The following is a 57,671-nucleotide window of genomic DNA, read 5'->3' on the forward strand; positions in this document are numbered from 1 at the left end:
GCCTGTTCCGCCGGCTGGGCCGCGGCCGGCGCACCGGGTTCGGCCGCAGGTTCTCCCGCTGCCGGCTGCTGGGCCGGCTCCGGGGCGACCGCTGCCGGAGCTGCGGCACCCGGTTCTGCGGCGGGCTGCGCCTCGGCTGGGGCCGCTGCGGGGGTCTCCGCCGCACCCGGCTCCACAACAGCGCCCGGCTCGGCTGCGGCCGGTGCCGCTGCATCCTTTTTCTTCTTCTTGCTGCCGAAGAGATCGCCGACACCCGGCGCCACTTGGTCGAGCAATCCACCGGCCGGTGCGGCCGCACCGGGTTCGCCGGTTCCGGTCGTCCCCGTCGTACCGGTCAAGCCGCCGAGGCCCGGGATATTGCCGACACCCGGCAGGTTGAGCCCCGGCACCAGGCTGTTCGCCGCCCCCGCCGCCCCGGCGGCACCATTGCCAGTGAAGGAGGGCGTCGGCCCATTGACCGGACCGGTGAGGTTGATGCTCATGAAGGCCTGCTCGGCCTGCTGCCCGAACAGATCGACCAGCATGTTGAGCGCCCAGGCGCCAAGATCCACCTGGCCCTTGGCCGTGCCGCGCGCTTTCGGATTGGTGAAGGCGAAATCCTGCGTGTCGAGCACGCCCTTCGAGATGTCGAAGGTGCCGGAAAGCTGGTTGTCGACGCCGGTATAGGAAGCCAGCACGCCGTTGATGCTGTCTGCGACGCCTTTCACCTGCTTCACCTTCTGCCCCAGCACTCCAAGGAGCGCCGAGCCCACCTGCTGCTCGACCTTGCCGATGATCATCATCGTGCCGCCAAGATCGCCCTTGCCGGTGAGCGAACGAACGATCGCCGCTTGGCTTTCGCCGGCACCGGTCAGATCGAGGTTGAGCGAGATCGGGCCCTTCAGCTGGTTGCCGGCGATGCCGCCACCCAGCACTTCGCCCAGTTGGATCTTGTCGACCGCGATCTTCGCCGCGACCTGCGGCGTCGTCCGCGCATCGACCGATGTGCCGGACAGGTTGAACGCGCCGCCATAGATGTTGCCGGTCAGCGTGTCGACGTTCATCACGCCGTCCTTGATCGTGACCTTGGCGACGATGTTGTCGATGCGCTGGTCGGGCATGATCAGCGAGTTGGCCTTGAAGTCGATATCGGCGTCCTGGCCTTTCAGGGCCGAGAGGTCGAGCGGTTCATTGGACCAGGGGGAGTTGCCGCTGGTGGTCGCCGGGGCGGACGCCTTCTTGCCACCGCCGCTATTGCCCATGAAGGGCACCAGATTGACCGTGCCGCCGACCAGATTGGCCTTCACCATCGGCTTGGCGCCCGTCGCGTCATAGTCGACATCGCCCGAGAGCGACGAGTCACCCCATTTGAAATCGAGGCCCGAGACGCTGGCCTTCTTCGTGGTGCCGCTTGCCTTGGCGTTGAGGGCCAACGGACCGGCCTTGGTGCCGGAGCTCGGCATGTCGGCCAAGGCCAGCAGCTGCGTGAACTCCGGATGGTTCGCCTGCAGCGCGATGTCGAAGGCCATCGGATCGGCCTTCGCCTTGATGTTGCCGGCGACCTTGGCCGTGGCCCCCGCTGCCTGCAGCCCCAGATCGAGGTTGAGATCGTCGGCGCCGCCCTTCAGCGAGCCCTTGGCGGCGAGCGCGCCCATGGCCTGCGCCTTCGGGCCGGCAAGGCCCGCCAGCTGCAGCAACGGCGCCGGTCGATCGGCGCGCAGATCGAGCGTGGTATCGACGGCGGGCGTGCCGGAGATGCCGGTGATCTTGCCGGAGAGCCTGCCCGCACCACCGATACCGGACAGGGTCAGGTCGACATCGTAGGCCAGATCGTCGGTGCCGCTCTGCGCGGTGCCCTTGAAGCTGACCGCGCCCAGATTGTCGGCAGCCTTCAATTGGGTTGCATTGTCGCCGCTGCCACCCCCCAGCGCCATCAGCGGCGCCAGCTTGTCGACCTTGATGTCGAAAGTTGAATTGATGCGCGGGATGCCCCCGGCGAGGAGACCCGCGGCACCGCCCTTGGCGGTGCCGTCGAGGCCGATGCCGGTCATCTTCATGGCGACGTCATAGGAAACCTCATCGCCGCCGCCCGACGCCTTGCCCTTGAGGTCGAGCGCGCCAAGCTTGCCGGCCGGTGCCGCGCCCGCCATCAAGGCAAGTTTGCCGGCATCCTTGGCGGTGACGTCGAAATCGAGATCGAAGCGCGGATTGCCTTTGAGTTCGACAATCTGCCCCTTGATGGCGCCCTTGCCGCCCATCAGATCCCCAACCGACAGATCTTCGATGGTGAGGACGCCAGAGGCGAGGCCCACCAGCGCATGCAGCTTCTTGATCTGCTGGTCGTTGAGCGTCAGCGCACCGGCCCTCAGCTCAATATTGGCATCGAGATCACCCAGCGGCGCCAGCGCCTTCAACGGATTGCTGCCGGCATCGGCCGATTTGGCCGTCGTTTCCGCCGCCGCACCATCCGCCTTCTTCGCCGGCATGTAGCCGTCGAGATTCATCTGGTCGACCGACAGGCCAACACCGAAGGCCATGCGCTGGCGCTGCTTGCCATCGGGCAGGGCGACGGTGACGCCGCCCGCGATCTTGGTCGCATCGAGCTTTGCCGCCAGATCCGAAAGCGCCACCTGGGCCGGCGTGAATGTGACGCGGCTGTTGAGCGCGAAGGCGCGCAGGCGGTCGCCCGGCACGGAATCCACCGCCCCCTTGGCAAAGGCGTCGATGAGCGCCCGGAGATTGCCCGAATTGACGTCGAGGCCACCGGCAAAGGCTGGCTGGCCATTCTGCGCCACCAGCGTGCCGCCGAGCTTCGCCTTGGTGGCACCCGGCAACTGCGCCGACAATTCGGTGATGTTGAGCTTGGCATCCGCCAGGGCGGCGGCCAGCTTCACCTGATCGATCGCATTCCCTTGATAGACCACCTGGTCGATCGTCACGTTGGCATTGGCGTTGATGCCGGCGGGCAGCGAGAAGGTGCCCGGCTGCGCCCCTTCAGTGGTTGCGGCAGGTGCCGCTTCGCTGGCCTCTGCCGTCTTGGCCGGCATCAGCTTGTCGAGATCGAGCCGGCCCATGGCAAGATTGGCTTCGACCGTCGTCACGTCGCCCATCTTGGCCGCAACCGACCCCTTGGCACTCATGTCGCCGAGGCTCGCCGAGAAATTCTTGAGGTCGGCGGCACTCTTGCCGGCGACGATCTCACCATCGAGGGCGAAAGCCTGCGCGAGCGGCCCCTCTTCCGCCTTGCCGCCGGAAAGGACGGCGATCAGCTTGGCGACGGAATCGCCCTTGCCGGTCAGCTTGCCGGTGACGATCGGCTGGTCGGCGGTTTCGGCGGCTTTCAGATCCGCATTGCCGGAGAAGCCGATGCTGGCACCGGCATCCTCGATCTTCAGCGTCACATTGATCGGCATCGGCTGTGCCGGGTCGAGACGGCCGACCGCGACATCGAAGCCCAACGGCATGTTCATCGCGCGGACGCCGCCGGTCGCCTTGAACGGGCCCTGCAGGCTGTCGAGCGACAGGTCGACATTGAGCGCTTCGATGCGCTGCTCAGCTGCCGTCGCCAGATCGCGATAGACCAGCGTGCCGTCGGTGATGCTGGCGCCCTCAATCGACAGATCGAAATTGCTGCCACCGGCTTCGGCCGGAGCGGCGGCGCTGCTCTCGCCGGCCGCTGCGCCCGTCGGCGTGATTTCCCAATTGCCGCGACCGTCCGTCAGCTTTTCCAGAATGATGGTGGGCTTCACCAGTTCGATGCTCTTGATCTCCGCCTTGCCGGAGAGCAGCGGCATCAAGGCGACCTTCACCTTGACCTTCTCGACTTCGGCCATGTTGGCAGCGGACCCTTCGGCGGCATTGCCGAACTTGATCCCCTCGACCGAAACGGCCGGGATCGGCAGCAGCGACAGCGAGATGTCGCCGTCGATCACCAGATCGCGGCCGGTCGCCTCTTTCGCCTTTTCGGAGATGAGGCCCTTATAGCTGTTGAGATTGATGAAGAAGGGTGCGACCAGCAGCAGGACAATGATAACGGCCAGAATGCCGCCGCCGATCTTCAGCGCTTTCTTCATGTGATATCTCCCGGTCATACGCGCCCGCTTGAACGCAGGCCCTGTTGCGCCCATTATCGCCTTTGCCAGCAAGGCGGGGCAAGTTCCCATCGGCCGGCGCGGATGACAGTTCCGTGAGTTCACCTAAATTGGCGCGATTTACCGCGCCGGGATGGGCCAATGGCTGAAATCGTCAATCTCAACCGGTTTCGCAAGGCCAAAGAACGCGACTCGGAGGCCAAGCAGGCGGCCGAAAATCGCGTGCGATTCGGCCGCTCGAAGGTCGAAAAGGCAAATGATCGGCGCGAAGCCGAGCGCCGCGCCAATCTTCACGCCGGCAAGGAATTGGACAAACCCGCGACGGGCGACAAATCCGACGCCGGCGTTCCCGACAGCGACCGCGACTAGAGCCGGATATCAGCTGTAATACTGAACAAAGGCCGCGATCCCGGCGACCGCGACCATGGCCGCCATCGTGCCAGCGCTCCATCGGGCAAAGCTCCCACCGGCACGCACCGCGATCACACCTTTGACGAAGGCATTCGATGCGACCGCCAGCAGGATGGCGACGGCGGCGCCCGTCAGCATCTCGCCGCCGGCGCGCGCATGTTTCGCGACCGACAGGGTGATCGCATCCACGTCGGCGAGACCGGCGATCAGCGACAGGATATAGAGCCCGGCTTCACCGAAACGTTCGCTGAGGAACCGCTCCAGCAGCAGTATGACCGTGAGCAATACGGCGAACTTGATGGCAGCGACCAGCTCAAAGGGGTTGGACAGCGTGACCGCATCCTTCAGCATCGGAGAATGACGCGTATTGTACCAGATGAAGACGACGACCAGACCCGCCAGCAGCCCGGCCAATCCCAAGGGCCACAACAGGACCAGCATCAGATTGGGCGTCAGGATCGCGGCCAGGATCAGCACGCGCAGAGCCATGATGGAATTGGCCAGGATCGTGCCGGCGGCAAAGATACGCCCGTGGGCCGGTGCTTCGCTCGCCATGCGGGCGAACGAGATCGTCGTCGCGGTCGAGGATACGAGGCCGCCGAAGAAGCCTGTTGCCAGCACCCCAAGCGCCGCACCGAGTGCGCGGATGGCGAAATAGCCCGTGAAGGACATGGCCGAAATCAGCACCACGAACAGCCACATGGTGCGCGGATTGAGGACGTCGTAGGGGCCATAGCCTTCGTCCGGCAGTACCGGCAGAACGACCAGCGAGATGACGAGAAAGCGGACCGTGGCCTTGAGTTCAGCGGGCGTCAGCTTCCCAATGAGGGCATGCAGCGACGCTTTGAGATAGAGCAGCGCCAGGACAATCACCGCGCAGGCCACGGCCAATTGCAGCGCGCCCGTCGCGGCGAGAACGCCGAGCAACATCGTGACCAGGGCCGCAACCAGGGTGGTCATGTCTTCCGCCAGCACCGCCGGCGCGTGATCGCCGGCGCGGCGCCGGTCGTTCACCATCAGCACCGCGATGGCCAGAAGCGTCGCCGGCACCAGCCATTGCCCCGCCAAATTCTGCAGGCTCCCGGCGAGACCGCCAAGAAGTCCCATCAGGCCAAAGGTTCGGATGCCGATGCGATCCGCCCCCTCGCCGTCCTGTTTGCGCCATTCGCGTTCCAGACCGATCAGCAGGCCGATGGCGAGTGCCACCAGCAGCTCGGTCGCGAGATGCAGGTCTAAGGTCGAGAAATTGAAGACGGTCGACGCTCCGCCGATGGGCACCGCGCCGGCGACTTGGCTGTTCGATGGATCCATAGGGGCAGCGCCCTTTAGGCGCGGCGGCGACGGCGCGGCCGCATGCCGAGCGGCAGCTTCTCGCCGCTCTTCTGTTGTAGCAGGTGCAGCGGATTGGGGAGGCGCGCGACGAGGCTCTGCAATTGTCCCTTCACCTGCGGGATCTTCATGACTTCATCAAGGCGCCGCTCCAGAAAGGCCCAACTCGCCGCATGCCCGTCGCTCTTGTCGTTGAGCCAATAGAGCAGCGTTGCCGAATAGACGCCGGCCAGGATCGCGCGCTTGGTGTAGAAGCTGAAATCGGTCGATTTGTCGCCGACCGCGTGCCAGATCGCATCGACCGTCCCATAAAGAAGCTTCGGCCCCAGGGCGGCGTTCTCCGGCAGCAGCAGGAAGGTCAGCCCCGCCCGCACCGCCTCGCGCTGCTCGCCGACCAGCTCCAGGCGCAATTGCACGGCGCGGGCGACGCGCTCACGCATGCGCAGGGCGCCGACATTCTCCCGCGCCAGCTGCTCCATCATGCGCGCGTCGTGGCCGCGATGGTTCGCCGCCAGCAATTCCGCCATGCCGCCGGGAAAAGCGTTGAGCGCCCGCGCCAGATCGATGCCCGTATCGGCGGCACCGGCCTTGAAGGCCGTCTCGCTCCAGCCGTCGAAGGGCACATGCGGCAGCACGGCAGCCACCAGCCGGTCGCGATCTCCCTGCCAGTCATAGTCGCTCTGCATGTCACTCACTCTCCGGGCTGCTCAAATCGCGTTTCCGTCAGTCTGCCATTTCGCGCACCCGATCGCCACCTTGCGACCGCTCGCGCGACATTCAGTCCTCGGCGTCCTTCTGCTCGAACCGGCGCAGTTCCTCGACAAAACTGAGACTCGCCATGTCGGTCATCCGCATCGGATAAAGGATTCCGTCGAGATGGTCGCATTCGTGCTGAACCACCCGCGCATGGAAGCCGCTCGCCTCCCGCTCAATCACCGACCCGTCTGGGGCCAGGGCCTTGTAGCGGATATGCTGGTATCTCGGCACCATGCCGGCAAGGCCCGGGACCGAGAGGCAGGCCTCGATTCCCGGTGCCTTTTCCTCGGAAAGGGGCGTGATTTCGGGGTTTATGAGGGCGGTTAGGGGGATTCCGGGTGGGATTCCGCCCTCCTCTGCGGCCAGTCTCGCGGCGGGGACGCGGAAGATCACCACGCGGAGCGGCACATGGACCTGGGGGGCTGCCAAACCAGCCCCGCCGATATCCTCCAGGGTATCGACCATATCATTGATAAGTCTATGAATTTCCGGGGAAGTCGGATCCTGGACCGGGTCGGCGATCCGCTTCAGGACGGGGTGCCCCATGCGGGCGATTTTAAGGATGGCCATGTTCCACTCGCGTCAATTCGGCCCTAATATGACCGCCGAAACGGCCCCGTAAAAGCCCCGGAACGCATCCGGAATCACCCCTTGCGGGGCTTCACAAGCCCGCGGGCCTGTGATAGAGCATGCCCCGAGCCGGGCTCCCAGAGGGGCAGCCCGATAGTCGTTTTCGTTTTTTCTGATACTCCAATCGGCGAAAGGAGCCGTGGTAAACCGTGCAAGTTCTCGTCCGTGACAACAATGTCGATCAGGCCCTGCGCGCGCTCAAAAAGAAGATGCAGCGCGAAGGGATTTTCCGGGAAATGAAGATGCGTCGCAACTATGAGAAGCCGTCCGAGCGCAAGGCGCGCGAGCAGGCCGAGGCGGTGCGTCGCTACCGGAAGCTGATGCGCAAGCGCATGGAGCGCGAAGGCTTCTAGGCCTTCTGCCTCCGGCCGCCCCAAAGCGGCCCGGTTCGACGAGAGAACGCATGATATCGCCCCGCTGGCTCCGCCGGCGGGGCGATGCCTTTTGGGCTCCCCATTTCGCTTCCGGCCAGTAATTTGTTCTTGATTTGTTTCACGTGAAACAAATACTGCGTCCTATATCTGTGCGTGCATATATCCCTCGGCTTTGCGAGGATAAGAAGAAATGCATCTGGGGATGGCGATGGTCGATGCGGATGAAAAGCAGCCAGTATGGCTGGAGCGGGCCGGCGAGAATGTGCGCGAGCTCTACGCCTACTGGCATGCCAAGCGACGGGGCAAGTCCATGCCCAGCCGGCGCGATATCGACCCGATCGAAATCCCGCGCCTCCTCCCCTATCTCACCATCGTCGAGGTGATGCCGGATTCCCGGCGCTATATCTATCGGCTGGTGGGTACGAAAGAGGTCGAGATCCGCGGCAGCGATCCCACGGGGAAGACCGTGAGCGAGGCCTATTACGGGCCTTCGATCGAGGAAGCGCATATGTTCTACGACCGCGCGGTGGCGACGGCGGCACCGGTCTATGACGACAGTCCCTGGGTCGGTCCGGACGGCCGCTACAATGACGACGAGATGCTGTTCCTGCCGCTGTCGGAAGACGGCACCAGCGTCTCGCGCATCCTCCTCATCTCGCAATGTTCGCCGACACCGGAATTCGCCTGAGCCCCGCTCAGGCAGAGGCGCTCTGGCAGAGTCGCTCAGCTAAGCCAATCCTCGATCAGCGACAATGACGGCCGGCTGCAATCGAGCCGCGCCAGGATGCCCTGCGGCAGGACGAATTGCGGGTCGGTATGGCCGAAATCCATATTGCTGACGATGGGCATGTCGGGCCGCCCAAACTCATCGGCCATGATGGTGCGCAGCAATCGGTCGAGTTCCGCCTTGGCCGCGGCATCATAGCGGGCGGCGCGACCGACCAGGAGCGCTGCCGCCCTGCCCCAGATCCCGTCGCGCCCCCAGCCCCGTAGCATTTCCGCCACCAGAGCGGGCCCCGGCGCTTCCTCCGATGTTTCGAGAAAGACGATGCGCCCGTCCCAGAAATTGCCCAGCGGCCAGAATTCGCCGCCGCGCAGCCCTTCAAGCACGTCGAGGCAACCGCCGAAGAGCCGCCCCTCGACGGCGCTGCTTCCCTGAAGAACGTGCCAGCCATCGTGCGGTATGGGCTCGTTGACCTGCCCCGCCTTCGCCGGATGCGCCCAGTCGGGATAGCCTTCGCTATAGGCCGGATAGGGCCGGTAGGTGAGGCCCGCGGCGGGGCGGAACAGCATCTCCTTCACATGGGCGGCATAGTCGGGCATCGCCGCCATCTGCGCGAAGCCCGCCATGACGGATGGACCATGCAGCGTGACGACACCCAAGCGCTGGCAATAGGCGTGCAGCGTCGAGACATCCGAATAGCCCATGAGGATCTTCGGATGGGCGGCGATCAGCTTGGCGTCGAGATAGGGCAGGATGCGGTGGCTGTCATCGCCGCCGATCGAGGCGATGATGGCCTTCACCTGCGGATCGGCAAAGGCGCGGTTGATATCGGCCGCCCGCGCCTCCGGATTCGCGGCAAGCTCGGCCGCCGCCATCCGCGCAGTCGGATATTCCACCACCTGCAGGCCCCAGCGCTGCAACAGGCCGAGGCCCAGCTCGTAAATATGCGGAAAGACACTCGGCCCGCCCCAGGAGGGCGAGACGATGGCGACCGTGTCGTCGATATGCAGGCGTTCGGGTTTGACTGGCGTCATTTTAACGGGCCCTCAGAGCACCATCCAAACGTTTCACAAATCACCAATATCCGGCTTGGCAATCATCAGCATAAAAATCGCAAGCAGAGCGAAGAAAGCTGGCCAGCCAAGACGATACCAGACACGCATGGCGGCATGATAGGAGTCGGGCAATTCAGAGCCAGCCGAAGCAGCGGCTTTTGCAAGACGGCTCGCCCGTATCTGGAGCACCACCACAGGCGCCCAACAACAAAATGCGAATATGTAGAGCAAATATGAGATCAAAAGCCACCCCTCCCATGGAGACCAGCCGCCGAGGACCACAAGGGCGAATCCACTGAGGGGTTGCACGAACCCGGAAGTCGTCGTGAAAATCCAGTCCGCCTTGATCACCATGCGGCCGACCTCCGATGCAAGCAGTGCATTTCCCGAGCGCCAGGATTGCAGCATGTAATAGGCTGTCCCCAAGCCCAACCCGAAGAGGATCGTCGAACTGACGATGTGGAGCCACTTCACAATCTCGAAGGCGCCGATCATCGGTCATCCTCCAACGCCGCAACGACCGCGGCGAGTGCCAGGAACACAGCATTCTTGACGAGCGCGCCATATGGATCGAGCCAGAGACTAGGTATCGCCATGGTGATCATCGCCGTGTAGCTGGCAACAATCGCCAGCTGCACTCCAAGCATGACCCAAGGCCGCTGCCTGGTTAGGATCAAGCTACCGACGCCAACATCGAGAAGGCACGTCAGCCATTTCAGCGTGTCGCCAGCATTTTCCAATCCCACTGGCCGCAGGACGAGATCTACCGACTCCTTTGACGCCAAAGTGCCGATCACACCCGCCGCAATCCATGAGAACCCCAGCGTCCAGCGTAAGAGCGGTCGCAGAAAATATAGGCGCGCATGCCATTTGTCCTGCACCGAAGATGGCCTTCGCGCTAACCAAGCACGCATTGGCAAGGGTGCGAAACCGATCGCGTTGGCAAAAGCCCCACCGTCACCGGCATTCCCGAATTCAAGCTGGCGCACGGCCGTGGTCGAAAGTGGCCCGCCGCCTAGCAGATCGGCAATACGTGCAATAGACCGCACCACCGGCATCGGGATGGCAACCACCCACGGCGAGTCGAAGCCGAGCCAACTGCGCCACGCCAGGACAAATGTCCTCAAAGTGATGCTATCCGGACCACAAGGTTCGAGTGCTATCCGACTTGGCGACGTCGGTGACAGCAGCCGAACGATGCAGCGCGCAAGATCTTCAACATGGATCGGACTGAACCACTGGCTGCCGTCGCCAGGCAGCGGAACGAAGCCTGGAAAACCGGCCAAGCCCCGCAAGACAGACGTGCCGCCATACGTGCCTTCGGCATAGACAAGCGATGGACGCAGTATGATCCAGTCCAGATCCCTGGCGCGGAGATCTTCTTCGGCTTGAAATTTTTGGCGTGCATAGTCCGTGTCGGCTCCGGGATTCGCACTGATCGCCGAAACGTGAATGACGCGGCGGACGCCTACCTGCGCGCAAGCCGTGGCCAACGCTGCCGGCGTGTCGACATGAACCGCATGGGAATGACGACCCGACAGAACGCCAGCGCAGTTAACGACGGCATCCACGCCTTGCAGTCGCTCGAGCCACACGTCGGGCGTCACGTCCTTTGACATGTCGCAGTCGATGCACGAATGATCCGGAAACATGCGGGTGAATTCGCGTGTGCGCCGCACAGCCCCAACCGGCTCATATCCAGCATCAATGAGCGCAGCAAAGACATGGCGCCCGATGAAACCGCCCGCTCCCAATACGAGAACGCGCCCCTGTGAACACATGGTCATCGCTCCCGTCGACTGCCAGCCAAAAAACAAGCGGCTGCTAGACCTGCTGGTCCGCAGCCGCTGATGGCTATCGCAAGCTGGCGCAAGGCGATCCTTAGTGCCCGAAGGCCTTCACCACGTCCTCGCACATCTTCTTGGCGTCACCGAACAGCATCATGGTGTTCGAGCGGAAGAAGAGCTCGTTGTCGACACCGGCATAGCCGGATGCCATCGAGCGCTTGATGAAGAGCACGGTCTTCGCTTGCTCGACATCGAGGATCGGCATGCCGAAGATCGGGCTTTTCGGGTCGGTCTTCGCTGCCGGGTTGGTGACGTCGTTGGCGCCGATGACGAAGGCGACATCGGCCTGGGCGAAGTCGCGGTTGATGTCCTCAAGCTCGAACACCTCGTCATAGGGCACGTTGGCCTCAGCCAAGAGCACGTTCATGTGCCCCGGCATGCGGCCTGCCACCGGATGGATGGCGTAGGAGACCTTGACGCCTTCCTTCTTGAGGAGGTCCGCCATTTCGCGCAGCGCATGTTGCGCCTGTGCCACCGCCATGCCGTAGCCCGGCACGATGATGACGCTGGCGGCGTTCTTCATGATGAAGGCCGCGTCGTCGGCACTGCCGGCCTTCACCGGCCGGTCCGCCGCCTTCGCCCCACCCGCCGCAGCCGCCCCACCGGAATCGGTGCCGAAGCCGCCGAGGATGACGTTGAAGATCGAGCGGTTCATGCCCTTGCACATGATGTAGCTGAGGATGGCGCCCGACGAGCCCACCAGCGCACCGGTCACAATGAGGAGCGGGTTGGAGAGCGTGAAGCCGATGCCGCAAGCCGCCCAACCGGAATAGGAGTTGAGCATCGAGACGACGACCGGCATGTCGGCGCCGCCGATGGGCAGGATCAGCAGGAACCCGAGCAGCAGCGAGACGATGACGATGCCCCAGAAGAGCGGTTCCGACTGGCCGAGGATCAACGCCACGATGAGGACGACGATGCCGATCCCCAAAGCAGCGTTGAGGAGATGCTGCCCCTTGAAGACCAAAGGTGCACCGGAGACGAGGCCCTGGAGCTTCGCGAACGCCACGATCGATCCGGTGAAGGTGATGGCGCCGATGGCGACACCGAGGCCCATTTCAACGAGACTGCCGGCATGGATGGCGCCGGGCTCACCGATCTGGAATTCAGCCGGCGCATAGAAAGCGGCGGCCGCCACAGCGACGGCGGCGAGACCGACGAGGCTGTGAAAGGCCGCGACCAGCTGCGGCAAGGCCGTCATCTGGATACGCTGGGCGATCACGGCACCCGCGGCACCGCCGATCACCAACGCAATGATGATGCCGACGTAAGATGAGGCGGCAACGCTGGGCAGCGCCAATGTCGTGCCGATGGCGATCACCATGCCGACCACGCCGTAGCGAAGCCCACCTTGCGATGTGGCGGGGCTGGAGAGCCCGCGCAAGGACATGATGAAGCAGACCGAGGCAATGAGATAGAGGAAGGAGGCGAGATTCTGGCTCACGTTACTTGCCCCCCTTGCTGTCTTTTTTCTTGAACATCGACAGCATGCGGTAGGTCACGAAGAACCCGCCGAAGATGTTGACCGAGGCCAAGGCCACGGCCACTAGCCCCATGCCCTGGCTGATTCCAAAGGCGGCGGCGCCCGAGGCGATGAGCGCGCCGACGATGATCACCGAGGAGATGGCGTTGGTGACGGCCATCAGCGGCGAGTGCAAAGCCGGTGTGACGCGCCAGACCACGTAATAGCCGACGAAGCAGGCCAGCACGAAGACGGTGAAGAGCTGCACGAACGGCAGATGATCTGCCGGTGCGATGGCAGCGGCCATGTCGGCCGCAACGTTTGTGGTTTCATCCATGGCGGTTCCCCTTACTGGCCCTGGAAGGCGGGATGGATCACCTGGCCGCCCTTGGTGAGGGCGACGCCTTTGACGATCTCATCCTCCCAATTGATCTTGAGCTGCTTCGTTTCCTTGTCGATCAGCAGCGTCACGAAATTGAGCAGGTTCTTGGCATAGAGCGCGGTCGAGTCAGCGGCGAGGCGGCTCGGGACATTGGCATGTCCGACCAGCTTGACGCCGTGCTTCTCCACCACCTGCCCCACTTCGGAGAGCGGGCAATTGCCGCCCTGCTCCACGGCGAGATCGACGATGACCGAACCCGGCTTCATGGTCTTCACCATCTCCTCGGTCACCAGCACCGGGGCCTTGCGGCCCGGAATGAGGGCCGTTGTGATGACGATGTCCTGCTTCTTGATCGTCTCGGCAATGAGGGCCGCCTGCTTCGCCTGATAGGCTTCCGACATGGGCTTCGCATAACCCGCCGCCGTCTCGGCCTGCTTGAACTCCTCATCCTCGACGGCGACGAAGGTCGCCCCCAGCGAGGCCACCTGTTCCTTCGAGGCGGGGCGCACGTCGGTCGCGGAAACGATGGCACCGAGGCGCCGCGCGGTGGCGATCGCCTGGAGACCGGCAACACCGGCACCCATTACCAGCACGCGGGCGGGGGCGACCGTGCCGGCCGCCGTCATCATCATCGGGAAGGCGCGGCCATATTCGGCCGCCGCATCCACCACCGCCTTGTAGCCCGCAAGATTGGCCTGGCTGGAGAGCACGTCCATCGACTGGGCACGGGTGATGCGCGGGACCAGTTCCATCGCCATCGCGTCGATACCCGCACTGGCGTAGGCCGGGATCTGATCCTTGGCGCCGTGCGGATTGAGGATGGCGATGAGAGTGGTGCCCTTCGCCAGCTTCCCGAGCTCGTCATTGCCGTCGGCGGCGGTCATCGGCCGCTGCACCTTGAGGACGATGTCGGCACCGGCCGTCGCGGCCGCTGCATCGGCGGCGATCTTCGCCCCCGCCGCCTCGAAAGCGGCATCAGGGATGGAGGCCGCGATACCCGCCCCGCTCTCCACCACCACCTCGGCACCCAGGCCGATATATTTCTTCACCGTCTCCGGCGTGGCCGCACAGCGCTTCTCGTGGGCGCGGCGCTCCTTCAGAATGCCGATCTTCATGCGCTCCCCAATCTGATCCTTACGGCCATTAAGCCGTTGAACCGGTTGTCCTTATCGACAGGAATCGAGCGCCCACGGATAAGCGGCACCCCGACCCCCAAGCGGGGGCAAGATTGCCGGGGGAAAGCCGAGGTGGCAAGCAGGTTTGAGCGTCTACCTTACAAAGAATGATATGTTGCTAGCCCGACCAGTCGATGTGGAGCATCTCAGCATGGCATCAGAGGATATCGAGGGCTTTCCAGAGTACTTGCTCGGCCGCTTCTCGAAAGAGGGCGTCGAATTGATAGACAACCTGATCTCCGAAGAAGCCTCCGAAAGTCTCTTCTTGGAGTTCAAACGCCTATCCACCAGCGACAGCGCCAAGCTTCACGAGAATGACCGGAAATATTTGCGAGAGGCCCTTTCCGGATTCGCCAATGCAGAAGGAGGTGTGATTGTTTGGGGTGTCGACTGCGCGCTTGATCCCGTCAGTGGTGCGGATGTTGCGACGAAGAAGATTCCCATTCCACGCGCTCAGCACTTTCGGTCGGCGTTAGAGGCGGCAACTCCTGGGATGGTGATTCCTCCCGTCCATGGTGTTCGCCATGTCGTAGCCACTGAGGGCGACGGACAAAGTGGCTATGTAGTGACTTACATTCCCAAAAGCGAAGGCGGTCCGCACCAAACAGTAAAGGAGAATAGATATCTCATCCGTTTGAATTCTACGTTTCAGAATGTTCCCCATCAGATTCTCGCGGGAATGTTTGGCAAGCGACCTAATCCAAACGTGATTCACAAATGGATGGCATCCGTTCCCGAGATCTTTGACAACGGCACGGCCATACGTTTTGCTTTGACACTTATGCTGCAGAATGTCGGGCGAGGAATTGCTGAAAGCGCCTTTGCAACCGCTACCTTAGAGTACGACGGCGGCAGAGGCGTGGCGGGTAGCATGCATCTCAATGACAACAGCAACTGGTCGATTGGCGGCAACATGGGCAACGTGCTGTCATCGGTAGCACTGCCACACCTAAAGATAGCTCCAATGGGTATGGTGGCATTCTGCACCATCGAAATTGAGGCAAAAAGTCCCGTGACAACATCTGTCGTCATTGGCGGCGTCTGTGGGTCGCAGGGCAGCATCTCGACGCCAATCGAAAATCAGTTCTTACCTCAAACACTCAACCACCTGATCAAAACACTTAGCACTCGCAACCCGATGCTCAATCGCGAAGAACTTAGGAGCATTGTCGAAGACATAATCTTGCTTCAGCCTAGCGATTCTGGAGCAGGAAAGTAGATCGACAGCAGCTACAACCCCACCTCTTTCAACGCCGCCTTCTGGCGCTTGGCGAGTGCTTTGACGTCGAAGTCGCGGATGAGGTCGTGGAAGAGCTGGTACCAGTTGATCTCGGCCTTCAAGTGCAGGAACACCGAGCCCAGGCCGATGGCGGCGCGGTCCATGAAGACGAATTCCTTAGGGGGAGTCACGGGACCCAAGCGCCGCAATTCGGCATGGACATTTTCCGCCACCTCGCGGCCGTAGATGCCGCTCTCCGCTTCCTGGATCTTGCGGGTGCGGTCTTCGAGCAGCGGGCCATAGACAAATTTGGCCCAGAGATTGAGCACGTCGATCACATCCTTGTTGAGACCCTTGAAGCCCCAGCTCTCATAGGCGTGCACCGCCATGTCACGGTCGCCGCGTTCCAATGCCCAATAGAGGTCGATGACGCCTTTGACGAACTTCGCCTCAAAGATGCGGATGCAGCCGAAATCCATCAGGTTGGCGGCGCCCTCGTCCTTGGACCCCTTGGGCCGCACGGTGTAATTGCCGAGATGCGGGTCGCCATGAATGATGCCGTAATCGTAGAATGGCACGTACCAGGCGCGGAACATGTTGTAGGCGACCTTGTTGCGCAAGCTCACCGAGGGCTTCTTGTCGAGGAAAGCCATCAGCGGCTCCCCTTCGATCCAGGTCATGGTGAGGAGGCGCTTGGTCGTTAGGTCCGGAAGTGGCTGCGGGAGATGCACTTCCTTCTCCTTCGCCAGCATCAGGCGATAGAGCGCCATCGCCTTCGCCTCGCGCCCATAATCCAGTTCCTCGCGCAGGCGATCGGCGATCTCGTCATGAATATGCTCGGTCGAGATTGCCTTGTCGTAGCGTTCGTAGAGGCGGAAGATGAGCTTCAGTTGGCCGAGATCCGCCTCGACCGCCGATTGCATGTCGGGATATTGCAGCTTGCAGGCGAGCTTGGCACCGTCGAAACCAATCGCCTTGTGCACTTGCCCGAGTGAGGCCGCCGCCGCGGCCTCGTGACCGAATTCCTTGAAGCGGCTTTGCCAGCCTGCCCCCAATTCCGCCGCCATGCGCCGCTTGACGAAGGCCCAGCCCATCGCCGGCGCATTGGCCTGGAGATGCCGCAGCTCTTCGACATATTCCTTGGGCAGCGCGTCGGGGATGGTGGACATGATCTGCGCCACCTTCATGAGCGGGCCTTTGAGGCCACCCAGCGCTGCTTTGAGATCCGCCGCATGTTCGGCGCGGTCGACTTTCAGCCCCAGATAACGCTGGCCAGCGACACGCGCGGCAATGCCGCCCATCGCCCGCCCGACCTTGGCGTAGCGTTTGACGCGACCGGATAGTGTGTTGCCCTCAGAATCGTCACTCATTTGCCGTCCATACGCTGGTTCGCATGGGATCGGATCATATATGGGGTGCCGATGTCACACGGCAAGTCAGCGGCCGCTATCTCCCTAGGACTGCCGGTGAATAGCTTCCTTGCGCCTTGCCACATAGCCCTCAAGCGCTTCGAGGCGGGCCGGATCCAGCGGCGGTTCCTCGTAGGTGCGCAGCAATTCCTTCCAGATGGCGTGGGCGCGCTCCGTGCCCGTCTTGGCCCCGCCTTCCGACCAGGTTTCGAAATTGCGCCAGTCGGAGAGCATCGGTTCGTAGAAGGCATGGTCGAAACGGGCCAGCGTGTGCTGCGCGCCGAAGAAATGGCCACCGGGACCTACTTCCTGCATCGCCTCAAAGGCCAGCGTGTCGTTGTTGACCGTCAGCGGATCGAGGAAGCTGCGCATCAGTTGCAGCATTTCGGCATCGAGAACCAGTTTCTCGAACGACGCCGTGAGACCGCCTTCCAGCCAGCCGGCCGCGTGCTCGATGAGATGCACGCCGCCCATGATCGTGCTCCACAGCGACATGCCGCTCTCATAGGCTGCCTGCACGTCGACGCAGTTCGACGCTGTGACGTTCGAGGAGCGGAACGGAATGTTGTAGCGCCGCGCCAGCTGGCCGGAGGCGAGCTGTGCCTTGGCATATTCCGGCGTGCCGAAGGCTGGTGCCCCGGTGCGCATGTCCACGTTGGAGGTAAAGCCGCCATACATGACCGGCGCGCCGGCCGAGACGATCTGCGACAGCGCGATGAGGGCCAGCGCCTCGGCATTCTGTTGCGCGAGCGCCCCAGCGATGGTGACGGGACTCATGGCGCCGGACAAGGTGAAGGGCGTCATCGCCACCGGCTGGCCGGCGCGCGCCATGGCGCAGAGCCCCTCGCCCATCGGAATGTCGAGGCGCAGGGGCGAGTTGGAGTTGACGATGGTGAGGGTCGCCGGATTTTTGCGGAGCTCCTCGCGCGACTGGCCGAGGGCGATCGAGAGCATCTCGATCGCGTCTTCGACCCGGTAACCGCCCAAGGCCCAGCACTGCCAGTTCTTGTCGGTCAAGCGAATGGCGGCGAGATAGAAATCGAGATGGCGCGAGTCCGCGGGCAGATCCGTCGGCTCACAAGGACAGCCGCCTTCCTGATGGATGACGTTGAGGCTCTGCACGACTTTCATATAGTCGCACATGTCCTGGTAATTGCCGGCGCGCCGACCGCGCTCGATATCATGCGCGAAGGCCGGGCCGCCGGTCGCGGCGAAGATGAGGCTGCCGTCGCCGACCTTCAAATTCTTCGCTGGATCGCGCGCCTGCAGCGTGAAGCTCGACGGAACCGTCCTGATCTTCTCCTCGATCATGGCCGGATCGAAGCGGACACGCTGGGTCGCCTCGTCGACCTCGGCGCCGGCGGCTTTGAGGAGCGCGCGGCTTTCATCATGCATCACTTCCATGCCGATCTCGGCAAGGAGCCGAAGGGAGGCATGATGGATGGAGTCGATTTCATCTGCTGAGAGAAGGGCGATCGGCGGATAGCGATTGGTGACCCCGGCGAAACGCAACTGGCGCGGGGCCGAACTCACCACCCGCCGCTCGCGCCGCTTCGTTGCTTCACGCGTCATGGCACCCTCCCCTATTTCACAAAGACCAGTTCGCGCTTGAACGGGAATTGATCCGGATCGATCACCTCGCCGAATTCGCGCGCCGCCTTGTGACCGGCATAGACCGCGTGCACGATGGCGCCGGGTACATCCGCATCGCCGATATTCTTCAAGGTCAGGATGCCGGCCCCATCCCGCGCCGCTGCATCGGCCTTGAGGTCGAGATAGAGAGCGTCATTTGATTTGCGCGAGGTGACGCTGACCAGGGTCGCGGCAGCGGCATGCTTCTCCGTCCCCGTATAGTTGCAGGCGAGGACGGCGTGGTCGTTCTTCCAGGCGGCAAGACGATGCGCGAGGACCAGCTTCACACCCATATTCATCAGCTTGACCTGGACCTTGAACTGCTCGTCGGTATAAAGCGACCAGCTCGCCACATCGAGGCCGGGGGTGACGAAGGTGACGTTGCAGCCGGACTGAACCAGTTTCTCGGCGATGACGGCCGCCATGTAATATTGATCGTCGTCATAGACGATGACATCGCCCGTCACCTCGCGGCCGCCCATGATATCGTCAGGGGTCAGCACATTCGCTGCATCCGTGCCGGGAACGGCGAAATAATTGTTGTGCCCCACCCCGTCCTTCCGCCAGGTCGCACCGGTCGCCAGGATGATGTGCTTGTAGCCGCTTTCGAGGAGGGCAGCCTTGTCCATGCGGCTCTCTCGGAAGATTTCGATGTTGGAGAGCTTGGCAATCTGGCCAAGGCGATAGTCGCGCACGCGCACCCAGGCGGAAAGTGTCGGCAGCTTCGGTTCGACATTGAGGCGGCCGCCGAGCTCGCGCGCGGCATCGGCCAGCGCCACGTCATAGCCGCGTTTGGCCAGCGACATGGCGCATTCGAGGCCGGCCGGGCCGGCGCCGACGACAAGCACCGGATCCTCGGCATGGCCCTTCTTCGGGTTCATGATCTCCGGATGCCAGCCGCGGCGGTATTCCTCGCCGATGGTCGGGTTCTGCGTGCAGCGGATGGGAACGCCCGTATTGTTCTGTGCCCGGCAGATGTTGCAGCCGATGCATTCGCGGATATCGTCTTCGCGGCCCTCATCGATCTTCAACGGAATGAAGGGATCGGCAATCGACGGCCGTGCCGCACCGATAAAATCGAGAATGCCGCGTTTGACCTGATCGACCATCGTATCCGGCGACGTAAAGCGCCCGACACCAACCACCGGCTTGGTGGTCAGCTTCTTCACGAAGCCAGTGTATTTTTCCTGATGCGCCTCGGGACCGAAGCGGGACGACATGGAATCGTTCTCGACATAGGAGATGTTGACATCCCAGAGATCGGGGAGTTCGGCGAGCAGCCGAATGACGGCCTCGCCCTCTTCCGCCGCCTGCACGCCGTGGGGCCCCATCAACTCGTCCATCGCGAGGCGCACGGCGACGGCGCAGGTATCGCCCACTGCGTCCTTCGTTTCCTCAATCATTTCCCGCAGCAGCCTGGCGCGGTTTTCGATCGGGCCGCCATATTCGTCCGTGCGCTGGTTCCAGCGCTGGGTGATGAATTGGAACGGCAGATAGCCGTGACCGGCATAGACATAGACGATATCGAAGCCGGCACGCTTGGCGCGCTTGGCCGCCTGCACCTGCCAGCGCCGCAGATTGCGGATATCCTCCTTGTCCATCGCGCGGGTCTGCATCGGAAAGACCGCATGCTGGGTCGAACCGGACGGCGAGAGCGGCGTTTCGCGGCTCCAGCGATTGGGGCTGTGATTGCCGCCGTGCCACAGCTCGACACCAGCCAGCGCCCCGTGGCGCTTGATCTTCTCAGCAGTGAGCGATTGCGTCTTGACGTCGTTCTCGTCCCAGAGGGCGCACAGGCGATAGGGCGCGTCTTCGGATGACCAGTGCATCGAGCAATATTCGGTATTGATGACGCCCCAGCCGCCCTCGCCCTTCAATTCACGCAGGCGCGAAACCGAATGCGGCAGGTCATAGCCCATGCCGGTGCAATGTGGCACCTGGTAGAAACGGTTCTTCGCCGTCACCGGTCCGATCTTCACCGGCTGAAACAGGATGTCGTAGCGAGAGTTGCGCGGCAAGGCAGTTTCCCCTGGATTTCAAGCTTTCATGTACCTGTATACAGGTGCGTATTGCCTGTCAATCGGGCCGCAATAGGCACATGGATTCGACAGGCAACCTATCAGGGATAATAGGAAAGAAGGTCAGGTCCCGGCAGATAAAGATAGCTGACCAGATTGGGCGTCAGGTGGGCGACGACCCCGGCCGTGTTGACCGCGTAAGACAGGCCGGTCTTGGAGCGCACACCGAAGCCGGTAAAGAGGCCGATGAGCTGCGGCTTGTTATCCGCGCCCAACAGGATGACCGGCCCGCCGCTGTCACCGACGCGGATGATGCAGGTCGTTACCAGCATGCCTGTTTCGTAGATCGGATCCAGCGACAGTGGGTTCACGACACGGCACTTGGCGTGTTCCTTGAGCGCCCGCATGCCGCCATAGCCGTAACCGGCCGTGTAGAGGCGTGCGCCGCCATTGACGCGGTCGATGATCTCGCCCGCGCTGAGGCGCGCGATCGGGATCGGCCGCACGGCGTCGATGGCGGGCGCGATGCCGAGCAACGCCCAATCGGCCGCGACCTGCTCGGGCCGTTCCAAATGGCCTTCGCGAATGGCGCCGCCTTGCGCCTGCAGATTGGTGCCGATGGCGGGCGGCAGGTCCGGCTTGGCGCCGAAATTGGCATGAAAATGCACCTCGGCCGGCGCGCTCGGGATGGCCTTTTGATGCAGGCAATGCGAAGCGGTAAGGATAAGCGCCGGCTGGACCAGGATCGCCGTGCACGATTCTGCCCCATCGACATCAAGCCGCCCGATCGCCGCTGTCCAGGCGGGCTCGGTCGGCTTGATCACACTGGGCGGCGGTGCAGAAACACGCTCGGCGCAGGCGGCAAGCGAAAGGGCGAGCAGCACAAGGCCGAGGCGGCGAATCTTCTTCATGGCGTGGTGGTGGCGGTGACGTCGTCCTTGATCTTGTCGGCGAAGTAGATCGAGGCGGGCCCGAAGCTCACGAAATCCTTTTGCCCGTGGTCGCCCCAAAGGTTGGTGACGACACCGACGATGACACGATCCCCGTCCGATCCGGTAAGCATGATCGGCCCACCGGAATCACCCGGAATGACCTCGCAACGGTTGACGATGACGTCATGCGTCACCTTCAGCATCTTTTCGGCGTCCGTTACCAGATAGCAATTGTCGCGCACCTGCAGGCGCTTGCCAGTAAAGGCGCCGTAGACGCCATAGCCGGCATGGGAGAGCTTCGCCCCCTTCTTGATACGCGCCGCGATACCGTCGACATTCAGTTTTTCGATCTTCATCGGCTCGATGAAGCTGATGGGTGGCGAGATGCGCAACGTCGCCCAATCATCCTTCGGCTCGCCCCGCAGATCGCCGCTGCTGTCGGACTTGATCGGCCAGCCCATGTCGATGACAGCGGTCACCTTGACCGGCTTCAACCTTTCGCGCCCCACATCGAGGGCCGGGGTGAAGACAAAATCGGTGATACGTGCCTCGTTCCCCCGACCATAGAGGCAGTGCGAGGCAGTGAGGATTACATCGGGGCGAACGAGTGTTGCAGAGCAGGAACCATCGTCTGCATCGAGACGCCCAATGGCTGCACTCCAGGGCAGCGGCCCACTGGGCTTGTCCACGGTTCGGATCGGTGTTGCACAACCGATCACCGACAATCCCAACACCGTGAGACCGACGATCCTTCCGGTTGACAGAAAATTGCGAAACTGGCCGAGCATACTTCCCCCAATGAATGCCATATCTAGCGCCCGGCGCCGGAGCGCCTGGCGGCGGCCGCTTCCCCCGGCAAGGCGAGCAGGCCCGAGATGTCACTCTTGTTCCGGATCATGTCGGCCAGCGTATAGCGATCAAGCACGGACATGAACGCACGTAGCGCTTCATCGAGAACACCGGTCAGGCCGCAAACCGGCGCAATCGGACAGCTGTTGTGCTCGGCATCAAAACATTCGACCAGGTTGAGATTGCCTTCCATGAGGCGCACGGTCTCACCGATATTGATTTCGGTCGGCAATCGGCCGAGCCTCATGCCCCCGCCCCGACCGCGCACGGTGGCAAGAATGCCGAGCTTGCCCAGCTTATGGACAACCTTGGTCAGGTGGCTTTCGGAAATGCCGTAAGCGGCGGCGATCTCTTCAATCGTTGCCAGTGAATCCCCGCGCACCCCCAGATAAATCAGGGTGCGCAGGGCGTAATCCGAGAACTGGGTCAGTTGCATGCCGTGATCCGGAAACGGGTTGCAAAGCACTTTATCCTATCCCCCGCACCGGTTGAAAGCCCACTTTGGCGTCCCATCTAGTGACTAATCCGCTGAAAAGCATACGCAATTGACCGGCCGGGGTGACGCCGCCACCGGGATAGGCTAAAAGCCAGCCAGGAAAGCGGCTGGGTGAGGAGGGACGAGCGTGGGCAGCAAGGGTCAGGTACTGGCAGCACTGGATACCGTATCGGTCAACGAGGCCGTGGATTGGGCGCACCAGTTGGATGGCGCGGTATCGGGCCTGAAGCTGGGGCTGGAGTTCTTCCTGGCCAATGGCCAGCTGGGCTATCGGCGCATTGCCGCGACCGGCCTGCCGATCTTCCTCGACCTCAAGCTGCACGACATCCCCAATACCGTGGCGGGCGCCGTGCGGGCGATCGCGCCGCTGGCGCCATCGATCTTGACGGTCCATGCGGGCGGCGGCTTGGCCATGATGCAGGCTGCGCGCGAAGCGGCCGCCGAGAATGCCGACAAGCTGAAGGTCAAGCGCCCCAGCATCGTCGGCGTGACTGTGCTGACATCGCTGGACGACAAGGACCTGGCCGCCGTCGGCCAATCCCAGCCGGTGAGCGATCAGGTCAAGCGCCTTGCCAATCTCGTCCGCAGCGCCGGGCTGGACGGCATTGTCTGTTCGCCGCACGAGATCGAGGCCATTCGGGCCGAGATCGGCGAGGATTTCTTGCTGGTGGTCCCTGGGGTCAGGCCCGGTGGCGCCGATACCGGCGATCAGAAGCGCGTACGCACGCCGGGCGATGCCGCGAAAGCCGGCGCGGACTATCTGGTGATCGGCCGCCCGATCACGCAGGCCGCCAACCCGCGCGAAGCTGCCAGCCGGATCGCGCTCGAAATCGGCGCTGCGCTCGGACAGGCTGCCGCCCGTTGAACGACAGAACGAACCCGCGATGATTGCCGCCGAACCACAGGACTTGCAGCCTTTCTCACTGGCCCTTGCCGCCTGCCGTCGCACCTGGGCAGCGCGCGACGATCTGCTGCGGCTGGGTTTCGTCCCCTTCATCCCGCTCTATTTCCTGTTCCGGTCGCTGGAAGGTTTGCAGCGCGCCATGTATGCCGAAATCGAGAAGGGAGCGACCGCCGACCCGAGCCTCCTTGCCGATCTCATCACCCGCATGACGTTTACCGGCATCGGCCTCATTGCCGTCATTGCTGTGTTCAGCGTCAATTGGATCCGGCAGATGACGCTGGGGCGGAGCGCTGCGCCCGGGCTTGGCGAGTTTCACGTCGCACGGCACCTCCATTTCGCGCTGGTGATGCTGGGACTGGTCATCGTCGCCTTTGTTGCATCCCTGGTAATCAGCGTCGTGCTGACCCTGGTCGGGCTATCGCAGGTCGCGTTGCTCCTTTCCATGCTGGTTATGGTGATCGGCTATTTGATGCTGTTAACGCGTCTGTCGCCCAGCTGGATCGGCATTGCCATCGGCGCGCCGATGGCCTTCGGCACGGCCTGGAAGCGCACGGCCGGGCAAGGCGGGCGCTTGGTGGCCGGGCTGTTGCTGACCGCCGTGCCAGCCTTCATCGCCCAGTCGCTGCTGGCATCGATCTTTGTCAGCTTCAACCTAATCGACGCGGCGCCGCTTGCCTTCAGCGTGCTGTCAGCCTTCATTTCGCTGGCCTACATGGCGGTGCAGCTCAACCTGTTCGTCCTTGCCTATCCGCGCTTCGTCTCGGAGACGGTGTGACATGGCCATCGACGTAAAGATTTGCGGCCTGAAGACACCTGCTGCCGTGCAAGCCTCCATCGACGGCGGCGCGGAAATGGTGGGTTTCGTCTTCTACGCGAAGAGTTCGCGGTGCCTTACCCCGGCGCTGGCGGGGGCGCTTGCCCAGCTGGTACCGGCCAGGATCGCCAAGGTTGGCCTGATCGTCGACGCCGACGATACCTCCATCGCCGACATACTGGCCGAGGCAAAGCTCGACATTCTGCAACTCCACGGCAAGGAAACACCTGAACGGGTGGCAGATGTTCGCGCCCGGTTCGGCCTGCCCGTCATGAAAGCCGTCAGCATTTCCGAAGCGGCGGATATCGACATTGCCAGGACCTACGAAGCGGTTGCCGACCGACTGCTTTTCGATGCCAAGCCACCGAAATCCATGCCGAACGCCCTCCCTGGCGGCAACGCCCTGTCTTTCGACTGGTCGCTTATCGCCGGAAAGACCTTCTCCCGGCCCTGGATGCTGGCAGGTGGCCTCAATGCCGGAAACCTGATTGAAGCGGTGCAAGTGACCGGGGCCAGCGCTGTCGATGTGTCGTCCGGGGTCGAAGATCGCCCCGGTGAGAAAAGTGTGAATAAAATCAAAGAGTTTTTGGGAATCGCCAAGCGCCTTTGAAGGGCATCCGAGCGTCTGTTGGGCTTTGACCTTTGTCCGCCTCTATGGTTGATTGCGCCCGATAAGCGAATCCTTCGATTTTAACCATTTTCCGACATCCGGAGCGACCGCCTCGTGAGCACCGTAACCGCCGCCAACCCCAATTCCTACCGCACCGGACCCGATGAGCATGGCCGGTTTGGCATATTCGGCGGACGCTTCGTGGCCGAGACGTTGATGCCGCTGATCCTCGAGGTCGAGAAGGCTTACGCCGCCGCCAAGGCCGACCCGAAATTCGCCGAGGAAATGGAATATTACCGCAAGCATTATATCGGGCGGCCAAGCCCGCTTTATTTTGCCGAGCGGCTGACCCAGGAACTTGGCGGCGCCAAGGTCTATCTGAAGCGGGAAGAACTCAACCACACCGGCTCGCACAAGGTGAACAACTGCCTGGGTCAGGCACTGCTCGCGCGCCGCATGAAGAAGACCCGGATCATCGCCGAAACCGGTGCCGGGCAGCACGGCGTGGCGACGGCGACCTTGTGCGCGCTCTTCAATCTGCCCTGTACGGTCTATATGGGCGCCACCGATATCGCGCGCCAGCAGCCCAACGTCTTCCGCATGAAGCTGCTGGGCGCCGAGGTGATCCCGGTCCATAGCGGCACCGCGACCCTGAAAGATGCGATGAACGAGGCTTTGCGCGACTGGGTCGCCAATGTCGAGAACACGTTCTACATCATCGGCACAGTTGCCGGTCCGCACCCGTATCCCGCCATGGTCCGCGATTTCCAATGCGTGATCGGCGAAGAGACCAAGGTGCAGGTGCAGGAAGCCGAAGGCCGCCTGCCCGACAGTCTGGTCGCCTGCATCGGCGGCGGATCGAACGCCATGGGCTTGTTCCACCCCTTCCTCGATGACCGCGAGGTCGCTGTCTATGGTGTCGAAGCGGGCGGCGACGGTGTCGAGACAGGCCGCCATGCCGCGTCGCTGACGGGCGGACGCCCGGGCGTGCTGCACGGCAACCGCACGTTCCTGCTGCAGAACGATGACGGCCAGATCATCGACGCACATTCGATTTCCGCCGGCCTCGACTATCCCGGCATCGGGCCGGAGCATTCATGGCTCCACGACATCGGCCGCGTGAAATATGTGAGCGCCACCGACCAGGAAGCGCTGCAGGCCTTTCAGGACCTTTCGCGCTTGGAGGGCATCATTCCGGCGCTCGAATCCGCGCACGCGCTTGCCTATGTCAAGAAACTGGCGCCCACAAAGCCGAAGGACCACATCATCGTCGTCAACCTCTCGGGTCGCGGCGACAAGGATATCTACGCCGTCGCAGAAAAACTGGGCGCCAAACTATGAGCACGCGTATCGAGCGCCGCTTTGCTGAATTGAAGGCGGCCAACCGTGCCGGCTTGGTGATTTTCGTCACCGCCGGCGATCCGAATTATGAAATCTCGCGTGAGATCATCCTCAGCCTGCCCGGCGCTGGCGCCGACGTCATCGAACTCGGCATGCCGTTCACGGACCCGATGGCGGATGGTCCCGCGATCCAGGCTTCCTCACTGCGCGCGCTGAAGAACGGCCAGGACATGAAGAAGACCCTGAACCTGGTGCGCGAGTTCCGCGCCAAGGACCAGGCGACGCCGATCGTCCTCATGGGCTATTACAACCCGATCTATTCCTATGGTGTCGACAAGTTCCTGCAGGATGCCGGGACCGCCGGCGTCGACGGGCTGATCGTCGTCGACCTGCCGCCGGAAGAGGATTCCGAGCTGTGCTTGCCGGCGATGAAGGCCGGCATCAATTTCATTCGGCTGGCTACGCCGACGACCGATGACAAGCGCCTGCCGACGGTGCTGAGAAACACCTCCGGCTTCGTCTATTATGTATCGATCATGGGCATCACCGGCACCCGTACCGCCGCTGATTCCGATATCGCCGCCGCTGTCGGACGGCTGAAGAAGCACACGGACCTGCCGGTCGCGGTCGGTTTCGGCATTAGCTCGCCGGAGCGGGCTGCCGCCGTCGCCAAGATCGCCGATGCGGCGGTCGTCGGATCGGCCGTCGTCAACAAGATCGCTGCCGAGCTTGCTGCCGATGGCACGCCTGGCCCGCAGGCGGCACAGGCCGCAATCGACCTGGTGAAGAATCTGGCCGACGGCGTGCGCGGCGCGCGCGCCTGAACGGAGACATAGAGAATGAGCTGGCTAACCAATTTCGTGCGGCCGAAGATCCGCAAGCTGGTGCAGAAGACCGATGTGCCGGAGAATTTGTGGGACAAGTGCCCCGCCTGCGGCCAGATGATCTTCCACCGCGAGCTCGACGCCAACCAGCGCGTCTGTACCCATTGCGGCCACCATATGCGCATCGGCGTCAAGAGCCGCCTCGAGCTGATGTTCGATGAAGGCAAATACGATCGCATCGACCTGCCCAAGGTCGCCGTCGATCCGCTGAAGTTCAAGGACCGCAAGCGGTATGCCGACCGCCTGAAGGAAGCGCAGGCGAAATCCGAAGAGCAGGACGCCATCGTCGTCGCCTATGGCACGATGAACGGCGTCGATGCGGTCGTCGCCGCCTTCAATTTCGACTTCATGGGCGGCTCGATGGGCATGGCCGTGGGCGAAGGTCTGGTGGCCGCCGCCGAATTGGCCGTCAAGCGCAAGGCCGGCCTGGTCGCCATCCCCGCCTCGGGTGGCGCGCGCATGCAGGAAGGCATCCTGTCGCTGATGCAGATGCCGCGATCGGTCATTGCGGTCGATCAGGTCAAGGAAGCGGGCCTCCCCTTCATCGTCCTCCTCACCGATCCGACGACGGGCGGTGTTTCGGCCTCCTTCGCCATGCTGGGTGATATCCAGATCGCCGAACCCGGCGCGCAGATCGGCTTCGCCGGCGCCCGCGTCATCGAGGAGACGATCCGCGAGAAGTTGCCGGAAGGGTTCCAGCGCGCGGAATATCTGCTCGATCACGGCATCATCGATCTGGTCATCGCGCGCAAGGATCTGCGCGAGCAGATCGGCCGCGTCATCGCCTTGCTCACCAAACGTCCGGCCGCCGCGTGAGTAACAGCGACATCGTTCTGGAACGGCTCAACAAGCTCCACCCCAAGATCATCGATTTGGAGCTCGGCCGCGTCGAGCGGCTGCTGGAGGCTGTGGGCCATCCGGAACGGAAGCTGCCGCCCGTCGTACATGTGGCCGGCACCAATGGCAAAGGCTCGGTGATCGCCTATCTGCGGTCGATCCTGGAGGCCGCCGGCTACCGCGTCCATGTCTATACCTCGCCGCACCTGGTGCGCTTTCACGAGCGCATCCGGCTTGCCGGCAAGCTGATCGACGAACAGCACCTCATCGACCTGCTGGAGGAGTGCGAGCAGGCCAATGGCGGCACGCCGATCACCTTCTTCGAGATCACAACCGTGGCCGCCTTCCTCGCCTTCTCGCGCGAACCGGCCGATATCGTGCTGCTCGAGACCGGCCTTGGCGGCACGTTCGACGCCACCAATGTCATCGGCCAGCCGCTCGCCAGTGTGTTGATGCCGATTTCGTTCGACCATATGCAGTTCCTGGGCGATACGCTTGGCAAGATCGCCGCCAACAAGGCGGGGATCATCAAGCGCGGGCGCCCGGTCGTCATTTCGCCACAGCCCGAAGAAGCGATGGCGGTGTTCGAGGCGAAGGCTGCCGAACTAGAGGCGCCGCTTTATCGCTATGACAAGGAATGGCGCTGCGACGGCGATCTGAAAACCTCGCTGCGTTTCAGCGATGGTCGGGGCCCGCGCCTCTTTCCAGCACCCGGGCTTGCCGGCCGGCATCAGTTCCGCAATGCCGGCTGTGCCGTGGCGGCGACCGCCGTGCTCGACGGCTTCAAGATCAGCGACGCGCATATCGCCCTCGGTTTGCGCAGCGTCACTTGGCCCGCCCGCATGCAGCGCCTGACAGGCGGCCCGCTCGTCGAGCGCTTGCCGGCGGAGGGTTGGGAATTGTGGCTCGACGGCGGGCACAATGCCGAAGCGGGCGAAGTGATCGCCACCATGCTGCAGGATTGGCATGCGCAGGACGGCAAACCGGCGCATCTCATCTTCGGCATGCTCAACACCAAGGATCCCGTGGCTTTCCTCAAGGAACTGGCGCCGCATGTCGAAGACATGGCCGCTGTCGCCATACCGGGCGACCATGCCAGCCTGTCGGTCGAGGAATGCGTCGCGGCGGGTGCCGAGGTCGGCCTCCTCAGCCAGGGCTATCACTCGGTCGAATCCGCGCTCCGCGCCATTGTCGACGCACATGGCAGCGGCGATCCACGGCGCATCCTTATCTGCGGTTCGCTCTATCTCGCCGGCACCGTCCTCGCCGACAACAATTGAATCCAAAAAGAAACCCCGCCGCGGCACCTGCCGGGCGGGGTTGTCGTTCGACCGCTCGAACTGGCTGCGATCAGATGACCGAGTTCACCCATTCGAGCAGCTTGCGCTTCGGCTCGGCGCCGACCTTGGTCGCCGCTACTTGGCCGTCCTTGAACAGCATCAGCGTGGGCACGCCACGGATGCCGTATTTCTTCGGCGTCTGAGCGTTGCGGTCGATATCGACCTTCACGACTTTCAACTTGCCGTTCAGCTCCTGAGCGATCTCTTCCAGCGCCGGTGCAATCGATTTGCACGGGCCACACCACTCCGCCCAAAAGTCGACCAGCACCGGCTGCGTGGACTTCAGGACATCGGCGTCGAAGCTCGCGTCGCTAACGTGGGTCGTGCTCATCCCATCTTCCCTTTGCAAGGAGGCACCGTTCTGTCGCGGTGGCTCCAATTTACACATGAACGTCGCCCAAACCGGAGCGCGTATGAGATGAATCTATGGAGGGGCACCGGCACCGTCAAGGCGAGCAATGGCCTTGCGGGAGGGGGCTTGCTTCCTACGCATAACTCGCCAGGAGCTTCTCCGGGATCTCCATCAGGCGTGGGACAGAACTCCAAAGCAGGTAGCAAGAGATTGTATGAGTTGGATAAATTTTGGCGACCGCAGCGCGGTAAAGCGCCAGCTGACGGAGGTATTGCGGCGAGACATGTTCGGGTTGCATGGCTGGCGGCCGATTGCTTTTGAAATCGACGATGTGGCACGTCGTCGCCGTCACCAGCAAGCGGTCGATCTGTCCGCTGATGATCTCACTACCGCCCGATGGGCTCAGAATTTCGGCAACAATCGGTACTTCGGCGCGTGAACCGGGACCGAAAAGATGCGCGAATCGCGAATCGTCCAGCACGGCCAGCACTTCATCGAGCAGCGCATCCAGCATTGATTCGTCAGCGTCGAGTCCAGTCGACCGGCTGACATTGTCCAGCCAGCTGCGTGCCGCCGCGCGCCGATTTCCGACAGCCACTTCCGGCAAGAGCTGAAAGAGCTTGTGAATGATGAGGCCACGCTGGAAGCGAAATCCTTGATCGCCTTGCAAAGGCGACACCATCGTCGTGTTACTGCTCGGTGCCTCGCTCGACGGTCGCGATGGGATAAGCGGTCGTGGCGGGTCCGGCTCGGCCGTTGCCGGCAGCAAAGCCCAATCGCGGAACGGTATATCCATGTCGATCACAAGGCCATGCTTAGCCGTGCCTTTCTCCACGTCATCTTTCTGTTCGGACGAAAGGCGGAGCCAATCACCTTCCCACCCCTCACCTGATTGCCATTCGCCAGAGGGTCGACGATCGACGGCCTCCCCTGCTTGCTGCAATTCGATGAGCGCGTCGGCAACATGATCATGCCAGCTCGGCAGTGATTGATTGCGCTCGCCCCGCCATCCGCACACATAGAGCCGGTCTTCCGCCCGCGTCAGCGCCACATAGAGGAGACGATTTTCTTCTTCCGCCGCGCGCCGTGTGACCTCAGCACGGGCTGCCGACGTTGCCTCGACATCGAGCGTACTGCGCGCGACCCAGACAGGAATCTCGGTCTCGTCGTCAAGCCAGAACAGGCCCGGGCGGTTAGGCCTCTGCCGCCGCTGCTCCGCGACAAAAACAATAGGCGCCTGCAACCCCTTCGAGCCGTGCACGGTCATGATCCGCACCTGCCCGCCACCATCGTCGCTGAGTTCACGCTTGACCTCGGCCTCGGAGACGTCGAGCCAGTGGCGGAACCCTTGCAGGGACGGCGTATTGTTGCTCTCAAAGGCCAAGGCGAGATTGAGCAATTCGTCGAGCGCCTCGCCAACCTGGAGACCCAACCTTGCCTGGAGCTTCCGCCGCAAACCTCCGGCCGAAAGGACATCGGCGATCAATTCATAGGGGGTCTTCTGCGCGGCGCTTTCAAGATAGGTCTGCAGCAGAGCGGTGGCCTCGGCAAAGTCGGCCCGCTCGTGCGCACGCCCGCACAGCTCAGTCCACAGGCTGCGGCCACCGCGCGCGATGCAGAGATCAAAGAGCGCCGCCTCGTCGAAGCCCACCAGGGGACTTTTGAGGAGTGACGCCAAATTGAGATCGTCTTCCGGCAACAGCAGAAAGTCGACGAAAGCGAGAACATCCTGGACGGCGAGTTCTGAGAGTAGTTTCAGCCGGTCGATACCCGAAACCTCGATAGACCGGGACTTCAGCGCCTTGACCAAGGCAGGCACAAAGGCATTGCGCGAGCGGACCAACACAAGAAAGTCGCCCGGCCGTACCGGGCGACCGCGTGCGGGCAGGAATTCGCCAGCGGCAAGCATCTCCGCAATCCGTTCAGCGATGCGCTCGGCGAGGCGCGTTATCGGATCGGTAGGCACGCTGTCGATCGCGGGTGGCGACCAGGGCAAGGGCAAGGGAGCCGGCAACGGAATCGAAAGTGGCCATGCCTCTACGAGGCCGGCAGCCCCACTGCGTGCCGCGAGATGCGTGATCTCATCCGTCGGCAACGCCACCACGCCTTCTCGCGCCGGCCCTTTGAAGACTTGGTCAACCAAGGAAAGCACCGCAGGGCTCGATCGGAAAGAGACGTTGAGATCGACATTCTCGAACGGCGTCCGCGTGTCACCTCTGCTGTGCGATTGATCCAACTGCCGCGCAAAATGATCGCGCGCATCTAGGAAGGCTCGTGGTTCGGCACCCTGGAAACTGAAGATCGATTGCTTGAAATCGCCAACCGCGAAAATCGATCGCCTTTGATCCTCGGGCGATCTGTCCCGTCCCTTTCCAGCCAGCAATTCTGCTGCGATCGACTTCAAAATGTCCCATTGCGGTGGGCTGGTATCCTGGCCTTCATCGATCAAGATATGATCGATGCCGCCATCAAGCTTGTATAGAACCCAAGGGGCAATACCAGGTCGCGCCAGCAGGTCACGTGTCGTCAGAATGAGATCGTCAAAATCGAGGGCCGCCGTCAGCGATTTCAAGTGCCGAAAACGCTCCATAAGGTCGACGCCCAAAGTCATCAGGGCCACTGAATCCGCCAGAATTTCGATGGCATTGAGCTTGTCCACCACCGCCAGCACACGGTCGCCTTCCTTGCGCAACACGTCGTCAATATTGGACATGGCAGCGACGGCATTTTTCGCCGCCATTTTCTCGCGCAGTTTTCCTTCCCGCGTACAGAAGACAGTCAAGTATTGGTCAAAGGTGGAAATCCGCTCCGGGACCGACGCCGACAGCCAACCGGCCAGGAGTCCCGCTCGCGCAGCATCCGTCTTGCCTCCCACCTCCAGCGCCGCGATCGTCGCGCGGAGCGCTGGTCCAGCAAAGGCGCCCTCCTCCGCCGCTGCTTCGAGAATTCTCTCGCGTGTTGCGTCAGGGTGAATGCGCAGCAATCGGGCCAGCGCGTGGCGATAGGCCGCTATACCGCCCATACGTTGCTGCAGGGCAAGGAGACGGCCACGCGCGCCGAGCAATTCATGGATAACGCGATCGCTGGAAAACTCACCGGCACGATCCGCCAAATGGGTGAGAGCGGCCGTCAGCGCCGGATTACCCCCGTCACGCGCAGCGCTCAGCATATCTTCCCGCGCTTCAGCAAGGAGTGCTGCCGAATCCTGCTCTTCAATGAGCCGGAAATGCGGCGCGATGCCGGCTTCCAGCGGAAAGCGCCGGAGCAAAGATTGGCAGAAGGCGTGAATGGTTTCGATCCGCATGCCCCCTGGCGCATCCAGCACTTTGGCAAAGAGCCCCCGCGCCCGCGATTTGTACTCGGTGATCGCTACTTCGCCGAGGAGATCCTTCAGATCCTTTTGCAATGCCGCATCCGGCATCGATGCCCATTCTGCCAAGGTCGTGGCAACGCGGTTAGACATTTCCGCAGCACCCGCCTTGGTGAAGGTCAGGCACATGATGCGTTCGGGCTCGGCCCCGTCGAGCAGCAGACGCAGCACTCGGTCGCGCAATACCTTCGTCTTGCCGGACCCAGCCGAAGCGGACACCCAGACCGATAGCCGTGGATCGGCGGCTCGCCGTTGACGCTCGGTGGCGAGAGCCTTGGGGGTAGCGGCCGATGCCATGCTCATGACTCGCCCTCGCCCGACCATTCGGCATAGCGCGCAAGATGTTCGTAATCATTGTGGCTGAGGCCGAATTCGCCGCGCGGTTCTGCCATATAGGCGGCTTCGTCACGGCTGAAATGGGCGACCAAATCCTTCAGCCCCTCGAACGCCTCGACAGACAAGGCCATCGGATCAACCGGCTCCTTGCTTTGCGGGTCCTTGACCGGGACGACGGCAGCACCGCCGCGGCCACCTTTGAGATGCCAAAATTCGAGCGCCGCAACAACGGAAGCCGGTACCTTGCCGAAGGCACCTTGCGAGGCGATGGCAGCCTCGAGCGGCAATTGCGGAGAGAAGCCGAGAATCACGTCCTGCGGATTCGGCGGCTTGCCGGTCTTGTAGTCAATAATGGTCAATCGGCCGTCGCGCCCGATATCGAGGCGATCCGCCTTGGCGGTCAATGTGAAGGGTGGTGAGACGCTCTCGATGCGCAGGCTGCCACTGCTCTCCGTGACGATGGCCGCGAGTTCGCCCTCCCGCTCCCGCATCTCGCCGACGAACCAGGCCGCCATTTGCCGGAAACGTGACCACCAGAATGCCCAGACCGCGGGCCGCGCCATGTGTTGTGCAAACGCCTGCTCACCAATGCGCAGAAGTGCTGCCTCGGCATCGGGTGGTAGGGGCAGTGGGATTTCTTTGAAAAAGCGGTCGAGAATGGCATGGAAGAGATTGCCGAGATCTGCCGCGTCCGCATTCTGGTCGAGCGGATCAAGCGGCCGCAATTTCAAAATGCGGCGCGCATAGAGCACGTATGGGTCGCGCATCCATTTTTCGATGTCCGTCACCGGCAGTTCGTTCGGCCGGTATTTGGCACCCGGTGTCGGCGCCGGGCGTCCCATTGCCTGAATCCGTTCCGGCCGATCGAGCCGTGCCTGCCAGCCGCGATATTGCCCCGGACCTTCAATCGGCTCGATCAAACCGAGGGCGCGGAGAAACGCGTCGAGCCGTAATAGCCACCGCGACGGGACACTTGGCTTGCCGCCCACGCGCTGTGCCCGCGTCATCACAACCTGCGGCGCGCCCAGCGCCTGCTGGAAGTCATGCGCGGCAAGACCAATCTTGCGTTCCAAGGCCGGCAATCCAAATTTACGGCGCATCGGACGGCTGAGCCACGGATCGATAGCCACATCTCCCGGCCAGATACCTTCGTTAAGCCCACCCAGGATCATCAGATCGACCTGCTGCAGGCGCGCTTCGAGCGGCCCCCAGATGAAGAGGCGTGGGTGCAAGCCGAAGCGCGGGCGAACGTCAACGTTCCCCATCAACTCCGTCAGCAGCGCAGCATAGGTGCCAGCGCCCAGCGGTTCGACCCCGGCACAAGCCTGCAGCAGCTCTGTGACGAAACCGCCCAACGCCTCGCCAGCCTCACCATGCCAAAGATAGGTGCCGCCATTTCCCGCCGGTCGTTCGGCAAGGGCCTCGGCGAACGCCACATGCCGCGTCAACCGGTCGGCCAGCGTCATGTCGCCCGACCAATCGCCGAGCATGGCGATCAAGTGCGCTAGCCGATCCAGCAGGTCGCGCAACGCCCGTCTCTCTGTGTCCCGCAATCTTTCAACGGCGGCCAAGGCGGCTTCAAGCCCGGCCAGCCCCGGCGCGGGCCGGGGACCGCGCAGCACCTTTTCTTCCAGGAGATGCACCTGGCGCTCGAAGTCGATCTGCGCCATGCCGCCCGCTGCCAGCGGATGCTTCAGCAGAGCCAGGAGCGGTACCGGGGCCAAATCCTCGGCCAGTGCATCGGCGATCAAGTGAAAAAAGAGGCCAGCCCCGGTCATCGGCAACGGCATGCCGGCGGAATCATCGATAACGATTCCCCAGCGCCGTAATTCCGCCGCAACACGACGGGCCATGGCGCGATCTGGTGTCACCAGGGCAGCCCGATAGGGCGCCGGCTGCGCCACAGCCTCGCGCAACATCAAGGCAATGACACCCGCCTCTTCCTGCTCCGTTCGGCAGTCGATACGCCGAACTTCGCGCCAAGCGAGTTCAGCGCTCGCTTTCAGTTGCGAAGAGATCTCCGGCCACGCCATCGTCGCATCTGCCGGCAGCAGAGCCGCGCCGACAATCCTGTTGCGCGATACCGGCGCCGCGCGACGCGGCCCCTCTGGAAGTGCGAATGGCCAAGTCCAGACGCTGGCCGGTGATGTTTCAAGACGCGCCAGCAATTGCGCCAATCCGAATTGCGGATGGGCGGGATCGGCTGATATCTGCTGCCATTGCTTGTCGTCGGCATGGGCATCGAGACCCGGCAGCACGACCAGCCCTTGCGGCAAGGCCGCGATGGTCGCGATCAGATCGGCGCTCGCCGGAATGGATCCGGTCGAGCCGGCAGCGATGATCGGGTGTGCTGGCGGTTGTTCGCGCCACAGCCGTGCCTGGCGCTCCAGCAGCAGGTTGCGGCGGCGCGCGGGATCGACGGCGCCTTCAGCCGAAAGGATCGTCGGCCAATTTTCCATCAGGATCTTGAGAAATCCGACGGTAAGTTGCCAATGCTTGGCAAGTTCCGATTCCAGCGGCACCAAGCCTTCGATCGCCGCGAAGTCCAGCCGTTCTGTTTCCACCTGATCCAGCAGTCGCGCCAGCTCCGCCGCGAGACGCGCCGCTTGATCGAAGCTCATGTCGCCGCCGCCCGGCAAGGTCGCGGCCGCTGCCCGCTGCACCAGTCGCGCCAAGATCAAGTGCCGACGCATGGTGGGAATGGCAGGCGGCAATGGGTCGGCGATATCCTCACCCAGCGACAGATCGAGCGCGATGCCTTGCAGTGCCAGTTCGCTGTCGTCGATATCGCCAAGCGGCACCAAGCGCGGCAGTATCAATGCGCGGCCACCGCTGGCGCCGAGACGCAGAAAGGCTTCCTGGATAGCGCGGCAGGCGCGCCGGTTCGGCAGCAGAACGACCATGCCGCCAAGGCGCATCGGATCATCCGCGGTTTCAGCCATCAGACCGAAAGCCAGCGCATCGACAAAGCTCACCCCTGTCGGGATGCAGCAGACATGCGATGAACGGTCGAAAAGACTCATCTTCCTCACCCGGGACGGCGAGGCAGCTTGGCTCAGAATCTGATCCCGTGGAAGCTCAAATGCCGCTCGACATCCTTGAGGTGCTGTGGGGTCGAGACATGGTACCATTCGCCGTCATGACGCAGTCCGAACAGGCGGTCATCTTCGATGGCGCGGTCCCAGACGACGTTGGTTGAAAACGCGCCCGCCGGCGAATCGCGGAACAGCCGCGGATGGCAGATCTGAATACCGGCATAAAGGAATGGCGCCACCTGCCAGCCGAGGCGGCGACGAACCCTGCCCTCCTGGTCCATCGTGAAGTCGCCCTTACCATCGTAGCCGACGGCCGAAACAGTGGGTTGCAGCAACAGCAGCGCGTCCATCCGGGCATCGTCCCAGCCTTCGGCGAGGCGGATCAAGGCATCGGTCTTGCCGTTGAGCCAGATGATCTTGGCATTGACGGCAAAGAAGGGATCGTCGCCTAGAAGCGGCAGTGCCTTCACAATGCCGCCACCGGTTTCGAGAATCTCCTCTTCGACCGAATAGACGATCTCAATGTCCTTGCGCCCCTTCAGATGTTCGCGGATTTTGTCGCCGAGATGGTGCAGGTTGATCACGGCGCGCTTGACACCCACGGCCACAAGTCGATTGAGCACGACGTCCAGCATCGGCACGCCAAGCACCGGAACGAGCGCCTTTGGCAATGAGTCCGTATAGGGCCGCAACCGCGTTCCGAACCCCGCCGCCATGACCATGGCGGTATGCGGCATCTTGAAATCTCGTTTGGCCAAAATTCGCGTCCTTCAGGCAGAAATGGCGCCGCGCTCGGAAGGCGGCAGGTGACGGGCATACCAAGCGGCGACCGGTGCCATTACCGGGTGATTGATATCGTGTGCGATCAGTTCCCAGACGCGCGGCATGAAGCGCTGGTACCAGGGCTTGCCGTCGCGTTTCAGCAAGCGCGCGAAGGTCCCGGCGATGCGGGTGTTGCGCTGTCCGCCGATGATCGCATAGGCCGCCAGATAGGCGTCGCGGTCGATGCCTGGGTTGGCCTTGAGATAGCGTTCGATCATCCGGGTCATCAGATCCCACGGCACATTGCGACGGACATCTTCCAGCAACGAGACGAGGTCGAATGTCACCGGTGCCAGCACCGCGTCCTGGAAATCTAGCAACCCACAGGCCTCAATGCCGGCACGCCCTTTAAGCACCAGCAGATTGTCGACATGGAAATCGAAGAGCGCGATCGATTTCGGCGCCGCCTCGCGCTGCGGCAGGACCTGCTGCCAGGCAGCGACGAATTCCGCACGAACATCGTCGGGGGCAGGTGTACCGAAATGCGCCGGCCAGTACCAATCCAGCAGCAACTGAACTTCCCGCAACGCCCTTGCATCATCAAAGACGGGAAGTACGGCGAGTTCACTGGGGGGCACTTTCTGATGCAAAGCGATCAGCGTGTCGGTCGCCAAGGCATAGAGTTCTTCCGCATTGCCGCCTGCATCAAGCTCGCGCGTATAGGTCTGATCGCCGAGATCTTCGAGCAGTAGGAAGCCCGCTTCCTCGTCCTGCGCCATGATCTGCGGTGCGCTGAAACCCATCCCCTTCAACAGATGGCCGATGCGAACGAAAGGGCGCACATTTTCCATCGGCGGTGGCGCATCCATCAGCACCGCCGTTTTTCCATCCAGCGTCAGCCGGTCGTAGTGGCGGAATGAGGCATCGCCTGCCAGCAGACGCAAATCTGCTTTTCCCCAGCCGGCCTGGGCCAGAAACTGATCGCGGCGCTGCCGGCGCGCGTCAGCAGACATGGTTGGTGCGTTCATGATCTTGTTCACTCCCCCAGAATTTCGGCCCGGACCCGCCCCAGCCGATCTCCCCAATCCCCTTGGCCAGATAGCAACAGCCGGCGCGAATCGGCACTCCCGCCGGGCGCCAGAGTCACGTCGAGACGCCGACGAGGCAAGAGCGAGCCCAGCCGTTCTGGCCATTCGATGAGCGAGATGCCATCGGCAAAGGCTTCCTCGATCCCGACCTCATATGCCTCCTCGGCTTGTTTCAGCCGGTAGAGGTCGAAATGCCAGATCTCGGCCGCCGCCCCGTCAATCACAGCCGGATAGGTCTGAACCAGGGTAAAAGTAGGGCTGGGTACGGCTTCCTCGGCCGGAACCAGGGCGGAAATGAACCCCCGCGCCAGGGTCGTCTTTCCCGCCCCGAGGTCACCCCACAAAGCGAAGATATCGCCTGGCCGCGCCAAGTGCGCCAATACCCCGCCTGCCCTTGCGGTCATAGCCGCATCGGCAAGCTCGAATTCTAGGCTGTAGGCAGGTTGGGATAGCGTCATGGCGTCGGTTTGTAGCCGTCCGGCGACGCTGCTGCAATGCTCCTTGCGACACTGGATTTGCCCATTGATTACAATGTGCTAAAGGATGCCCCAGATTCATTGGGAGGATGCGATGAGTGCCGTTCAGCAGACCGATGTCGTGATCATCGGGGCAGGCCCAGTTGGCCTTTTTGCCGTCTTTGAATGCGGCATGCTGAAAATGCGCTGTCATGTCATCGACGCGCTGGAAAGCACCGGCGGCCAATGCGTCGCCATGTATCCGGAAAAGCCGATCTACGACATTCCAGGCTATCCTTCCGTCGATGCCGCGGTGCTGATCCAAAAGCTGGAAGAACAGGCTGCCCCGTTCAATCCCACCTACCATCTGGGCCAGCAGGTCGAGAAGCTCTCGCAGAACGGCGACCGCTGGCTGGTCGAGACCAACACCGGGACCAGGATCGACACCAAGGTCGTGATCATTGCCGCCGGCTGCGGCGCTTTCGGCCCGAACCGCCCGCCGCTGGATCATCTGGCGGATTACGAGGGCAAGAGCGTCTTCTATCTGGTCAAGCGTCGGGAAGACTTCCGCGGCAAGCGCATCGTCATTGCCGGTGGCGGCGATTCCGCCCTCGATTGGACCATCTCGCTCGCCGATATCGCCGAGAAAATCTATGTCATCCATCGCCGCCCGAAATTCCGCGGTGCGCCGGAATCAGTGGCACGCATGGAGGCTCTGGCAAAGACCGACAAAGTCGAACTCGTCGTCCCCTACCAGTTGCACAGCCTGGAAGGAACAAGCGGGCAGCTTTCAGCAGTCAATGTCGCGACGATGGAAGGCGATGTTCGCCGCCTGGATGCGGACACCCTCCTGCCCTTCTTCGGCCTGGCCATGAATCTGGGCCCAATTGCCAATTGGGGCCTCAATCTTGAGCGCAGCCACATCACGGTAAACCCACAAAACTGCGCCACCAGTGCCCCCGGCATCTTCGCGATCGGCGATATCGCCACCTATCCGGGCAAGCTGAAGCTCATTTTGTGCGGCTTTGCCGAGGCCGCCATGGCTGCCCACGCGGCCCATCCGCTTCTGCATCCCAATGAAGCCCTGCACTTCGAGTATTCGACCTCCAAAGGGGTCCCCGGCTCCTAAGCAAACATAGGTCTTAAGTCTTATGACCGAAGGCCTGGTGACGTTTATTTTGCCTTAACGAACTTTTGCCAAGGTGCCCAAAGTCGGTACTTGTGCGCTCGCGCCGGTGCCGAATCATTTGGGCAGCGCAAGCGGATCATCTTGAGTTCGGGGGCAGAAATAAAAGCGGATCTCGCCGTTCTTGCCGACGACACTTCCGGCAGTGATTCCGCACGCCCCGGCGCTTGGCAGATTCTGATCGTCGATGACGATCCGGATGTGCATGTCACCACAGAGTTTGCACTAAACGGCGAGACCGTGCTGGGCAAGCCAATGCAGTTCCTGCACGCAAATTCGGCGGCAGCAGCCAGGCAAATCCTGACTGACGCAGACGATATTGCCGTCATCCTGCTCGATGTGGTGATGGAGACCGACGACGCTGGCCTGCAGTTGGTGCGGGTGATCCGCGAAGCTCTCAATCTCAGCGCCCCGCGCATCATTCTGCGTACCGGGCACCCAGGCTACGCACCTGAGCATGATGTCATCCGCAACTACGATATCGATGACTACCGCACGAAGTCAGAACTCTCCCGCATACGACTCTTTACGTCGGTGGCAACGGCCTTGCGTGCCTATGATCGGCTACGCCAGTTGATGGACACCAATCAAAGACTTGAGCAGCTGACGAGAGAGCTCGAAGTACTGAATATCGACTATCTGGAACAACGCGAAGCAGCCCTGAGTGCCGCCCAGGCAAAATCAAGATTTCTCAGCAATGTCAGCCACGAATTGCGCACACCGCTCAACGCCATCGTTGGCTTCAGTGAACTGTCGCTGCGCGCCCTGAACGATGGGCGCTCGGTGCCCGCATCTTATATCGAGGATATTCTGGAGGCTGGGCGCCGGCTCGCCGCCATGGTCGACGATATTCTGGACTTCAGTCAGGTGGACTCCCGCCGGCGTCAGCTGGTGGTCGAGCCGATAGACGTGCAAGAACTCGTCGCATACCAATCCGAGCTTTATCAGGCCGACGCTGGCAGGCTGGGCATTTCACTTCGCTGCCAATTGAACCAAGACAAGCGTATTCTTGAAGTTGATCGCGCCTCGCTTAGCAAAGTCCTCGGCCACATTGTTTCGAACGCCCTACGCTATTCGCCGCGCCACGAAACTGTAGAAATCGGCTGGACCTCGCGAGGCGGTGAACTCGCGATATCCGTCAGCGACCGCGGCCCCGGTATCCCGAAATCGATCAAGAGCCACCTTGCCGAGCCATTCTCGATCGGACAGGACGTGCTGACAAAGGATGCGAGCGGCTTAGGGTTGGGCCTCACGATATGCCGCCATCTGACTGCTATCATGGGCGGGATCGTAGAGATTGCCGACCGCGAAGGCGGAGGAACGATCGTCTCACTCGTCTTCCCCGACCGCATTGGTTAGGGGGGGCAGCGTGAAGGTCGGGCTGACGAATCCGGACAATACGGACCTCATCTCGTCGGAAGCCGTCGCCTTTCTTGCAGAGCTGGCACGCAATCGGTCGGTGCAGGAAGGTGACTTTGAAACGGTCGTCAATCTTATCTGCGAGCGATGCCTCGACCTAGTCGATGCACGTTTCGTCACCGTCTGGGTACGGGACCAGAAGAACAATGTCTTGCGCAGCATCGCCCGCTTCGACCGACTCACCCACGCCCGATGCCACGATGTGGAAATCCCGCTGGACAAAGTGCACGATGAGCTCGCCACCCTTGAACAGCATACTTTCATCATCAGCGATGATGCTCTTTCTGATGAGCGACTTGCTGGCATTCATGACGAGTATCTGCGCCAAAACGGCATCGCCGCCCTCCTCAAGCACGTCGTCCGCACCTCAGGGACCGATATCGGCCTATTGAGCTTTGAGCGAACTGAAAAAACTGTCCCCTGGCAGGCGCGCGACGCGGCCCTCGCCCGCGGCGTTTGCTCTTATTTGGCGCTCACGGCGGTCAACCAGCAAAAAGCTGAAATCGAACGACAATCGGCCGATAACTCGGCCTTGCAGCGCGCAATTCTGGACAATGCTTCCTATGCGGTTATCGCGACGGATGTCAGCGGCACAATCACTTTCTTCAATCGTGCCCCTGAAGAAATGCTCGGCTACAGCTCCGCAGAAATAGTTGGCAAGCACACGCCCGTTGTTTTCCATGACGCCAATGAAATCGCGGCGCGCGCGATGCAGATATCCATCCACTTGGATAGCGAAATCCCACCGGATTTTCAGGTATTCGTGGCGCGATCTCTTGCCGGTGAGCGGAATGCCGATGAATGGACCTATATCCATCGTGACGGCAGCCGCAAGACAGTCCTGCTGTCAGTTTCCACGCTGAGGAATCGGGGTGGAGAGCTGACCGGCTTTCTTGGGATTGCTTCGGATGTGACCGAACGCAACGCCGTTTCATCGCGCCTGCGTCAATCCGAGGAAATGCTGTCGCGTGTCCTATTGCAGTCGCCAGATGCCATTCTGATTACGGCGCTTAGCGACGGTCGCATCCTCGATGCCAACCCGGGTTTCGTTCAGATCACCGGATATGCGCGGACCGAAGCGATCGGCCGGACGACCGTCGATTTTGGCATTTGGGCGGATCTCGCCGAACGTAACGAGATGCTGCGTCAGGCCCGCACCATTGGTGAAGTCAAGTCGATGCCGATCAGGATTCTGCGCCGCGGCACCGAATTGCGCCATTGCGTTCTATGGGGGCGGACGTTCGAGCACAATGGTATCCCGGCGCTCCTCACGTCGGTCCATGATGTCAGCGACATCAAGGCAGCAGAGGCTGCGGCACATCAGTCACAGCTGATGCTGCGCGCCAGTGAAGATAAATTGCGCTCACTTTTCGCCCTTAGTCCACTCGGTATCAATCTTCAGGACATAGAGGGTCGCTATATTGAAGCCAACGATGCCTTTCTTTCGCTCATTGGATATGAGCGCAATGAGCTTGTCGGCCATACTTGCTATGACCTGATCCCCGAAGAATACTTGGCGGAAGAACCTGCGCGCCTCAAACGTCTGCACGAGACCGGCATCGTTCCCGCCTACGAGAAAGCCTATCGCCGCAAAGACGGCAGTCTCGTCCCGGTGTCCACGACGACCGTCCTGGTGACCGGTGCAGATGGCGCACAATTCAAATGGACGATTGTCGAGGATATCACGGTCAGGCGACAGGCCGAGGAAGCCCAACGCAGGCTGAATAGCGAACTCGAGCGGATGGTGGCCGAACGTACGGCTGAACTGCAAAGCGCCATGGAGGGGCTTATGCGTTCGGAGAAGCTCGCCTCCCTGGGCAGCCTTGTTGCCGGCGTCGCGCACGAAATCAGTACACCGGTCGGCAACGCGAGCCTTGCCGCCTCAACCCTAGCTGGCGCCGTCCGTACCTTTGAACCGATGCTGGAAGGCAAGCTCACCCGCACCGGGCTCGAAAATTTCGTCAGCCAAGTGAAGCTTGGTGTCGATATCACGAACCGCAATATCGAGCGGGTCTCCAATCTGATTCAGAGTTTCAAGCAGGTGGCGGTCGATCAAACGAGTTCGCAGCGCCGGACCTTCCAACTCCAGGAAGTAGTCGACGAGATCATCACGACCATGCATCCCAGCATCCGCCGCGCCGGTGTCACGACCTTGGTGGACGTGGCGCCAGATATTACGCTCGACTCTTATCCCGGCCCGCTCGGCCAGGTTCTGACCAATCTCATCAACAACGCACTCATCCACGCATTTCCAAAGGATTCGGTGGTGACCGTCGGCGAACCGCGTATCGAGGTAAAGGCTGCTCGACTTGGCTCCGATCTACAACTGACCGTGGCCGACAACGGGGCCGGCATCCCGGCGTCTGCGCTGGGACGGATATTCGATCCTTTCTTCACGTCCCGCCTTGGTCATGGCGGCAGCGGGCTCGGACTGCACATCGTCCACAATATCATCGTCGAAATGCTGGCCGGCTCGATTGATGTCAGCAGTCAACCAAGTCAGGGTACAATCTTCACCATCACTATTCCCGTCGTCACTCCAAATGCACCAGATGTGGAGCAGGGCCGATGATCAACCAACCTCCGCAAGAGGCAACCGGCCTCGCGCAATGGATATTGTTGCGCCTAAAGCCTTTTGTCGACGACGACGCGGCAAGTTTGTTTGCCGACGAGGCCGAAGAAGGAGCGGTCACGGCCGGCCGACCTTGGTCGATTCTGATCGTCGACGACGATTCCGAGGTGCATGCAGCTATTGGCTTAGCTCTCAGCGGCGCCGAGATAGATGGTCGCAGACTGCGCCTCAGCCATTGCCACTCTGCCAGTGAAGCACGCACGCGCCTTGCGGGCGATGAAGAAGATATCGACCTTGTTCTTCTCGATGTGGTCATGGAAAGCGCCGAAGCTGGGCTCGATCTGCTCGAAAGCCTGCGCGCCGAACCCGAAACCCGGTCGCTGCCCGTCCTCATTCATACGGGTCAGGCCGGTCGCTTTTCAGAAAACATGGTACGCGCCCGCTACGACATCAGCGGATACTTGCCAAAATCATCTGTAACGCAACAAGGGCTTCTGTCAGCACTAAGGGCTGTGCTGCAGGAAGGCCGAGCGGCCTAGGCAGCGTCGAGCGGCAACGAACAGACGATACGGCGGCCGCGTGGCCCGCTTTCCGTCATCAAGCGCCCACCATGCATTTCGATAAGGGTTCGCGCCAACGCAACGCCCAGTCCACGGGTTGATGATCGGGCTTGCGACGAATCTGAGTCCGGACCGACGTCGAAGCCGAAATCCTCGACAGCCCCTTGGACGCTGACACTGACCTCCAACATGCTATCCTGGCGTTCTGCCTTCACGATGATGGTGCGACCACCCGGGGCAGCACCGATGGCCGCACTGAGCAGATTGCCCAGCGCCTGCTTCAAACGCTGTGGATCGGCATCGATCATGCCCACATCTGGCTCCACCTCGATCAGCAGCTCGATGTTGCGGCTGCGTGCCCTCTGCTGGAAGAGGCGCGCCATAGATTCCGTCAATTGCCGGACATCGACTTTGCTCGGCTCCAGATGGATATATCCAGCCTCGATAGCGGCGACGTCGATCACGTCGCCGATCATCAGAATGAGGTTCTGCGCTGAGTCGAGAATGGCCGAGGCATATTCCAACTGCCGCTCGTTCATATCGCCGAAATACTGCCGCGCCAGCAATTCCGCGTAGCCGATGATGGCGTTGAGCGGCGTACGGAATTCGTACGAAACGTTGGCAATGAACTCGGATTTCAGCCGGTCGGCCGCCACCAGCGCTTCATTGCGCTCGGTCAGCGCGCGCTCCATATTGATGCTGTCGGTAGCGTCGGTGTATTTGAAGAGGCGGCCACCATCCGCCAATGGAATGCCGGCGATGTCGATGATCTTGCCGTCGATGCGTTCCAGACGCCAGTTCTTTACCTCGCGCTCGCCGATGTTCGATATGATGCGGCGGCGCAATTCGTCCCAGTTCGGCTTGTTCTCGAAGAATGGCTTCACCGCCTCAACGATCTGGCGCACATGCGGCTCGCCATCGACATCGGCTTCGCTGAGATTCCACAAGCGCACGAAGGCCGGATTGTAGAGCTTGAGGCGCGCATCGCTACCAAACACCGCGATGCCCTCATAAAGGTGATCGATGGTCTCCTTCTGCACCTCGATCAGGGTGTTGTAGTTGCGCTCCATCGCCAATTTGTCGGTGACATCCTCAAAGGTAAGGATGACGCCGCCGAAGGGATGGGGCGAGGCCAGCATGCGATAGGTGGCACCGGAGGGTACATGCATCAGGTCCTCGAACGGCGCGATGACCGACATGACCTGCCGGCTCCACTCCTGCTTGAACGAACGGAAGTCGGCCTGTTCCGGAATCTGCCGACGCTCGCGCAACATATCGAGCACCTGGTCGACGCTAGGCTCAAGGCGCAGGAACGCGGCATCGAGGTTGAACATGTCACGAAAAGCGGCGTTGAAGAACTTGACCCGCTTGTCCGGACCGAAGATCACAATGCCGGTGCCCAATGCCTGCAGCACATCGTCATGGGCGGCGATATGGCGCGCCAGTTCGCCGTGACTCTCTTCAAGCTGAGTCTGGTCGAGCGCAAAGCCGATGACCGACCCGTCGGGCAACGGCACTTCGGTGAGGTCGTAGAGGCGCCTCTGCCCCTTCACGACCAACTGCTGGCTTTCCGATTGGGCAAGACCCACCCGCTGCGCGCGGCGCGCCAGAGCCTTGGCGGCCGGGTTGATTTCGCGCCCCTCGCCGATAACCCTCTCCACCGGCAGGTCGAGAATGCTGGCAAAGGCCGGGTTGCACCAGGCAATGGCCAGATCCTCACCCCGCCGCCAGACCGGGTAAGGCAATTGTTCTAGCAGTTGGGCCAGGGACGAAGCCGTCTTCAGCGCATGGGCGGAGGCCTGCTCCAGCGGTTCGACGATATCGCCGACGTCATCGAGCCAGATATGGCACTTCGCTCCGCTGCGCATGCCCGTCCAGCGCAGACGCGCCTCTACCGAGACCGGCTCAAAGGTGAAGCTCTGCCCCTCCTTCTCCAGCGACATGATGGCGTTGAGGAGCTCCGCCTGCTCGGCCGGCTTGAGCAAGGCCACCAGATCGTGTCGCGTGCAATCCCCGTCCGCCGGCAGTTTCAGCCAGCGGCGAGCCAGCCGATCGACCTCGGCGCGGCCGCCAACCTCCCAAACGATATGGCCAAGCGGGACGGTCGCCAAAGTGGCGGCCAACTCTTCCTGTTCCGCCTTGCGGGCGGAAAGGGTCTCTTCAAATCCGTGAAGCTGAGCCGAGAACTGGGTCTTTTCACCGTGGCGGCGCCATGCCTGATAGGCGGCGACGGCCAAGCCCATCACCAATCCAGCCGCACCCATCCCCAATTGCAGCGAGTCGCCCATGGCTGAGCACTGTACGGATGTGCGATTCCGGTGACAAGCCACCGACGATGTGTACCGCCAAGAAGAAGGGCGCCCGGCCTTCTCGACCGGGCGCCCCATTCCATACACCCCGCCTATCGCAGGATCAGTAGCGGTAATGCTCCGGCTTGAACGGGCCGGCCTGGGTGACGCCCAGATAGGTCGCCTGCTTGTCGCTGAGCTTGGTGAGCTTGGCGCCGACCTTGGCGAGATGCAGCATCGCCACCTTCTCGTCGAGATGCTTCGGCAGAACGTAGACCTCGTTCTTGTAGGCTTTGTGGTTGCCCCACAGTTCGATCTGGGCCAGCACCTGGTTGGTGAAGGAGGCCGACATGACGAAGCTGGGATGGCCCGTGGCGCAGCCCAGATTGACCAGGCGGCCTTCAGCCAGCACGAGGATACGGCGGCCGGTCGGGAATTCGACCTCATCCACCTGCGGCTTCACATTGTGCCACTTGTAGTTCCGGAGGCCCGCGATCTGGATCTCGCTGTCGAAGTGGCCGATGTTGCAGACGATGGCCCGGTCCTTCATCTCGCGCATATGCTCGACGGTGATGACGTCGACGCAACCCGTGGCCGTGACGAAGATGTCGCCACGGGTCGCGGCGTCTTCCATCGTCGTCACTTCATAACCTTCCATCGCCGCCTGCAGCGCGCAGATCGGATCGACTTCGGTGACAAGGACGCGGCAGCCGGCATGGCGCAGGCTTTCGGCCGAACCCTTGCCCACATCGCCAAAACCGGCGACCACGGCGACCTTGCCGGCCATCATGACGTCGGTAGCGCGGCGGACGGCGTCGACGAGGCTTTCGCGGCAGCCATACTTGTTGTCGAACTTCGACTTGGTGACGCTGTCGTTGACGTTGATTGCCGGAACCTTCAGCGAGCCGTCCTTCTGCATCTGATAGAGGCGATGGACGCCGGTGGTCGTTTCCTCCGAGATGCCTTTGATGTCCTTCAGCATGTCCGGATATTTGTCGTGCATGATCTGGGTGAGGTCGCCGCCGTCATCGAGGATCATGTTCGGCTTCCAGCCGCCCGGGCCGGTGATGGTCGCTTCGATGCACCACCAGAATTCCTCTTCCGACATGCCCTTCCAGGCAAAGACCGGGATGCCCTTCGCCGCGATGGCGGCAGCCGCATGGTCCTGGGTCGAGAAGATGTTGCAGGACGACCAGCGCACTTCGGCGCCGAGGGCCACCAGCGTTTCGATGAGAACCGCCGTCTGGATGGTCATGTGCAAGCAGCCGGCGATGCGCGCGCCCTTCAGGGGCTGCTTCTTGCCGAACTCGTCGCGCAGCGCCATCAGGCCCGGCATTTCGGTCTCAGCGATCGCGATCTCCTTGCGACCCCAATCGGCGAGGCTGATGTCTTTGACTTTGAAATCGTTGGCGGCCATGGCGGCGTCTCCATCAGATAAAGATTTGTTTATATGGCGCCGTATAGCAGGCCGGCCCGGTCGCGGCAAGCCCTGCTTTAGCGGACGCCTGTAAATTGATGCGATCCGGCATCATCACCTATCGAACCTTAGGTAATTATATGATCCAGAAGGAAAAATATCGGATCATCCGACGGCCTGGGACCACCGTCCGAAGCCTTCAAACCGCGAGGGCGTTGAAATCGTCGAGCAGCATGGCAATGCGGCCCGTATCCCACTGATCCATGATGAGCCGCGCACAGCGCGTTGCCGCCAGATAATCGATGTTTCGGATGCGCTGCTTCACGCGCGGCAGATTGACCGGCGCCATGGAGAGATCCTGGATGCCAAGCCCCAGCAGGAGTGGCGCGAATTTCGGATCGCCCGCGATCTCGCCGCAGACACTGATCGGAATGCGGCTGCGCAAGGCGGCCTCGGTCGCAAACTGGATCAGCCGCAGCACGGCCGGATGCAGTGGATTGTAGAGATGCGCCACCTGCTCTTCGCCCCGGTCGATGGCCAGCGTGTACTGCGTCAGATCGTTGGACCCGATGGCGAAGAAATCAGACACCTGCGCCAAGGCGTCCGCCGAAAGGGCAGCACCCGGCACTTCGATCATGACACCGATCGGCGGCAGGGAATCGGCCATTTTGACATTGCGCCGCTTCAGCCGTTTGGCCACCTGTAGCAGCATTTCCCGCACCTGCTTGACCTCGCTCAAAGACGAGATCATCGGCAGCAGGATGCGCACGGGACCGTGTGCACTGGCACGCAGGATCGCGGCAAGCTGCGTTTCCAGCAGATCTCGCTCCTGCAGGCCGAGCCGGATCGCGCGCAGGCCCAGCGCCGGGTTGGCGGTATCGCCCAGCCGCTCACGCAGTGACGGCGCCAACTTGTCGCCACCCACGTCGAGCGTGCGAATGGTGACCGGCTTGCCCTCCATACCTTCGACGATGGCGCGATAGGATTCGACCTGCTCATCTTCGGTCGGCAGATCGGCGCGGTTCATAAAGAGGAACTCGGAACGCAGCAGCCCCACGCCTTCGGCACCTGCCGCCAGCGCCATGTCCAGCTCGCGGGGCAGTTCCAGATTGACCAGCATGCCGACGCGCTGCCCATCGCGCGTAACGGCTGGCAGCTTCTTAAGCCGCGACAGGATGCGCTCGGTCCGCTCCAGCTCCAACTGCCGCCGATGAAACTCTTCAAGCCGGCCCGGCGTGGGGTTGATGTAAATGCGGCCGCCGGCACCGTCGACAATGACCGTATCCCCGGTCTTCACCGCCTTCGAGAGGCCGGCAAGGCCGAGAACCGCGGGCAGCGCCAGCGAACGCGCCATGATCGCGGTATGGCTTTCAGCGCCACCCAGCTCTGTTGCAAAGGCATGAATGCGCTTGGGATCAAGTAGCGCCGTATCGGCCGGTGTCAGTTCCTCGGCGATGACGATGGCACCTTCGGGCAGATGCTTGAACGCCTCAAACGGTGTCTTGGTCAGGTTGCGCAGCAATCGGTCCCCGACTTCCCGCACATCCTTGGAACGAGCCGAAAGGTAAGGATCGTTGAGATGCTCGAAATCATGCGCGATCGCATTGATTTCATATTGCACCGCCGCTTCGGCATTCTGCCGCAAATCCGAAATCCGCCTCTCGACACCGCGTACGATGCGCGAGCCGGACAACATCTGCATGTGCGCGTCGAGCAGGAATTCCAGTTCCTCGGCCGCAGCACCGTGCAGTTCAGCGCTTTTCTTCTTCAGTTTCCGGAGTTGGCGTTCCGACTTTGCCAAAGCGTCGCGAAATCGTTCCAGTTCCGCTTCGACGGCATCCGGCGCGATCTCATAATCCGGCACATTGATGACGCCGATCTCGACAACATGCGCATGGCCGATAGCTATACCGGCCGAAACGCCGAGCCCTTCGAGCAAAACTTCGCGATGCGCCGCTGGCTTGTCCTTGGCGGCCTTGGTAGGACGACGCGATGATCGCGGCGTCTCACTCTTCATCGAACTTGCGCTCGATAAGATCGACCAGGGCGTCGATCGCGGCCCGCGCTTCGGCGCCATGGGCGCGGATCTCAAGCTCGGTACCGATGCTGGCCGCCAACATCATCAAGCCCATGATCGATCCACCGCTGACGTCCATCTCGCCCTTGGCGACGCGGACATCGGCATCGAAGCTTCCGGCCGTCTTGACGAATTTCGCTGCGGCACGGGCATGAAGCCCCTTCTGGTTGGCAATCTGGGCGCGGGCCGTGAGTTTATCTGTCTGTGACATCGGCAGCCCCTCAGCATTCGCTGGCTTTGAGGAGTTGCGATGCGACGTTGATATATTTGCGCCCGGCCTCCTGCGCTGCTGTCACGGCACCGGTGAGCGGCAACGTCCCGCGCACACTTGCCAGCTTGATCAGCATCGGCAGGTTGACACCCGCCACCACTTCCACATTCGCCTTGTCCAACGTCGAGATAGCGAGGTTCGACGGCGTGCCGCCGAACATGTCGGTCAGCAGGACGACGCCCTTTCCTTGGTCGCACTTGGCGACGGCTTCGAGAATTTCGCGCCGGCGCTGCTCCATATCGTCCTCGGGGCCGATGCAGATGGCGGCAGCGGCTTGCTGCTTGCCGACGACATGTTCCAGGGCGGCCAGGAATTCAGCGGCAAGATTGCCGTGCGTTACCAGGACAATGCCGATCACTTCAGTCTGAACCACACATACCCCCGAATGTCGAAACCCGCGCTGCGCCGGTCGCCCTCATCCGGCCGACCGTCCTACATCGCGATGCCGGAGCGTGACCGCGCGGTCGCGCTCCTTGAACCATTGTGCCAGCTTGCCGGCGACGAAGACCGACCTGTGCCGTCCGCCAGTGCACCCGATGGCGATGGTCAGATAGCTCTTCCCCTCGTCCTCATAGCCCGGCAAGAGGGGCCACAATAAGGAAGTCAGGGCCGCAAAGAAACCGGGGAAAGCAGGGTCGGCCTCGATCGCGCGGCCAACGGCCGCATCCTCCCCCGTAAGCGGCCTAAGTGCCGGATCATAATGGGGATTTTCAAGAAACCGGACATCAAAAACAAGATCTGCCTCGCGCGGCAGGCCCTGCTTATAGGAAAAGGAAAGAATGGTTACGGCCAAATCCGGCTGCGCATCGAGGCCGAAATGCCCGGCCAGCATCGCCTTCAAATCTCCGATTGCGCTCTCGCTGGTGTCCAGCACGATGTCGGCCTCGCCCTTCACCGGCTGCATCAGCTGGCGTTCGCGCTGGATGCCGTCGACCACTGGACGGTCCTGCGCCAGCGGATGCCGGCGTCGCGTTTCCGTATAGCGACGCTGCAGCACATCATCGTCGCAATCCAGAAAGACCAGACTGACGCGCAGGCGCTTGTCCTTTTTCAATTGCTGGACCAGGTGGATGAAGCCATCGCTGGAGAAACCGCTGGTACGGGAATCGATGCCGAGCGCGATCGGCTTGCCCATTTCCGGCAGGCTTGCCTGTGCCAGGCCGGCCAGCAGATGCGGCAACAGATCGAGCGGCATGTTGTCGACCGCTTCGTAACCGATATCCTCGAGACACTTCAGTGCCGTTGATCGGCCGGCCCCGGCCAATCCGGTCACCAGCACGACATGGCGCCGCTCTTTGCGCATATCGCCATCGGTTCGTTCCGCTACCATCGACGCCGGATCGTTTTGCGACATGGCCCTGCCCGAAATCTCTATTCCCGGCCCAATATATGGCCGGCACCGCATCGCACTGCAAGCCGCAGCTTGGCGGTGGCCGACGGTGCGGCGGGATCTATCTGCATCAAGGGTATGCTGACGCCGAGAAAATCGACACTTTGCGCCGGCGGCAGGCGCTCGATGGTTTCAAGCCCAGCCATATCGACGACCCAGGCCAGTTCCGTCTCGCCATCCACATAGGGGACCGGCACGAGGCCGAGGCCGCGCGCTTCGATGTATCCCTTGAGTGCCGGCGGCATCAGTGCCGGCGCCGCCACGGTCACCCTGCCGCCATGCCGATGCAATTCCACCTGCTCGTCATTGACGAGCTTTGCGCCTTCATCGATGAGGCGCAACGCCAAATCCGACCGACCGCTGCCGGAGGGCCCGCGCAACAGCACGCCCCTTCCGTCGATTGCCACGGCGACACCATCCATTCGAAGCGATGCTGCACCCATCTCTACGACCTCACGCCATCACAAGGGTCACGATGAAGCGAGCGCCAATGATCTGTCCGCTGGCATCCGTGCGGTTCTCCGCCTTGAGACTGCCGCCATAGGCCTCGACGATCTGCTTGGAGATGGAGAGGCCGAGGCCCGAATGCGTGCCGAACTTTTCGCCTTTCGGTCGCTCCGAATAGAAGCGCTCGAAAATAGCGTTGAGCTTGTCGGCGGGAATGCCCGGCCCTTCATCTTCGACCGTCAGAATGATCTGGCGGCCGACACGGCGCGCGACCATCACGACCGTTCCCTTGGGCGGGCTGAAGGAAATGGCGTTGGCGACAAGATTGCGCACGACCTGGCCGAGACGACTTTCGGTTCCCAGCACAGCCAGCGCATCGCCATCCGGCAGATCGGTCGCAATGACCGGCGCCGATTCACGTCCCGTCGCCGTATAGATGTCAGCGACCGCAAGAACGAGATCGCGCAGATTGACCGGTTGTGCCTCGACACGCGACATTTCGGCATCGATGCGCGAGGCATCGGAAATGTCGGTGATCAGGCGGTCGAGGCGCTGCACGTCATCGAGAATGATGCTCATCAGCTTCTTCTGCTGCTGCGGATCTTCGACGCGCGCCACGGTTTCGACGGCGCTCCTGAGCGAGGTCAGCGGATTCTTGATTTCATGTGCCACATCGGCGGCAAAGCCTTCGATCGCATCCATGCGGCGCCAGACGGCTTCGGTCATATCGCGGAGCGCTCCGGAAAGATCGCCGATCTCGTCGCCACGCGCCGAAAGATCCGGAATCTGCTTCTGCCGCCCTTTGTCGCGCCGCACGCGGTCCGCGGCATCGGCCAGGCGGTGGATCGGCAAGGCAATGGTGCTCGAAAGATAGAGCGACAGCAGCACGGTGACACCAAGCGCAATACCGGAAACCCCCAGAATGGTCAGTCGCGTGTCGCGCAAGGTCGCTTCGATATCATCCCCAGGCTTGGTCAACAGAAGGGCGCCCAGCACTTGCCGATAACGCTGCACCGGCACCGCGGCGGAAAGGATCATTTTGCCCTTGCCGGCATCGCGCACGAAAGTCGCGGCCTCACCGTCCAGGGCCTTCACCACCTCCTCGTAATCGGTGGCATTCTGCACGGCGGCTTCCTGATAGGGCTTCAGGATGCGGCTGTTGGGCAGACGGTCGAAGACCCAATCATAGGCGCCGGCAATCCACTTCCAGACCAGGCTTTCATTGGGATCGAGCGGCGGCAGCGGCGTGATGGTGACGATACCGCCGGGGCCGGAAAGCAAGAAGGAATCGGCAATGAGGATGCCATCAGGGGTAAACAGGCGGGCGCGGGTTTTGGACACGTCGACCAATCGTCGGATGGTCTGGCGCGACGTCTCTGGCACCAGTTTCTCGTCACCCAACGTGGTGGTGGCAACGCCGCTCGAAGCCAACGCGCCGGAGAACAGCGAGCCTTCCGTCTTCAGCAGCTCCAGCTCCGATTGCAGCAGGCTGTCGCGATAGGTCGGCAGATAGAGGAGACCCAGTACCGGCACGAGAAGCGCCATGATGTTGAGAACCAGAATGCGACGCGTCAGCGGCGACTGCCACAGCGAGCGGCTTGACGCCGGCAGGCGCCGCTCGCGCGGCTTCTCTTTGCGTGTGGCCGGCTGCAGCTGCGGCGATGCCACCGCTTTTGCGGCAGGCGCACGCGGTGCGGCGCGCAATTCCGGCTCGGCCCGCGGCGGCAATGCCTTGCGGCGCTGCCAGAAACCCGGCTTCTTCGGCTTCGCGGGTGCCGTGGAGAGCGGCAGGCGCCAACGTTCGAGCTCGTCGCTGCGCGAAGCTTCGCTCATCGGCCGGTTCGCGCGCGGGGCAAATCAGCTTTCCTTGTAGCGGTAGCCGACGCCATAGAGGGTCTCGATATGGTTGAAGTCACCGATCACAGCCTTGAATTTCTTGCGCAGCCGCTTGATATGGCTGTCGATGGTGCGGTCGTCGACATAGATATTCTCGCCGTAAGCTGCGTCCATCAGCTGGTCACGGCTCTTCACATGACCGGGGCGTTGAGCCAGCGCCTTCAGCAGCAGGAACTCCGTGACCGTGAGTTCGATCGGCCGGCTGTCCCAGGTGCACAAATGCCGCGTCGGGTCCATCATCAGGGGGCCGCGCACCATCGCCGCCTCGCCGCTCTGGCTGGTGGCCGAGCGGCTTTCCTCGCGGCGCAGGATCGAGCGGATGCGCTCGATGAGGAGGCGCTGCGAGAAGGGCTTCTTGATGTAATCGTCGGCGCCCATGCGCAGGCCCATCAACTCGTCCACCTCGTCGTCCTTCGAGGTCAGGAAGATAACGGGCAACGATGAGGTCTTGCGCAGCTTCTCCAGGAGTTCCATCCCGTCCATGCGCGGCATCTTGATATCGAGAACGGCCAAGTCGACCGGCTGCTGGGTGAGTCCGCGCAAGGCGTCGGCGCCATCGCTATAGGTGCGAACGGCGAAGCCCTCGGCTTCCAGTGTAATCGTGACCGAGGTCAGGATGTTGCGATCATCGTCGACCAGCGCAATCGTCTGCGGCACGGGTTTTCTCCTTGGCGTGCGAACCAGTATAGAAATCAGCGAACCTTGCCAAGATTGCTGCCAATGATGACAGAAATGGGGCGCAATCGGCACATTTGCTAGGCCAAGTGATTGCGCTTAATGGATTCTGCCGCCAATCTTCCGCTCGTTTCAACAAATTGCCAAACGAGTTCGCGCCCATGACTGAAGATATTGATCCAAAAGGGGAAATTAGACGGCTGATGCAGCTTCCCAAGGCCGCGTTCGGGACCTTGGCGCGCCGGGACGACGCCACCTACCCCTCGGTCAGCCTCACCGTGCCGGCTTTGGATGCCTCAGGGATGCCGCTGTTGCTGCTCTCCGACCTCTCCGATCATGTCCGCAATCTCGCCAACAGCCCGAAGGCTTCGCTGCTGTTCGACGGTACCGGCGGCGTCAACGAACCGCTGACTGGCCCGCGGGTGACGCTACTCGGTGAGGTCGCCGAGACGCACGATCCTGCGCACCGCGCCGCATATCTCGCCACTCGGCCGGAGGCGGCCTTCTACGCCGATTTCAAGGACTTCCACTTTTACCGCTTTGCCGTTGCCGAGGCTCTGCTCGTTGCCGGCTTTGGTCGCATCCATCGCTTCACCAACGCGGAATTAATCTGAGAAGCCACCTCAACTGAATGTCGCCCGCCAGAAGATCACGCAGAAATAAATCACGGCGACTGCTAAGGAGGTTTTCAGCAGACATCGGATGAGAAATGCGATCCTACCGCGACCTTCACTTGCATCAACAATGAGGTCGAGTAGAAACTGTAATAACGCACCGCCACTATCACTCATAAAGAGCATTATAGTAATGCATTGCAACCGATTCAAGTCGGCAACAGAAAAGCCCCGCTGCCGAAGCAGCGGGGCTTTGATATCTGTCCGTCAGTGCCGCTATTACTTCTTGGCGAGAGCCGAGCCTTGGCGCTTCGACATGAACTGCTTGGCCGTTTCCACGGCGACGGCAGCGTCACGGCAATAGGCATCGGCACCGACCGAAGCGGCGAAGGCTTCGTTGAGCGGTGCACCGCCGACCAGGACGACGTAGTCGTTGCGGATACCCTTTTCGATCATCGCGTCGATGACGACCTTCATATAGGGCATCGTCGTGGTAAGCAGCGCCGACATGCCGAGAATGTCCGGCTGATGCTCTTCGATGGCTTCCAGGTACTTTTCGACCGGGTTGTTGATGCCGAGGTCGATCACTTCGAAGCCGGCGCCTTCCATCATCATCGAGACGAGGTTCTTGCCGATGTCGTGGATGTCGCCCTTCACCGTGCCGATCACCATCTTGCCGACCTTGGGCGCGCCGGTTTCGGCGAGCAGCGGCCGCAGGATGCTCATGCCGGCCTTCATCGCGTTGGCAGCAAGCAGCACTTCCGGCACGAACAGGATGCCGTCGCGGAAATCGACGCCGACGATCCGCATGCCCTCGACCAGGGCCTTGGTCAGGACGTCATAGGGGGTCCAGCCGCGCTTCAGGAAAATGCGCACGGCCTCTTCGATCTCTTCCTTGAGACCGTCGTAAAGGTCGTCATGTACCTGCTGGACAAGCTCTTCGTCGTTCAGCGAGTTGAGATCAAGATCACCGTCATTGGCCATGGTCACACCTTTGCCTTCTGGCATGTTGTTCAGCGAAGTCGGTCGCGATCTTGCACCGCCCGACCTAATCTCTCGTTAAGAACCGGCGACAAACTGCCCGCTCGTTCGAAATTTCGCAACAGGCGTAACGGCTTTTGCAGGTTTGAGGACGTGCCGCCGCGACACCCACTGTTCGGGGAACGACAGGCTTTTCGCGTAGGCGCGCCATCGGCGCCGCATCGATCGCCACGGCTCATCGGTGCAGTAAAAGAATTCATGGGCCGATCCCGGCGCCCAATCCCACCGCGAAATCCGTCGCTCGAAGCCAGTTGCGAGTCGCCCTACCAACTTGTATATACAAGATTAGACAAGCTACCGACGATCTGCGGCAGGAGACAAAAATGAGCGAGACCTTCACCTTGACCCCCGGCACCCTCGCGCTGGGCGAGTTGCGGCGCGTCTGGCGCCAGGGGCTGAAACTCGCCATTGCGCCGGCCGCCTTCCCGGCGATTGACGCCTCGGCGGCCACGGTCCAGGCCATTCTCGACCAGCACAAGACGGCCTACGGCATCAATACCGGCTTCGGCTCGCTCGCCCATACCCGCATCCCGGACGAGCAAGTGGCCGAATTGCAGCGCCGCCTCGTCCTCTCCCATGCCGCCGGCACGGGGGCACCCTTTGCCGACGAGATCGTACGCCTCATCATGATCCTCAAGATCAACGGCCTGGCGCGCGGCTTCTCCGGCATCCGGCGCGAGGTGATCGAGGCGCTCGTGACACTTCTCAATGCCGGTATCTATCCGCTCATCCCGTCCAAAGGGTCGGTCGGTGCGTCGGGCGACCTTGCTCCCCTTGCCCATCTCTCCCAGGCTCTGCTCGGTGTCGGCGAGGTGCGGCACCAGGGCCAGACGATTTCCGCCGTCGAGGGCCTCAACCGCGTCGGCCTCAAGCCGATGACACTCGCCGCCAAGGAAGGCCTCGCCCTTCTTAACGGCACC

At 62.0% G+C, this 57,671-nt stretch carries 49 protein-coding genes (1 of these 49 running past the window's edge); 17 read left to right on the forward strand and 32 right to left on the reverse strand.

Going from position 1 to position 57,671, the window contains the following annotated elements:
• A partial coding sequence (locus ACE3PP_RS19635; RefSeq protein WP_374384980.1) for an AsmA family protein occupies positions 1 to 4,052 on the reverse strand: 4,052 nt, incomplete at its 3' end.
• 159 nt (positions 4,053 to 4,211) lie between these two features.
• Here ACE3PP_RS19635 and ACE3PP_RS19640 point away from each other — a divergent pair.
• Positions 4,212 to 4,439, forward strand: a complete 228-nt coding sequence (locus tag ACE3PP_RS19640; protein WP_374384981.1) for a DUF4169 family protein — start codon at positions 4,212 to 4,214, stop codon at positions 4,437 to 4,439.
• 9 nt (positions 4,440 to 4,448) lie between these two features.
• On the opposite strand, the gene ACE3PP_RS19645 is transcribed toward ACE3PP_RS19640, so the two are convergent.
• The 3 genes from ACE3PP_RS19645 to def form a co-directional block, all read right to left on the reverse strand.
• Positions 4,449 to 5,792, reverse strand: coding sequence for an MgtC/SapB family protein (locus tag ACE3PP_RS19645; protein WP_374384982.1), 1,344 nt, complete (start codon positions 5,790 to 5,792; stop codon positions 4,449 to 4,451).
• 14 nt (positions 5,793 to 5,806) lie between these two features.
• Positions 5,807 to 6,496: a COQ9 family protein gene (locus tag ACE3PP_RS19650; RefSeq protein ID WP_374384983.1), complete on the reverse strand. Its 690-nt coding sequence runs from the start codon at positions 6,494 to 6,496 to the stop codon at positions 5,807 to 5,809.
• A gap of 91 nt (positions 6,497 to 6,587) precedes the next feature.
• Entirely contained in the window at positions 6,588 to 7,136 is a 549-nt protein-coding gene (gene def, locus ACE3PP_RS19655) for a peptide deformylase (protein ID WP_374384984.1), read from the reverse strand.
• Between the two features lie 209 nt (positions 7,137 to 7,345).
• Between def and rpsU the strand changes: the two genes are divergently transcribed.
• Both rpsU and ACE3PP_RS19665 read left to right on the forward strand, forming a co-directional pair.
• Positions 7,346 to 7,549 (forward strand): 30S ribosomal protein S21, encoded by a 204-nt coding sequence (gene rpsU, locus ACE3PP_RS19660; RefSeq protein WP_320499157.1) that lies wholly within the window; start codon positions 7,346 to 7,348, stop codon positions 7,547 to 7,549.
• Between the two features lie 211 nt (positions 7,550 to 7,760).
• Positions 7,761 to 8,258, forward strand: a complete 498-nt coding sequence (locus tag ACE3PP_RS19665; protein WP_374384985.1) for a PAS domain-containing protein — start codon at positions 7,761 to 7,763, stop codon at positions 8,256 to 8,258.
• 35 nt (positions 8,259 to 8,293) lie between these two features.
• On the opposite strand, the gene ACE3PP_RS19670 is transcribed toward ACE3PP_RS19665, so the two are convergent.
• The 6 genes from ACE3PP_RS19670 to ACE3PP_RS19695 form a co-directional block, all read right to left on the reverse strand.
• Positions 8,294 to 9,328 carry a S66 peptidase family protein gene (locus ACE3PP_RS19670; protein ID WP_374384986.1) on the reverse strand — a complete coding sequence of 345 codons (1,035 nt, stop codon included), beginning with the start codon at positions 9,326 to 9,328 and terminating at the stop codon, positions 8,294 to 8,296.
• Positions 9,329 to 9,361: 33 nt separating this feature from the next.
• Positions 9,362 to 9,844, reverse strand: coding sequence for a DUF2269 family protein (locus ACE3PP_RS19675; RefSeq protein ID WP_374384987.1), 483 nt, complete (start codon positions 9,842 to 9,844; stop codon positions 9,362 to 9,364).
• Complete coding sequence (locus tag ACE3PP_RS19680) at positions 9,841 to 11,130, reverse strand: SDR family oxidoreductase (RefSeq protein ID WP_374384988.1); 1,290 nt, start codon at positions 11,128 to 11,130, stop codon at positions 9,841 to 9,843. Before ACE3PP_RS19680 ends, ACE3PP_RS19675 begins: the two co-directional genes overlap by 4 nt.
• A 100-nt stretch (positions 11,131 to 11,230) precedes the next feature.
• Positions 11,231 to 12,640 carry an NAD(P)(+) transhydrogenase (Re/Si-specific) subunit beta gene (locus ACE3PP_RS19685; RefSeq protein ID WP_374384989.1) on the reverse strand — a complete coding sequence of 470 codons (1,410 nt, stop codon included), beginning with the start codon at positions 12,638 to 12,640 and terminating at the stop codon, positions 11,231 to 11,233.
• 1 nt (position 12,641) lies between these two features.
• Positions 12,642 to 12,965, reverse strand: a complete 324-nt coding sequence (locus ACE3PP_RS19690; RefSeq protein WP_374385231.1) for a proton-translocating transhydrogenase family protein — start codon at positions 12,963 to 12,965, stop codon at positions 12,642 to 12,644.
• 41 nt (positions 12,966 to 13,006) lie between these two features.
• A complete protein-coding gene (locus ACE3PP_RS19695) occupies positions 13,007 to 14,155 on the reverse strand; it encodes a Re/Si-specific NAD(P)(+) transhydrogenase subunit alpha (protein WP_374384990.1) in 1,149 nt (382 codons plus the stop codon).
• Between the two features lie 211 nt (positions 14,156 to 14,366).
• Here ACE3PP_RS19695 and ACE3PP_RS19700 point away from each other — a divergent pair, with 211 nt between their 5' ends.
• The gene (locus ACE3PP_RS19700; protein WP_374384991.1) at positions 14,367 to 15,434 is read left to right on the forward strand and encodes a helix-turn-helix domain-containing protein; all 1,068 of its coding nucleotides are present in this window, start codon (positions 14,367 to 14,369) and stop codon (positions 15,432 to 15,434) included.
• Positions 15,435 to 15,445: 11 nt separating this feature from the next.
• Here the strand turns inward: ACE3PP_RS19700 and ACE3PP_RS19705 are convergent, their stop codons facing one another.
• From ACE3PP_RS19705 to ACE3PP_RS19730, 6 genes are all read right to left on the reverse strand, one after another.
• A complete protein-coding gene (locus ACE3PP_RS19705; RefSeq protein ID WP_374384992.1) occupies positions 15,446 to 16,804 on the reverse strand; it encodes an ABC1 kinase family protein in 1,359 nt (452 codons plus the stop codon).
• A gap of 84 nt (positions 16,805 to 16,888) precedes the next feature.
• Complete coding sequence (locus ACE3PP_RS19710) at positions 16,889 to 18,415, reverse strand: trimethylamine methyltransferase family protein (protein ID WP_374384993.1); 1,527 nt, start codon at positions 18,413 to 18,415, stop codon at positions 16,889 to 16,891.
• An 11-nt stretch (positions 18,416 to 18,426) separates the two neighbouring features.
• On the reverse strand, positions 18,427 to 20,493 hold the full coding sequence (locus tag ACE3PP_RS19715) for an FAD-dependent oxidoreductase (protein ID WP_374384994.1): 2,067 nt from the start codon (positions 20,491 to 20,493) through the stop codon (positions 18,427 to 18,429).
• A gap of 101 nt (positions 20,494 to 20,594) precedes the next feature.
• On the reverse strand, positions 20,595 to 21,404 hold the full coding sequence (locus ACE3PP_RS19720) for a serine protease (RefSeq protein ID WP_374384995.1): 810 nt from the start codon (positions 21,402 to 21,404) through the stop codon (positions 20,595 to 20,597).
• Complete coding sequence (locus ACE3PP_RS19725; protein ID WP_374384996.1) at positions 21,401 to 22,114, reverse strand: serine protease; 714 nt, start codon at positions 22,112 to 22,114, stop codon at positions 21,401 to 21,403. The genes ACE3PP_RS19720 and ACE3PP_RS19725 overlap by 4 nt, the downstream gene beginning before the upstream one ends.
• A 122-nt stretch (positions 22,115 to 22,236) precedes the next feature.
• The gene (locus ACE3PP_RS19730) at positions 22,237 to 22,710 is read right to left on the reverse strand and encodes an Rrf2 family transcriptional regulator (RefSeq protein ID WP_374384997.1); all 474 of its coding nucleotides are present in this window, start codon (positions 22,708 to 22,710) and stop codon (positions 22,237 to 22,239) included.
• 187 nt (positions 22,711 to 22,897) lie between these two features.
• Here ACE3PP_RS19730 and pyrF point away from each other — a divergent pair, with 187 nt between their 5' ends.
• The 7 genes from pyrF to ACE3PP_RS19765 all read left to right on the forward strand — a co-directional run bounded on the left by pyrF (position 22,898) and on the right by ACE3PP_RS19765 (position 29,440).
• On the forward strand, positions 22,898 to 23,635 hold the full coding sequence (gene pyrF, locus ACE3PP_RS19735) for an orotidine-5'-phosphate decarboxylase (protein WP_374384998.1): 738 nt from the start codon (positions 22,898 to 22,900) through the stop codon (positions 23,633 to 23,635).
• Positions 23,636 to 23,654: 19 nt separating this feature from the next.
• On the forward strand, positions 23,655 to 24,449 hold the full coding sequence (locus ACE3PP_RS19740; protein WP_374384999.1) for a hypothetical protein: 795 nt from the start codon (positions 23,655 to 23,657) through the stop codon (positions 24,447 to 24,449).
• Position 24,450: 1 nt separating this feature from the next.
• A complete protein-coding gene (locus tag ACE3PP_RS19745) occupies positions 24,451 to 25,098 on the forward strand; it encodes a phosphoribosylanthranilate isomerase (protein ID WP_374385000.1) in 648 nt (215 codons plus the stop codon).
• Between the two features lie 114 nt (positions 25,099 to 25,212).
• Positions 25,213 to 26,439: a tryptophan synthase subunit beta gene (gene trpB, locus ACE3PP_RS19750; RefSeq protein ID WP_374385001.1), complete on the forward strand. Its 1,227-nt coding sequence runs from the start codon at positions 25,213 to 25,215 to the stop codon at positions 26,437 to 26,439.
• Complete coding sequence (gene trpA, locus ACE3PP_RS19755; protein ID WP_374385002.1) at positions 26,436 to 27,263, forward strand: tryptophan synthase subunit alpha; 828 nt, start codon at positions 26,436 to 26,438, stop codon at positions 27,261 to 27,263. Before trpB ends, trpA begins: the two co-directional genes overlap by 4 nt.
• A 15-nt stretch (positions 27,264 to 27,278) precedes the next feature.
• Positions 27,279 to 28,139 (forward strand): acetyl-CoA carboxylase, carboxyltransferase subunit beta, encoded by an 861-nt coding sequence (gene accD / locus ACE3PP_RS19760; protein ID WP_374385003.1) that lies wholly within the window; start codon positions 27,279 to 27,281, stop codon positions 28,137 to 28,139.
• A complete protein-coding gene (locus ACE3PP_RS19765) occupies positions 28,136 to 29,440 on the forward strand; it encodes a folylpolyglutamate synthase/dihydrofolate synthase family protein (protein WP_374385004.1) in 1,305 nt (434 codons plus the stop codon). The genes accD and ACE3PP_RS19765 overlap by 4 nt, the downstream gene beginning before the upstream one ends.
• Positions 29,441 to 29,510: 70 nt before the next feature.
• Here ACE3PP_RS19765 and trxA read toward each other — a convergent pair whose 3' ends face one another.
• The 6 genes from trxA to tsaE form a co-directional block, all read right to left on the reverse strand.
• The gene (gene trxA / locus ACE3PP_RS19770) at positions 29,511 to 29,831 is read right to left on the reverse strand and encodes a thioredoxin TrxA (RefSeq protein ID WP_374307831.1); all 321 of its coding nucleotides are present in this window, start codon (positions 29,829 to 29,831) and stop codon (positions 29,511 to 29,513) included.
• A 154-nt stretch (positions 29,832 to 29,985) separates the two neighbouring features.
• Entirely contained in the window at positions 29,986 to 33,525 is a 3,540-nt protein-coding gene (gene addA / locus ACE3PP_RS19775; protein ID WP_374385005.1) for a double-strand break repair helicase AddA, read from the reverse strand.
• Entirely contained in the window at positions 33,522 to 36,581 is a 3,060-nt protein-coding gene (gene addB / locus ACE3PP_RS19780) for a double-strand break repair protein AddB (RefSeq protein ID WP_374385006.1), read from the reverse strand. Before addB ends, addA begins: the two co-directional genes overlap by 4 nt.
• Before the next feature lie 32 nt (positions 36,582 to 36,613).
• Positions 36,614 to 37,330, reverse strand: a complete 717-nt coding sequence (locus ACE3PP_RS19785; RefSeq protein ID WP_374385007.1) for a nucleotidyltransferase family protein — start codon at positions 37,328 to 37,330, stop codon at positions 36,614 to 36,616.
• A 33-nt stretch (positions 37,331 to 37,363) separates the two neighbouring features.
• Complete coding sequence (locus ACE3PP_RS19790) at positions 37,364 to 38,383, reverse strand: aminoglycoside phosphotransferase family protein (RefSeq protein ID WP_374385008.1); 1,020 nt, start codon at positions 38,381 to 38,383, stop codon at positions 37,364 to 37,366.
• An 8-nt stretch (positions 38,384 to 38,391) separates the two neighbouring features.
• A complete protein-coding gene (tsaE, locus tag ACE3PP_RS19795) occupies positions 38,392 to 38,847 on the reverse strand; it encodes a tRNA (adenosine(37)-N6)-threonylcarbamoyltransferase complex ATPase subunit type 1 TsaE (protein ID WP_374385009.1) in 456 nt (151 codons plus the stop codon).
• A gap of 166 nt (positions 38,848 to 39,013) precedes the next feature.
• Between tsaE and ACE3PP_RS19800 the strand changes: the two genes are divergently transcribed.
• From ACE3PP_RS19800 to ACE3PP_RS19815, 4 genes are all read left to right on the forward strand, one after another.
• A complete protein-coding gene (locus tag ACE3PP_RS19800; protein ID WP_374385010.1) occupies positions 39,014 to 40,027 on the forward strand; it encodes an NAD(P)/FAD-dependent oxidoreductase in 1,014 nt (337 codons plus the stop codon).
• Positions 40,028 to 40,117: 90 nt separating this feature from the next.
• The gene (locus ACE3PP_RS19805; protein ID WP_374385011.1) at positions 40,118 to 41,443 is read left to right on the forward strand and encodes an ATP-binding protein; all 1,326 of its coding nucleotides are present in this window, start codon (positions 40,118 to 40,120) and stop codon (positions 41,441 to 41,443) included.
• Positions 41,444 to 41,453: 10 nt separating this feature from the next.
• Complete coding sequence (locus ACE3PP_RS19810; RefSeq protein ID WP_374385012.1) at positions 41,454 to 44,075, forward strand: PAS domain S-box protein; 2,622 nt, start codon at positions 41,454 to 41,456, stop codon at positions 44,073 to 44,075.
• A complete protein-coding gene (locus ACE3PP_RS19815; protein ID WP_374385013.1) occupies positions 44,072 to 44,614 on the forward strand; it encodes a response regulator in 543 nt (180 codons plus the stop codon). Before ACE3PP_RS19810 ends, ACE3PP_RS19815 begins: the two co-directional genes overlap by 4 nt.
• On the opposite strand, the gene ACE3PP_RS19820 is transcribed toward ACE3PP_RS19815, so the two are convergent.
• The 9 genes from ACE3PP_RS19820 to ACE3PP_RS19860 form a co-directional block, all read right to left on the reverse strand.
• Positions 44,611 to 46,923 carry a PAS-domain containing protein gene (locus ACE3PP_RS19820; protein WP_374385014.1) on the reverse strand — a complete coding sequence of 771 codons (2,313 nt, stop codon included), beginning with the start codon at positions 46,921 to 46,923 and terminating at the stop codon, positions 44,611 to 44,613. The genes ACE3PP_RS19815 and ACE3PP_RS19820 overlap by 4 nt on opposite strands.
• 124 nt (positions 46,924 to 47,047) lie before the next feature.
• On the reverse strand, positions 47,048 to 48,340 hold the full coding sequence (gene ahcY, locus ACE3PP_RS19825; protein WP_374385015.1) for an adenosylhomocysteinase: 1,293 nt from the start codon (positions 48,338 to 48,340) through the stop codon (positions 47,048 to 47,050).
• A gap of 199 nt (positions 48,341 to 48,539) precedes the next feature.
• The gene (gene ptsP / locus ACE3PP_RS19830) at positions 48,540 to 50,357 is read right to left on the reverse strand and encodes a phosphoenolpyruvate--protein phosphotransferase (protein ID WP_374385016.1); all 1,818 of its coding nucleotides are present in this window, start codon (positions 50,355 to 50,357) and stop codon (positions 48,540 to 48,542) included.
• On the reverse strand, positions 50,347 to 50,628 hold the full coding sequence (locus ACE3PP_RS19835) for an HPr family phosphocarrier protein (protein ID WP_374385017.1): 282 nt from the start codon (positions 50,626 to 50,628) through the stop codon (positions 50,347 to 50,349). Before ACE3PP_RS19835 ends, ptsP begins: the two co-directional genes overlap by 11 nt.
• A 10-nt stretch (positions 50,629 to 50,638) precedes the next feature.
• The gene (locus ACE3PP_RS19840; protein WP_374385232.1) at positions 50,639 to 51,046 is read right to left on the reverse strand and encodes a PTS sugar transporter subunit IIA; all 408 of its coding nucleotides are present in this window, start codon (positions 51,044 to 51,046) and stop codon (positions 50,639 to 50,641) included.
• A 57-nt stretch (positions 51,047 to 51,103) separates the two neighbouring features.
• A complete protein-coding gene (rapZ, locus tag ACE3PP_RS19845; RefSeq protein ID WP_374385018.1) occupies positions 51,104 to 52,042 on the reverse strand; it encodes an RNase adapter RapZ in 939 nt (312 codons plus the stop codon).
• Between the two features lie 17 nt (positions 52,043 to 52,059).
• Positions 52,060 to 52,521 (reverse strand): HPr kinase/phosphorylase, encoded by a 462-nt coding sequence (locus ACE3PP_RS19850; RefSeq protein ID WP_374385019.1) that lies wholly within the window; start codon positions 52,519 to 52,521, stop codon positions 52,060 to 52,062.
• Positions 52,522 to 52,531: 10 nt separating this feature from the next.
• Positions 52,532 to 54,358, reverse strand: coding sequence for a stimulus-sensing domain-containing protein (locus ACE3PP_RS19855; protein ID WP_374385020.1), 1,827 nt, complete (start codon positions 54,356 to 54,358; stop codon positions 52,532 to 52,534).
• A 24-nt stretch (positions 54,359 to 54,382) separates the two neighbouring features.
• A complete protein-coding gene (locus ACE3PP_RS19860) occupies positions 54,383 to 55,078 on the reverse strand; it encodes a response regulator transcription factor (protein ID WP_374385021.1) in 696 nt (231 codons plus the stop codon).
• 221 nt (positions 55,079 to 55,299) lie between these two features.
• Between ACE3PP_RS19860 and ACE3PP_RS19865 the strand changes: the two genes are divergently transcribed.
• The gene (locus ACE3PP_RS19865) at positions 55,300 to 55,710 is read left to right on the forward strand and encodes a pyridoxamine 5'-phosphate oxidase family protein (protein ID WP_374385022.1); all 411 of its coding nucleotides are present in this window, start codon (positions 55,300 to 55,302) and stop codon (positions 55,708 to 55,710) included.
• Positions 55,711 to 55,989: 279 nt separating this feature from the next.
• On the opposite strand, the gene ACE3PP_RS19870 is transcribed toward ACE3PP_RS19865, so the two are convergent.
• Positions 55,990 to 56,694 (reverse strand): corrinoid protein, encoded by a 705-nt coding sequence (locus ACE3PP_RS19870; RefSeq protein ID WP_374385023.1) that lies wholly within the window; start codon positions 56,692 to 56,694, stop codon positions 55,990 to 55,992.
• Positions 56,695 to 57,074: 380 nt separating this feature from the next.
• Here ACE3PP_RS19870 and hutH point away from each other — a divergent pair, with 380 nt between their 5' ends.
• Positions 57,075 to 57,671: the start of a histidine ammonia-lyase gene (gene hutH / locus ACE3PP_RS19875; RefSeq protein ID WP_374385024.1), read on the forward strand. It continues 930 nt past the right edge of the window; only the first 597 of its 1,527 coding nucleotides appear in the window; its start codon is at positions 57,075 to 57,077; its stop codon lies off the right edge, out of view.

Origin of the sequence: Dongia sp., from assembly GCF_041910485.1 — a bacterium.
Classification (GTDB): Bacteria; Pseudomonadota; Alphaproteobacteria; order Dongiales; family Dongiaceae; genus Dongia.

Excerpts from the sequence above, each read along its gene's own strand:
- ACE3PP_RS19640 (WP_374384981.1), top strand. The coding sequence starts at position 4,212 with ATGGCTGAAATCGTCAATCTCAACCGGTTTCGCAAGGCCAAAGAACGC.
- ACE3PP_RS19645 (WP_374384982.1), bottom strand. The coding sequence starts at position 5,792 with ATGGATCCATCGAACAGCCAAGTCGCCGGCGCGGTGCCCATCGGCGGA.
- ACE3PP_RS19650 (WP_374384983.1), bottom strand. The coding sequence starts at position 6,496 with ATGCAGAGCGACTATGACTGGCAGGGAGATCGCGACCGGCTGGTGGCT.
- def (WP_374384984.1), bottom strand. The coding sequence starts at position 7,136 with ATGGCCATCCTTAAAATCGCCCGCATGGGGCACCCCGTCCTGAAGCGG.
- ACE3PP_RS19665 (WP_374384985.1), top strand. The coding sequence starts at position 7,761 with ATGCATCTGGGGATGGCGATGGTCGATGCGGATGAAAAGCAGCCAGTA.
- ACE3PP_RS19670 (WP_374384986.1), bottom strand. The coding sequence starts at position 9,328 with ATGACGCCAGTCAAACCCGAACGCCTGCATATCGACGACACGGTCGCC.
- ACE3PP_RS19675 (WP_374384987.1), bottom strand. The coding sequence starts at position 9,844 with ATGATCGGCGCCTTCGAGATTGTGAAGTGGCTCCACATCGTCAGTTCG.
- ACE3PP_RS19680 (WP_374384988.1), bottom strand. The coding sequence starts at position 11,130 with ATGTGTTCACAGGGGCGCGTTCTCGTATTGGGAGCGGGCGGTTTCATC.
- ACE3PP_RS19690 (WP_374385231.1), bottom strand. The coding sequence starts at position 12,965 with ATGGCCGCTGCCATCGCACCGGCAGATCATCTGCCGTTCGTGCAGCTC.
- ACE3PP_RS19695 (WP_374384990.1), bottom strand. The coding sequence starts at position 14,155 with ATGAAGATCGGCATTCTGAAGGAGCGCCGCGCCCACGAGAAGCGCTGT.
- ACE3PP_RS19700 (WP_374384991.1), top strand. The coding sequence starts at position 14,367 with ATGGCATCAGAGGATATCGAGGGCTTTCCAGAGTACTTGCTCGGCCGC.
- ACE3PP_RS19705 (WP_374384992.1), bottom strand. The coding sequence starts at position 16,804 with ATGAGTGACGATTCTGAGGGCAACACACTATCCGGTCGCGTCAAACGC.
- ACE3PP_RS19710 (WP_374384993.1), bottom strand. The coding sequence starts at position 18,415 with ATGACGCGTGAAGCAACGAAGCGGCGCGAGCGGCGGGTGGTGAGTTCG.
- ACE3PP_RS19720 (WP_374384995.1), bottom strand. The coding sequence starts at position 21,404 with ATGAAGAAGATTCGCCGCCTCGGCCTTGTGCTGCTCGCCCTTTCGCTT.
- ACE3PP_RS19730 (WP_374384997.1), bottom strand. The coding sequence starts at position 22,710 with ATGCAACTGACCCAGTTCTCGGATTACGCCCTGCGCACCCTGATTTAT.
- ACE3PP_RS19740 (WP_374384999.1), top strand. The coding sequence starts at position 23,655 with ATGATTGCCGCCGAACCACAGGACTTGCAGCCTTTCTCACTGGCCCTT.
- ACE3PP_RS19745 (WP_374385000.1), top strand. The coding sequence starts at position 24,451 with ATGGCCATCGACGTAAAGATTTGCGGCCTGAAGACACCTGCTGCCGTG.
- trpA (WP_374385002.1), top strand. The coding sequence starts at position 26,436 with ATGAGCACGCGTATCGAGCGCCGCTTTGCTGAATTGAAGGCGGCCAAC.
- accD (WP_374385003.1), top strand. The coding sequence starts at position 27,279 with ATGAGCTGGCTAACCAATTTCGTGCGGCCGAAGATCCGCAAGCTGGTG.
- trxA (WP_374307831.1), bottom strand. The coding sequence starts at position 29,831 with ATGAGCACGACCCACGTTAGCGACGCGAGCTTCGACGCCGATGTCCTG.
- addA (WP_374385005.1), bottom strand. The coding sequence starts at position 33,525 with ATGAGCATGGCATCGGCCGCTACCCCCAAGGCTCTCGCCACCGAGCGT.
- addB (WP_374385006.1), bottom strand. The coding sequence starts at position 36,581 with ATGAGTCTTTTCGACCGTTCATCGCATGTCTGCTGCATCCCGACAGGG.
- ACE3PP_RS19785 (WP_374385007.1), bottom strand. The coding sequence starts at position 37,330 with ATGCCGCATACCGCCATGGTCATGGCGGCGGGGTTCGGAACGCGGTTG.
- ACE3PP_RS19790 (WP_374385008.1), bottom strand. The coding sequence starts at position 38,383 with ATGAACGCACCAACCATGTCTGCTGACGCGCGCCGGCAGCGCCGCGAT.
- tsaE (WP_374385009.1), bottom strand. The coding sequence starts at position 38,847 with ATGACCGCAAGGGCAGGCGGGGTATTGGCGCACTTGGCGCGGCCAGGC.
- ACE3PP_RS19800 (WP_374385010.1), top strand. The coding sequence starts at position 39,014 with ATGAGTGCCGTTCAGCAGACCGATGTCGTGATCATCGGGGCAGGCCCA.
- ACE3PP_RS19815 (WP_374385013.1), top strand. The coding sequence starts at position 44,072 with ATGATCAACCAACCTCCGCAAGAGGCAACCGGCCTCGCGCAATGGATA.
- ACE3PP_RS19820 (WP_374385014.1), bottom strand. The coding sequence starts at position 46,923 with ATGGGCGACTCGCTGCAATTGGGGATGGGTGCGGCTGGATTGGTGATG.
- ahcY (WP_374385015.1), bottom strand. The coding sequence starts at position 48,340 with ATGGCCGCCAACGATTTCAAAGTCAAAGACATCAGCCTCGCCGATTGG.
- ptsP (WP_374385016.1), bottom strand. The coding sequence starts at position 50,357 with ATGAAGAGTGAGACGCCGCGATCATCGCGTCGTCCTACCAAGGCCGCC.
- ACE3PP_RS19835 (WP_374385017.1), bottom strand. The coding sequence starts at position 50,628 with ATGTCACAGACAGATAAACTCACGGCCCGCGCCCAGATTGCCAACCAG.
- rapZ (WP_374385018.1), bottom strand. The coding sequence starts at position 52,042 with ATGTCGCAAAACGATCCGGCGTCGATGGTAGCGGAACGAACCGATGGC.
- ACE3PP_RS19850 (WP_374385019.1), bottom strand. The coding sequence starts at position 52,521 with ATGGGTGCAGCATCGCTTCGAATGGATGGTGTCGCCGTGGCAATCGAC.
- ACE3PP_RS19855 (WP_374385020.1), bottom strand. The coding sequence starts at position 54,358 with ATGAGCGAAGCTTCGCGCAGCGACGAGCTCGAACGTTGGCGCCTGCCG.
- ACE3PP_RS19865 (WP_374385022.1), top strand. The coding sequence starts at position 55,300 with ATGCAGCTTCCCAAGGCCGCGTTCGGGACCTTGGCGCGCCGGGACGAC.
- ACE3PP_RS19870 (WP_374385023.1), bottom strand. The coding sequence starts at position 56,694 with ATGGCCAATGACGGTGATCTTGATCTCAACTCGCTGAACGACGAAGAG.